This is a genomic window from Bradyrhizobium sp. AUGA SZCCT0177 (assembly GCF_018130125.1).
In the GTDB taxonomy this organism is placed as follows: Bacteria; Pseudomonadota; Alphaproteobacteria; order Rhizobiales; family Xanthobacteraceae; genus Bradyrhizobium.
The window spans coordinates 112997-170050 of sequence record NZ_JAFCMA010000016.1; the positions used below are offsets into that span (position 1 = coordinate 112997).

Annotated in this window: 56 protein-coding genes and 1 pseudogene (2 of these 57 only partly in view); 30 read left to right on the forward strand and 27 right to left on the reverse strand. The window is 63.3% G+C overall.

The window, feature by feature from the left end; translation table 11 throughout:
* Window positions 1-798, reverse strand: the 5' portion of a protein-coding gene (locus tag JQ597_RS19925; protein ID WP_212265913.1) for a Bug family tripartite tricarboxylate transporter substrate binding protein. Its footprint begins 177 nt before the window's first position; 798 of the gene's 975 nt are visible here — the first part of the coding sequence; the start codon lies at window positions 796-798; the stop codon falls past the left edge of the window.
* Between the two features lie 179 nt (window positions 799-977).
* Between JQ597_RS19925 and JQ597_RS19930 the strand changes: the two genes are divergently transcribed.
* Window positions 978-1439 carry a DUF488 domain-containing protein gene (locus JQ597_RS19930; RefSeq protein ID WP_212265914.1) on the forward strand — a complete coding sequence of 154 codons (462 nt, stop codon included), beginning with the start codon at window positions 978-980 and terminating at the stop codon, window positions 1437-1439.
* Between the two features lie 101 nt (window positions 1440-1540).
* On the opposite strand, the gene JQ597_RS19935 is transcribed toward JQ597_RS19930, so the two are convergent.
* The 6 genes from JQ597_RS19935 to JQ597_RS19960 form a co-directional block, all read right to left on the reverse strand.
* A complete protein-coding gene (locus JQ597_RS19935) occupies window positions 1541-2455 on the reverse strand; it encodes a PhzF family phenazine biosynthesis protein (protein WP_212265915.1) in 915 nt (304 codons plus the stop codon).
* 10 nt (window positions 2456-2465) lie between these two features.
* Entirely contained in the window at window positions 2466-3776 is a 1311-nt protein-coding gene (locus JQ597_RS19940; protein ID WP_212265916.1) for an adenylate/guanylate cyclase domain-containing protein, read from the reverse strand.
* Window positions 3777-3894: 118 nt separating this feature from the next.
* On the reverse strand, window positions 3895-5061 hold the full coding sequence (locus JQ597_RS19945; RefSeq protein ID WP_212036947.1) for an ABC transporter permease: 1167 nt from the start codon (window positions 5059-5061) through the stop codon (window positions 3895-3897).
* A complete protein-coding gene (locus JQ597_RS19950; protein WP_212265917.1) occupies window positions 5058-6002 on the reverse strand; it encodes an ABC transporter ATP-binding protein in 945 nt (314 codons plus the stop codon). Before JQ597_RS19950 ends, JQ597_RS19945 begins: the two co-directional genes overlap by 4 nt.
* The gene (locus JQ597_RS19955; RefSeq protein WP_212265918.1) at window positions 5999-6799 is read right to left on the reverse strand and encodes an HlyD family secretion protein; all 801 of its coding nucleotides are present in this window, start codon (window positions 6797-6799) and stop codon (window positions 5999-6001) included. The genes JQ597_RS19950 and JQ597_RS19955 overlap by 4 nt, the downstream gene beginning before the upstream one ends.
* Window positions 6796-7530 (reverse strand): TetR/AcrR family transcriptional regulator, encoded by a 735-nt coding sequence (locus tag JQ597_RS19960; protein WP_212265919.1) that lies wholly within the window; start codon window positions 7528-7530, stop codon window positions 6796-6798. Before JQ597_RS19960 ends, JQ597_RS19955 begins: the two co-directional genes overlap by 4 nt.
* A gap of 398 nt (window positions 7531-7928) precedes the next feature.
* Here JQ597_RS19960 and JQ597_RS19965 point away from each other — a divergent pair, with 398 nt between their 5' ends.
* Both JQ597_RS19965 and JQ597_RS19970 read left to right on the forward strand, forming a co-directional pair.
* Window positions 7929-8918 (forward strand): Bug family tripartite tricarboxylate transporter substrate binding protein, encoded by a 990-nt coding sequence (locus JQ597_RS19965; RefSeq protein ID WP_212265920.1) that lies wholly within the window; start codon window positions 7929-7931, stop codon window positions 8916-8918.
* A gap of 120 nt (window positions 8919-9038) precedes the next feature.
* On the forward strand, window positions 9039-9239 hold the full coding sequence (locus JQ597_RS19970; protein WP_212265921.1) for a hypothetical protein: 201 nt from the start codon (window positions 9039-9041) through the stop codon (window positions 9237-9239).
* A gap of 36 nt (window positions 9240-9275) precedes the next feature.
* On the opposite strand, the gene JQ597_RS19975 is transcribed toward JQ597_RS19970, so the two are convergent.
* The 10 genes from JQ597_RS19975 to JQ597_RS20020 form a co-directional block, all read right to left on the reverse strand.
* A complete protein-coding gene (locus JQ597_RS19975) occupies window positions 9276-9686 on the reverse strand; it encodes a DUF2000 family protein (protein ID WP_212265922.1) in 411 nt (136 codons plus the stop codon).
* Window positions 9687-9788: 102 nt separating this feature from the next.
* The gene (locus JQ597_RS19980; RefSeq protein ID WP_409411277.1) at window positions 9789-10178 is read right to left on the reverse strand and encodes a DUF4189 domain-containing protein; all 390 of its coding nucleotides are present in this window, start codon (window positions 10176-10178) and stop codon (window positions 9789-9791) included.
* A 210-nt stretch (window positions 10179-10388) separates the two neighbouring features.
* Window positions 10389-11993: an NTP transferase domain-containing protein gene (locus JQ597_RS19985; RefSeq protein WP_212265924.1), complete on the reverse strand. Its 1605-nt coding sequence runs from the start codon at window positions 11991-11993 to the stop codon at window positions 10389-10391.
* Window positions 11990-12694 (reverse strand): XdhC family protein, encoded by a 705-nt coding sequence (locus tag JQ597_RS19990; protein ID WP_212265925.1) that lies wholly within the window; start codon window positions 12692-12694, stop codon window positions 11990-11992. The genes JQ597_RS19985 and JQ597_RS19990 overlap by 4 nt, the downstream gene beginning before the upstream one ends.
* Window positions 12691-13020, reverse strand: coding sequence for an XdhC family protein (locus JQ597_RS19995; RefSeq protein WP_192734111.1), 330 nt, complete (start codon window positions 13018-13020; stop codon window positions 12691-12693). The genes JQ597_RS19990 and JQ597_RS19995 overlap by 4 nt, the downstream gene beginning before the upstream one ends.
* A 13-nt stretch (window positions 13021-13033) precedes the next feature.
* On the reverse strand, window positions 13034-14236 hold the full coding sequence (locus tag JQ597_RS20000; protein WP_212265926.1) for a vWA domain-containing protein: 1203 nt from the start codon (window positions 14234-14236) through the stop codon (window positions 13034-13036).
* Between the two features lie 198 nt (window positions 14237-14434).
* A complete protein-coding gene (locus JQ597_RS20005) occupies window positions 14435-15340 on the reverse strand; it encodes an AAA family ATPase (RefSeq protein ID WP_192734113.1) in 906 nt (301 codons plus the stop codon).
* Between the two features lie 37 nt (window positions 15341-15377).
* Window positions 15378-16181 (reverse strand): FAD binding domain-containing protein, encoded by an 804-nt coding sequence (locus tag JQ597_RS20010; protein WP_211996304.1) that lies wholly within the window; start codon window positions 16179-16181, stop codon window positions 15378-15380.
* Window positions 16182-16246: 65 nt separating this feature from the next.
* Window positions 16247-16732 carry a (2Fe-2S)-binding protein gene (locus JQ597_RS20015; RefSeq protein WP_212265927.1) on the reverse strand — a complete coding sequence of 162 codons (486 nt, stop codon included), beginning with the start codon at window positions 16730-16732 and terminating at the stop codon, window positions 16247-16249.
* Window positions 16733-16953: 221 nt separating this feature from the next.
* Window positions 16954-17400, reverse strand: a complete 447-nt coding sequence (locus JQ597_RS20020; RefSeq protein ID WP_212265928.1) for an SRPBCC family protein — start codon at window positions 17398-17400, stop codon at window positions 16954-16956.
* 258 nt (window positions 17401-17658) lie between these two features.
* On the opposite strand from JQ597_RS20020, the gene JQ597_RS20025 reads away from it, so the two are divergent.
* The 3 genes from JQ597_RS20025 to JQ597_RS20035 all read left to right on the forward strand — a co-directional run bounded on the left by JQ597_RS20025 (window position 17659) and on the right by JQ597_RS20035 (window position 20341).
* Window positions 17659-19011: a 3-carboxy-cis,cis-muconate cycloisomerase gene (locus JQ597_RS20025; RefSeq protein WP_212265929.1), complete on the forward strand. Its 1353-nt coding sequence runs from the start codon at window positions 17659-17661 to the stop codon at window positions 19009-19011.
* Between the two features lie 17 nt (window positions 19012-19028).
* Window positions 19029-19811, forward strand: coding sequence for a 3-oxoadipate enol-lactonase (pcaD, locus tag JQ597_RS20030; protein WP_212265930.1), 783 nt, complete (start codon window positions 19029-19031; stop codon window positions 19809-19811).
* 137 nt (window positions 19812-19948) lie between these two features.
* Entirely contained in the window at window positions 19949-20341 is a 393-nt protein-coding gene (locus JQ597_RS20035) for a carboxymuconolactone decarboxylase family protein (protein WP_192734119.1), read from the forward strand.
* Here JQ597_RS20035 and JQ597_RS20040 read toward each other — a convergent pair.
* Together JQ597_RS20040 and JQ597_RS20045 are read right to left on the reverse strand one after the other, a co-directional pair.
* Complete coding sequence (locus JQ597_RS20040) at window positions 20321-20830, reverse strand: hypothetical protein (protein ID WP_212265931.1); 510 nt, start codon at window positions 20828-20830, stop codon at window positions 20321-20323. The genes JQ597_RS20035 and JQ597_RS20040 overlap by 21 nt on opposite strands.
* 300 nt (window positions 20831-21130) lie before the next feature.
* On the reverse strand, window positions 21131-21292 hold the full coding sequence (locus tag JQ597_RS20045; protein WP_212265932.1) for a hypothetical protein: 162 nt from the start codon (window positions 21290-21292) through the stop codon (window positions 21131-21133).
* A gap of 284 nt (window positions 21293-21576) precedes the next feature.
* Here JQ597_RS20045 and JQ597_RS20050 point away from each other — a divergent pair, with 284 nt between their 5' ends.
* From JQ597_RS20050 to JQ597_RS20080, 7 genes and pseudogenes are all read left to right on the forward strand, one after another.
* The gene (locus JQ597_RS20050; protein ID WP_212265933.1) at window positions 21577-22494 is read left to right on the forward strand and encodes an ABC transporter permease subunit; all 918 of its coding nucleotides are present in this window, start codon (window positions 21577-21579) and stop codon (window positions 22492-22494) included.
* A 32-nt stretch (window positions 22495-22526) separates the two neighbouring features.
* Window positions 22527-23828: a high-affinity branched-chain amino acid ABC transporter permease LivM gene (gene livM / locus JQ597_RS20055; RefSeq protein WP_212265966.1), complete on the forward strand. Its 1302-nt coding sequence runs from the start codon at window positions 22527-22529 to the stop codon at window positions 23826-23828.
* The gene (locus tag JQ597_RS20060) at window positions 23825-24670 is read left to right on the forward strand and encodes an ABC transporter ATP-binding protein (protein ID WP_212265934.1); all 846 of its coding nucleotides are present in this window, start codon (window positions 23825-23827) and stop codon (window positions 24668-24670) included. Before livM ends, JQ597_RS20060 begins: the two co-directional genes overlap by 4 nt.
* A complete protein-coding gene (locus JQ597_RS20065; RefSeq protein ID WP_212265935.1) occupies window positions 24667-25416 on the forward strand; it encodes an ABC transporter ATP-binding protein in 750 nt (249 codons plus the stop codon). Before JQ597_RS20060 ends, JQ597_RS20065 begins: the two co-directional genes overlap by 4 nt.
* A gap of 176 nt (window positions 25417-25592) precedes the next feature.
* Window positions 25593-26711 carry a branched-chain amino acid ABC transporter substrate-binding protein gene (locus JQ597_RS20070; RefSeq protein ID WP_212265936.1) on the forward strand — a complete coding sequence of 373 codons (1119 nt, stop codon included), beginning with the start codon at window positions 25593-25595 and terminating at the stop codon, window positions 26709-26711.
* A 400-nt stretch (window positions 26712-27111) separates the two neighbouring features.
* Window positions 27112-33306 (forward strand): annotated as a pseudogene (locus JQ597_RS20075) (HAMP domain-containing protein); the annotation flags it as partial.
* A 14-nt stretch (window positions 33307-33320) separates the two neighbouring features.
* Entirely contained in the window at window positions 33321-34823 is a 1503-nt protein-coding gene (locus JQ597_RS20080; RefSeq protein ID WP_212265938.1) for an HWE histidine kinase domain-containing protein, read from the forward strand.
* Between the two features lie 15 nt (window positions 34824-34838).
* On the opposite strand, the gene JQ597_RS20085 is transcribed toward JQ597_RS20080, so the two are convergent.
* On the reverse strand, window positions 34839-35240 hold the full coding sequence (locus tag JQ597_RS20085) for a response regulator (RefSeq protein WP_212265939.1): 402 nt from the start codon (window positions 35238-35240) through the stop codon (window positions 34839-34841).
* 362 nt (window positions 35241-35602) lie between these two features.
* On the opposite strand from JQ597_RS20085, the gene JQ597_RS20090 reads away from it, so the two are divergent.
* Together JQ597_RS20090 and JQ597_RS20095 are read left to right on the forward strand one after the other, a co-directional pair.
* A complete protein-coding gene (locus JQ597_RS20090; protein WP_212265940.1) occupies window positions 35603-38383 on the forward strand; it encodes a PAS domain S-box protein in 2781 nt (926 codons plus the stop codon).
* A gap of 83 nt (window positions 38384-38466) precedes the next feature.
* Complete coding sequence (locus JQ597_RS20095) at window positions 38467-39462, forward strand: P1 family peptidase (RefSeq protein ID WP_212265941.1); 996 nt, start codon at window positions 38467-38469, stop codon at window positions 39460-39462.
* 35 nt (window positions 39463-39497) lie between these two features.
* On the opposite strand, the gene JQ597_RS20100 is transcribed toward JQ597_RS20095, so the two are convergent.
* Window positions 39498-40238: an EF-hand domain-containing protein gene (locus JQ597_RS20100; protein ID WP_212265942.1), complete on the reverse strand. Its 741-nt coding sequence runs from the start codon at window positions 40236-40238 to the stop codon at window positions 39498-39500.
* Window positions 40239-40501: 263 nt separating this feature from the next.
* Here JQ597_RS20100 and rpe point away from each other — a divergent pair, with 263 nt between their 5' ends.
* The 4 genes from rpe (at window position 40502) to JQ597_RS20120 (ending at window position 43215) form a co-directional block, all read left to right on the forward strand.
* Entirely contained in the window at window positions 40502-41203 is a 702-nt protein-coding gene (gene rpe / locus JQ597_RS20105; protein WP_212265943.1) for a ribulose-phosphate 3-epimerase, read from the forward strand.
* A gap of 308 nt (window positions 41204-41511) precedes the next feature.
* On the forward strand, window positions 41512-42609 hold the full coding sequence (locus JQ597_RS20110; protein ID WP_212265944.1) for an ABC transporter transmembrane domain-containing protein: 1098 nt from the start codon (window positions 41512-41514) through the stop codon (window positions 42607-42609).
* 17 nt (window positions 42610-42626) lie between these two features.
* Entirely contained in the window at window positions 42627-42860 is a 234-nt protein-coding gene (locus JQ597_RS38105; protein WP_283813438.1) for a hypothetical protein, read from the forward strand.
* Window positions 42832-43215, forward strand: coding sequence for an ATP-binding cassette domain-containing protein (locus tag JQ597_RS20120; protein ID WP_212265945.1), 384 nt, complete (start codon window positions 42832-42834; stop codon window positions 43213-43215). The genes JQ597_RS38105 and JQ597_RS20120 overlap by 29 nt, the downstream gene beginning before the upstream one ends.
* 86 nt (window positions 43216-43301) lie before the next feature.
* On the opposite strand, the gene JQ597_RS20125 is transcribed toward JQ597_RS20120, so the two are convergent.
* Complete coding sequence (locus JQ597_RS20125; protein WP_192734137.1) at window positions 43302-43595, reverse strand: antibiotic biosynthesis monooxygenase; 294 nt, start codon at window positions 43593-43595, stop codon at window positions 43302-43304.
* 124 nt (window positions 43596-43719) lie between these two features.
* On the opposite strand from JQ597_RS20125, the gene JQ597_RS20130 reads away from it, so the two are divergent.
* The 6 genes from JQ597_RS20130 (at window position 43720) to JQ597_RS20150 (ending at window position 46355) form a co-directional block, all read left to right on the forward strand.
* A complete protein-coding gene (locus JQ597_RS20130) occupies window positions 43720-44313 on the forward strand; it encodes a hypothetical protein (protein ID WP_212265946.1) in 594 nt (197 codons plus the stop codon).
* Window positions 44314-44394: 81 nt separating this feature from the next.
* Entirely contained in the window at window positions 44395-44985 is a 591-nt protein-coding gene (locus tag JQ597_RS20135; protein WP_249133197.1) for a hypothetical protein, read from the forward strand.
* Window positions 44986-45101: 116 nt separating this feature from the next.
* Window positions 45102-45554, forward strand: a complete 453-nt coding sequence (locus JQ597_RS20140; RefSeq protein ID WP_212265947.1) for a hypothetical protein — start codon at window positions 45102-45104, stop codon at window positions 45552-45554.
* A 197-nt stretch (window positions 45555-45751) separates the two neighbouring features.
* Window positions 45752-45883, forward strand: a complete 132-nt coding sequence (locus JQ597_RS38110) for a hypothetical protein (RefSeq protein ID WP_283813439.1) — start codon at window positions 45752-45754, stop codon at window positions 45881-45883.
* Window positions 45884-45886: 3 nt separating this feature from the next.
* Window positions 45887-46072, forward strand: a complete 186-nt coding sequence (locus JQ597_RS20145; RefSeq protein WP_212036983.1) for a hypothetical protein — start codon at window positions 45887-45889, stop codon at window positions 46070-46072.
* A 106-nt stretch (window positions 46073-46178) separates the two neighbouring features.
* Window positions 46179-46355, forward strand: coding sequence for a hypothetical protein (locus tag JQ597_RS20150; RefSeq protein WP_212265970.1), 177 nt, complete (start codon window positions 46179-46181; stop codon window positions 46353-46355).
* Here JQ597_RS20150 and JQ597_RS20155 read toward each other — a convergent pair.
* The 3 genes from JQ597_RS20155 to JQ597_RS20165 all read right to left on the reverse strand — a co-directional run bounded on the left by JQ597_RS20155 (window position 46352) and on the right by JQ597_RS20165 (window position 49277).
* Window positions 46352-47803 (reverse strand): bifunctional serine/threonine-protein kinase/universal stress protein, encoded by a 1452-nt coding sequence (locus JQ597_RS20155; protein WP_212265948.1) that lies wholly within the window; start codon window positions 47801-47803, stop codon window positions 46352-46354. The two genes, JQ597_RS20150 and JQ597_RS20155, sit on opposite strands and share 4 nt — an antisense overlap.
* A 3-nt stretch (window positions 47804-47806) precedes the next feature.
* A complete protein-coding gene (locus tag JQ597_RS20160; protein ID WP_212265969.1) occupies window positions 47807-48559 on the reverse strand; it encodes a metallophosphoesterase family protein in 753 nt (250 codons plus the stop codon).
* 121 nt (window positions 48560-48680) lie between these two features.
* Window positions 48681-49277 carry a TetR/AcrR family transcriptional regulator gene (locus tag JQ597_RS20165; RefSeq protein WP_212265949.1) on the reverse strand — a complete coding sequence of 199 codons (597 nt, stop codon included), beginning with the start codon at window positions 49275-49277 and terminating at the stop codon, window positions 48681-48683.
* 515 nt (window positions 49278-49792) lie between these two features.
* On the opposite strand from JQ597_RS20165, the gene purB reads away from it, so the two are divergent.
* The 5 genes from purB to JQ597_RS20190 all read left to right on the forward strand — a co-directional run bounded on the left by purB (window position 49793) and on the right by JQ597_RS20190 (window position 55860).
* Window positions 49793-51100, forward strand: coding sequence for an adenylosuccinate lyase (purB, locus tag JQ597_RS20170; protein WP_212265950.1), 1308 nt, complete (start codon window positions 49793-49795; stop codon window positions 51098-51100).
* A gap of 200 nt (window positions 51101-51300) precedes the next feature.
* Entirely contained in the window at window positions 51301-52473 is a 1173-nt protein-coding gene (locus JQ597_RS20175) for a M20 aminoacylase family protein (RefSeq protein ID WP_212265951.1), read from the forward strand.
* Window positions 52474-52599: 126 nt separating this feature from the next.
* Window positions 52600-53139 (forward strand): MOSC domain-containing protein, encoded by a 540-nt coding sequence (locus JQ597_RS20180; RefSeq protein ID WP_212265952.1) that lies wholly within the window; start codon window positions 52600-52602, stop codon window positions 53137-53139.
* 156 nt (window positions 53140-53295) lie between these two features.
* On the forward strand, window positions 53296-54084 hold the full coding sequence (gene murI, locus JQ597_RS20185; RefSeq protein ID WP_212265953.1) for a glutamate racemase: 789 nt from the start codon (window positions 53296-53298) through the stop codon (window positions 54082-54084).
* 312 nt (window positions 54085-54396) lie between these two features.
* Window positions 54397-55860 (forward strand): GmrSD restriction endonuclease domain-containing protein, encoded by a 1464-nt coding sequence (locus JQ597_RS20190; protein ID WP_212265954.1) that lies wholly within the window; start codon window positions 54397-54399, stop codon window positions 55858-55860.
* A gap of 195 nt (window positions 55861-56055) precedes the next feature.
* Here the strand turns inward: JQ597_RS20190 and JQ597_RS38115 are convergent, their stop codons facing one another.
* Together JQ597_RS38115 and JQ597_RS20200 are read right to left on the reverse strand one after the other, a co-directional pair.
* Complete coding sequence (locus JQ597_RS38115) at window positions 56056-56550, reverse strand: DUF2321 domain-containing protein (RefSeq protein WP_212265955.1); 495 nt, start codon at window positions 56548-56550, stop codon at window positions 56056-56058.
* 296 nt (window positions 56551-56846) lie between these two features.
* On the reverse strand, window positions 56847-57054 hold the final stretch of the coding sequence (locus JQ597_RS20200) for a glutathione S-transferase family protein (protein WP_212265956.1). Its footprint extends 452 nt past the window's final position; only the last 208 of its 660 coding nucleotides appear in the window; its start codon lies beyond the right edge, outside the window — the gene reads right to left on this strand; its stop codon occupies window positions 56847-56849.

Here is a 57054-nt window from a genome sequence, read left to right on the forward strand (position 1 = left end):
TTCCGGCGGAGTCTTGGCGGGCGCAAAGATTCCGAGCCAGGAATCGACATCGAGCCCGGGAACGCCGGCTTCCGACATCGTCGGCACGTCGGGCGCCAGCGGGCTGCGTTTGGACGCCAGCACGGCGATGCCCTTTGCCTGCCCGGACTGCACGTGAGGTAGGCCTGCCGCCATCGAGTCAAAGAACAGATCGATGCGGCCCGCCAGCAGATCGGTGAACGCCGGCGGCGAGCCCTTGTAGGGCACTTCCAGCAGCTTCACGCCCGCAGCTTTCATGAAGGCCGCCGCCACCAGTTGCTGGCCGGTGCCGACGCCGGCGGTCGCCACCGAGATCGAGCCCGGGCTGGCTTTCGCCGCGGCAACGATATCCACCAGCTTGGGCTGCGGCAGATCCTTGCGGCCGACCATCACATAGCCGAACTTGTAGACCAGCGCGACCGGCACAAAATCCTTCAGTGGGTCGTAGCCGAGCTTGGAATACAGCGCCGAATTGAAGGCCATGTTGGAGAGCCCGCCGACCACCAGCGTATAGCCGTCCGGTTCGCTCTGGCTCGCGGCCTGCGTCCCCACGACGGTGCCGGCGCCGGGCTTGTTCTCGACCACGAAGCCCTGCCCCATACGCTTGGAAAGCACGTCGGCAAGCTGCCGCCCGACCAGATCGTAGCTGCCGCCGGGACCGATCGGGACGATGATTTTAACGGGCCGGTCGGGATAGGTGCCCTGCGCCCGCGCCGCGCCGCCGCAAACCAGCAGCGCTACTGCGACCATCCACGTCAGCGAGCGGCAAAATCCATGCATCGTATTTCCCCCGATATAACCGGCCATCAACAGGCGCTGTTTTCGCGACTATGCGACATGGCGCACCCGGCGGCAACGCATCTGGCGGCCGGGCAGCTGCGGCATAACCTCCGCGGTTATGGAAATCCGTTGCGGGGTGACCTAGCCTGACGTCGGGACAACGGCGCCGGGACACCGACATGGCACGCAGGAATCGCCTCTTCACCATCGGTTATGAGCAGACGCCGGCCAAGGCCGTGCTCGATGAACTGGAAAGCGCCGGCGTAAAGCTGCTGGTCGACGTGCGCGCGGTGGCCGCGTCACGGCGGCCGGGCTTTTCCAAGAACCAGCTCGCGGCCGGCCTTGACGAGCGCGGCATTTCCTATCTGCATCTGAAGGGCCTGGGTACGCCGAAGACCGGCCGCGAGGCGGCGCGCAGCGGCAAGTTCGATCTGCTGCACAAGATCTATTCGGCGCATCTGAAGACAACGCAGGCCAGGGAAGAACTCGACGAATTGTCGGCGCTGGTGAAGAAGTCCGGTCCGGTCTGCATTCTCTGCTACGAGCGCGACCATCAGCAGTGCCACCGGCAATGGATCGCCGAGATCATCGAAGACCGTGACGGCGTGAAGGTGGAAAATCTGGCGGCGAGGCAGGTTTGACCATTACCGTCATTGCGAGGAGCAAAGCGACGAAGCAATCCATCCATCCGCGTCTGCCGAACAATGGATTACTTCGCTACGCTCGCAATGACGGGCTTATCTCACCCCTCGCCCGCCAGCCGGAACGTACCCTCCATCATCTGCACGCTCGCGCCGCCGACATGGATCGACGAAACCGCGCCGTCTTGCTTGCGGACGCGCGTCAGCAACAGGCTCGGCCGCCCCATGTCGACACCCTGGCCGATCCGCAATTTCAGTTCGCCATCCTTCAACGGATCGAGATCGGCGAGCAACGCCGCGCAAGCGGCGGTGGCACTGCCGGTGGCGGGATCTTCGGAAAGCCCGCTGGCGCCGGGATGAAACATCCGCGCCTGCAACTCGCACGGCTTTTCGCCTGCCGGCACGTCGCGCGTATAGAAATAGACCGCATCACTGCCGTCGCACGGGAAGGTTTTTGCGAACCCCTCCGCGTTCGGCCTCGCCCGGCGCAGCGCCTCGCGTGAGGTGAGTTCGACGGCGAGGAACGCCAGCCCGACCGAGACGATCTGCGGCGGATGCCGATCAACCTTCACGTCGCTCACCGACAGCGACAGGCAGGAAGCCGCCTGTTCGGCGCCAAGATGCGACATCCGCTTCAGCGGCTGCGGCGCCGTGAATTCGGTGCTGACGACCCTGCCCTGTTCGGTCACAATTTCGACCGGGACGAGGCCCGCGCCCTCCTCGAACAGCAGTCGCACCGGTGGTTTTGCAGCCTGCGTCGCCAGGACGTAGGCGGTGCCGACATTGGGATGGCCGGCAAACGGAAGCTCGCGGTTCACGGTGAAGATACGAACCTGCGCGTCATTGGCGCGGTCGGCCGGCGGCAGCACGAAGGTCGTCTCGGAATAATTGAACTCGGTGGCGATCGCCTGCATCTGTGCCGTGGACAACCCGCCGGCATCGAGCACCACGGCGAGCGGATTGCCGCCGAAGGCCCGATCGGTGAACACGTCGACGGTGATGTAACGCCGTTGCATTGCCATTCTCCTATCCCAACTGCCACACGGTCATCGGCCGCTCATAGCCTCTGACCGGAACCTCACCTAGCGCGACCGCATCGCGACATTCCTCTCCGAGCGCGTCGTGAACCGCTTCGGAGATCAGGAACTGCGAATTGAAATCCTTATTGAGCGCCTCGAGCCGGCTGGCGAAATTCACGGTGTCACCGATCACGGTGTATTCCTTGCGCCGCGGCGAGCCGATATTGCCGGCGACGACCTCGCCGACGTGAATGCCGATGCCGATGCGCAGCGGCCAGCTGGACGCCTGGTTGGCGCGCTCGTTCGCCTCGAGCATTTCGCGCGCAGCGGCCACCGCGCGGTGCGCGGCGTTACCTGCGTCAAACGGGGCGCCGAACAGCGCCAGGAAGCCGTCGCCCAGAAACTTGTTCACGATCCCGCCGTGGCGGTCGAGGATGTCGACCAGCACGGCGAATGCACCATCGAGGCGGTCCACCACTTCCTGCGGGGTGCGGGTGCTGGCGCCCGCGGTAAAACTGCGAAAATCGACGAACATGACGGCGACACGCCGGATTTCGCTGCCGGTCGCCGCCCCCTCGGCCATCAGACGCTCGACCACCTGCGGCGAGACGTGCTGGCCGAACAGGTTGGTGATGCGGTCACGCGCGGTCGCGGCGAGAATGCTGGCCTCGAACTGCCGGCGCAATTGAACGCCGACCGCGCCCGCCAGCATTCCGCAAATCAGGATGATGACGCTGCGCACCGCGTGATAATACAGATCCGGCGGCGGGTCGGCGCTGCCGGCGCGATGATAGAGCATCGCCATGGCGAGCAGCTGGGCTGCGGCAACGAACCCGGTGAAGGTCGAGAGCCAGAAATCCAGCCGCAGCGTCGACAGAATGACGAAGATGAAATAGGTCAGCGGCACCGCGAAGCCGAGCGCGTCCACCGGACCCATGCTGTCGATATGCATCGCCAAAGCGAGCGTCGGCATCGAGGTTTCGACCAGCACACCGACATAGCGCCGGTAAACCGGCAGGTCCTGGTCCTTGCCGAGGTGCCGGGTGATGACGGAGTGGACCCAGAGTTCGAACAGAACGAACGGGACCAGGACGATGTAGAGCTCGCTCGGATCGAAGCGGCCGTGCCAGAGCTTCTGGATCGCATTGGGATCGAGCACATGGACGATGAGGATCAGTGACCCGATCAGGACGGTGGTCCCGATCAGCGCCTTGATCCGGATCAGCTCGGTCCGCAGGATTTGCTGCGTCAGCGCGTGCTGAAAGTCAGCGGATAACACCACAGGCTTCTCACTTCTATTGCCCCATAGCCCCAGCATCCGACCATTCCCCACCCTGTCATTCCGGGGCGATGCGCAGCATCGAACCCGGAATCCTTGGATTCCGGGTTCGCCTCTTCGAGGCGCCCCGGAATGACGTCGCGTATCATATTCTGCATCAATCGAGCGTGCGACGGAAGCGGGTCACGGCGATCGTCATCGCCAAAAGCATCAGTGCAATGAGAGCAATGGTGTCGTACTGCAAATTCTGGATGGTCGCGCCCTTCAGCATGATGGCGCGGACGATGCGAACGAAATGCGTCAGCGGCAGGCACTCGCCGATATATTGCGCCCACCTCGGCATGCCGGCGAACGGAAACATGAAGCCGGACAACAGAATGCTGGGCAGGAAGAACATCATCGACAGCTGCATCGCCTGCAACTGATTCTGCACGATGGTCGAGAAGGTGTAGCCGATCGCAAGATTGGTGGTGATGAACAGCGTCGTCAGCAGCGCCAGCGTGGCCAGGCTGCCGAGAATGGGCACGCCAAACAACAACACGCCGATGCCGATGATCAGCGTTGCCTGAACGAAGCCGACGATCACGTAAGGTATGATCTTGCCGAACATCACCTCGACCGGCTTGATCGGCATCGACAGCAGGCTTTCCATGGTGCCGCGCTCGATCTCACGCGTCACCGACAGCGCCGTGAAGATCAGCATGGTCATGGTCAGGATGGTGCCGACCAGGCCCGGCACGATGTTGAGCCGCGACGACGCCGCCGGATTGTAGCGCGAATGGGCGCGGATCTCGAACGGCGTCGATGGCGGATCGCCCGCCTGCAGATCGTGCGCCAATGCGGTCTGCACGATGCCGTTGAGCGTGCCCAGGGCCGAGCCCGCCGCCACCGGATCGGTCGCATCGGCGGCGACCAGCAGCGCCGGATGATCGCCGCGCCGCACCGCGCGCTCAAAACCGCGCGGGATTTCGACGCCGAACAGCACCTTGCCGGATTGCAGGAGATCGTCGAACTCGGCGACGCTGTGGACTTCATGGGTAAAGCGGAAATAGGCAGTATTCTCCATCGCCTTCAGAATCGAACGCGCCAGGTCGCTGTCTTCCTGCAGCAACACCGCGGTCGGCAAATGGCGCGGCGTGGTGTTGATCGCAAAGCCGAACAGCACGAGTTGCATCACCGGCAGCATCACGATCATCGCGAACGAGACCCGGTCGCGGCGGAGCTGGATGAATTCCTTCACCAGCATCGCATAGCTGCGCCACCAGAAGCCGAATGACGGCTCCCGGACATTGCGGCGTCCGCTGCTTGTATCGGTCGTACTCATTGGAAATTGTCCTTTGAGCGGCTCATCAGATCGATGAACACGTCTTCCAGCGACGGATCTCCATGCTGCCAGTTCCACCCCCTGTTATCCCGGTAGGGCGCGACGCTGGATTCGAGTGCGGCCTTGTCGCGGCCGGAGACGTGCAGGCTGGTGCCGAACGGCGCCACCATGTCGACGCCGGGCTTGCCGGACAGTTCAGCGGCAAGACCATTGAGATCGTCGCCCGTGACCGTCCAGGTCGACAACGCCGATTGCGCGATCACCTCGTCCACCGTGCCATGCGCCAGCAGATTGCCGTAGGCGATATAGGCGATCTCGTGACAGCGCTCGGCCTCGTCCATGTAATGGGTGGAGACCAACACGGTCAGGCCATCGGCCGCGAGCGCATGGATCTCGTTCCAGAAATCGCGCCGCGCCTTGGGATCGACGCCGGCGGTCGGCTCGTCCAGCAGCAGCAATTGCGGGTTGGGCAGCGTGCAGGCGCCGAGCGCCAGCCGCTGCTTCCAGCCGCCGGAAAGCTCGCCGGCGAGTTGCTCCTCGCGGCCGTTGAGACCGATGCGCTGGATCATGTCGCGCGCCGCTTGCCGCGCGTTGGGCAGGCCGTAGAGCCGCGCCACGAACTCCAGGTTTTCGCGCACGGAGAGGTCCTGATACAGGCTGAAGCGCTGCGTCATGTAGCCGACCTGGCGCTTGATCTTGTCGGCCTCGCGGCGGATGTCGTAGCCGAGGCAGGTGCCCTCGCCTGAATCCGGCGTCAGCAGGCCGCAGAGCATGCGGATGGTCGTGGTCTTGCCGGAGCCGTTGGGACCGAGGAAGCCGTAGATCGAGCCGCGCTTGACCTGCATCGAGAGGTTTTGCACGACCGCCCGGCCGCCAAACGATTTCGACAGACCCTCGACATTGATCGCAATGTCAGGCGCGGTTGATGGGGCTGAATTCATCGCTTGTCCGCCACCGGTATCGGCGCATTGACGAACACGCTGATCGGCTGGCCGACGCGCAGACTGGCCGGCTTGTTCGGTCGCGCCTGGATCAAATAGACGAGCTTGCTGCGCTCATCGAGGCTGTAGATAACCGGCGGGGTATATTCCGCCGTCGTCGCGATGAAGTAGATTTTTGCGGTAAGATCGCCCGCGCAATTGTCGCAGGTCACCTTGACCTCGTCGCCGATCGCAAGCTTCGGCAATTGCGTCTCCGGCACGAAGAAGCGCAGCTTCATGTTGCCGGGCGGCATGATCGACAGCACCGGCCGCTGCGCCGGCACCATCTCGCCTTCGCGGAAATAGATCTGCTGGACGGTGCCGGCGACCGGCGCGAAACCGTTGCGCCGGGCCAGCCGCGTCTGCGAAGTGTTGACGCGCGCCTCCGCCACCCGCAGCGCCGAGACCGCGGAGTCGAGATTGGCCTGGGTGCCCGAACCGGTCTTGGACAAAGACGCCGCACGGTCATAGGTCTGCTGGGCATTGGCCAGCGTCGCATTGTGCTGGTTGAGATCGGCCTTCTGCAGTTCGTCATCGACCGAATAGATCTGCATGCCGGGCTTCACTTCGTCGCCCTCCCGCACGCTGAGCTTGGTCACGCGCCCGGATTCGTCGGGGCTGACGAAGATCATGTCGGCTTCGACCCAGCCCTGAAAGCCGGGATCCTTGCGCTCCTTGCAGCCGGCCAGCACGGCGGCCAGCGCGAGCGCGGCAAAAATGGCCGTCGCTTTCGAAAAGGTCTTCCGCGACGAAGTCATGTCGTCCTCCGCTCGCCAAAAATCAGATCGAGATGAACGCGAAACATCTCGTTCGCATCGAGTGGCGCGTGTTTGCTGAACAGGCTTTGCCAGATGATCGCGACGATGGCGGGCGCCACGAGAATCTGCGGAAAGCGCGCCAGATTCTTCTGCTGGATTTCGCCGCGGATGACGCCGAGTTCGATCAGCGCGCGCATGCCGGCGATCCCCTTCGAGACCACTTCGCGGTAGTAGAAATCGGCGATATCGGGAAATCGCGGCCCTTCGGCAACGATCAGGCGCACGATGTCGCCACGCCGGGTCGTCACCACGTCATGGATGAAGGCGCGGGCAAAGTTCTCCACCATGTCCCGGATCGAGGCGCCAGCCGGCGGCGGCCCTGCTGCGGCAAGACGGTTGACCAGCGGGACGATCGCGGTCCGGATCAATTCCTCGAACAGCGCCTCCTTGTCCTTGAAGTGCAGATAGATCGTGCCCTTGGCGACGCCTGCCCGCTTGGCGACGTCGTCGAGCCGTGTCGCCGCAAAGCCGCGCGCGATGAATTCGTCCATCGCCGCCTCGATAATGGCCTCGCGGCGCTCGGCGGCGCGTTCGGCCCGGTTCGAAGCGGGCTTTGCGGGCTCAACCTTCGCCGAGACCACTTTTGGCGTTTTGGCGGCGGCAGCCCTGCTCACAACGCGGCTTTTGACCGGTTTGGACGGGCGTGGGGTGCTGGGGCGTGTTTTGCTCATATTCTTCTTATGACTGACTGGTCAGTCATTGTCAATATCGAGCAGAAACTGCCGTTTTCACGTCCCCGTGACTGCCGGGATAGTCTCAACCCGTCATTGCGAGCGCAGCGAACCAATCCATCTCGCCACGCACTCGCGCGACCCAAACACGGGCTCGCCTTCCGCGGCCCGACACGCCCCGAGTCCTTGAACAGATTGCCCTCGATTAGAACGCAGAGATGCCGGATGCGCGCTGCATCCGCGGTCTAACGTGCAAATCGAACAAAGAAGCGCACGCGAGCATGCATATTCACCGGGGACACTCCGGTATTCGCTGCGCTGCGCCAATCTGTCCCGTCTTTCACGCATGGCGGAAGCCGGACGATGCGATACCCTCCCCGCCAATTCAGGGAGGAATCATGTCAACGAAATTCAATCGCCGTCACTTCATCGCTGCCGGCACCGCCGCTGCCGCGGCGCCATTCCTGGTGCGCGGGGCCTCGGCGCAAGGCGCATGGCCGTCGCGGCAAATCCGGATGGTCTGCAGCTACCCGGCGGGCGGGCAGACCGACCTCCTGGCGCGCGGCTTCGGCGATTACATCTCCAGGCAGGTGGGGAAGACCGTCGTCATCGAAAACAAGGCGGGCGCCTCCGGTTCGATCGGCGCTCAGGAAGTCGCCCGCGCGGAGCCGGATGGCCACACCATCCTGTGCTCGATCTCGACGACCTTTGTGATGAACCGGGTCATGATGAAGAACCCCGGCTACGACATGGACAAGGACCTGGCGCTCGTCAGCATCATCCCGGGCTCCGGGCTGCTGATGGTCGCAAGCACGAAATCCGGCATCAAGTCATTCGACGACTTCGTCGCTTTCGCGCGCAAGAGCGGCAAGATGAACTTCGGCACCTACAGCGCCGGCTCCTCCCCGCACATCACCATCAATGAACTCAACAAGCAGTATGGTCTCAACATCGAGCCGATCCACTACCGCGGTGAAGCGCCGATGTGGACGGGCATCGCGGATGGCACCCTCGACGTCGCGATGGGCAGCTACACGGCCGCGCAATCCGTCCTGCAAAGCAACGCCGGCGTCGTGTTCGCGGTGCATTCCAAGAAGGTCGATGCGATCCCGCACATCAAGACCCTGCCTGAACTCGGCGCGACCTCGAAATTCTTCACCGTGAGCGGCTTTTCGGGCTGGGCGGTGCCGAAGGCGACGCCGCAGCCGATCGTCGACCGGTTGTCCGAACTCTGCGTGGCGGCGAACAACGATCCGAAAGTGAAGGAAATTCTCGCGACTTTCGTGCTCGAACCGGCGATCGGATTCAAGGAAAGCAATGCCTTGTATCAGCGCGAATTGCCGGTCTGGCTGGAGGCCGGACAGGCGCTCGGCTTGCCCCCCGCCTGAATTGGCCGGACCCATCTTGCCGGAACTAGCGTGACATCCGGCACAGATGGTCGGCCTCGATTGGCGTACCCTGGCGGCCTGCGGTGAGGATGAATCTCACCGAAGGTCGCAGGGTGAAACATGACCACATCGAACCGTGAAATTCGTGAACTGAGCATCGAAGATCTCGATCACGCCGCAGGCGGAATGCTGTCGCTGGGTCTGATCCGCGCGTACTTCTCGACCCGGGCCTCCAACGTTTTTCTTGGTCCAGTGATTGGCACTTCGATCGGCTCGTCGATCGGCGGCTGGCCGGCGAGCGGCGACGGCGATTCCGCCTGACGGCAAAGCGCCAACCTGCAGGCAGGAACACGTTTCCTAGCTGTGAAACTTCAACCCGTCGATGATCTTGTCGATCACCTTGCGCTCGGCGCGCATGGCGAGCCCCACGAGATTGAGTTCGGCGCGGATCACCGCCCTCACCACCTCTCGGTTGGCAGCGTCATGCGTGGTCTTGAACATGTCCTCGGTATAGACCGCAGGCGTCACGTCCCGCGCCAGCGCGCGTTCGAGCGCGCGCGACAGCGCGGCGCGATCGGCACCGTAGATCAGGATCGGCTGGCCGATCAGCGACAGATATTTGGTGCCGGAGCCGTCGCCATAGGGCTCGCCGATGCATTCGGGAAACGAAGCGGCAATGCCGCCGGCCAGGAACGAAGCCACGTTGAGCTTCTGCCACGGTTCAAGATCGGTCCGGATCACGACCGCGATTTTAGTGTCGAATTGCATGGGGTTTTTCCGCTGTCATTCCGGGGCGCCGCGCAGCGACGAACCCGGAAGCTCGAGATTCCGGGTTCGCGTCTACGACGCGCCCCGGAATGACGCAAGAGGTCACCCCTTCGCGTCGCAGGCCCAGGCGCGGATCACGCATTCCTTGCCGCCGAATTCGTAGCACTTCTTGGTCGCAGCGTTGAGCGAGCTCGATATCTTCGGCTTCACCGCATAGCCATGGGCGCCGCAGGGCTTGGCCATGTCGATCGCGAACGCGGCGCAGGCGCGCTTCATGGTCACGGCGGTGCAGTCGCCCTTGCATTGCTTCAGGGCGGCGGCGCGCGCGGTCGCTTCGGCGGGATAGTCATAGGCCTGGCCATAGGCGCCGCATTTGCCGACCGCCAACGCGCCGGCCGCCCAGCTTTCGGTGACGAAGCGCGACGCGCCGATCACCAAAGTGAGCGCGAGAATGAACAGCGCGCGGCGTTGCGCGGCAGCGGTCGAAACGATCAAGATCCCCATCCCCCAAGACAGCGGGCGGAATCTAGCCCTGGGGAGTTGAGACTTGGTAAATGGAAGGTTGAAAAAGGGTGTTAACGAACCAGTAACGCGCTTAGTTCGTAGGGTGGGCAAAGGCGCAATTGCGCCGTGCCCACCATCTCTCCGAAACCGTCATCGTGAAGGTGGGCACGCTTCGCTTTGCCCACCCTACGAAGCCGCCTACCCCCGCCGTGCCGCTTCCAGCGCCTGTGGCGTGTCGATATCGAGAAACGCGCTTTCGCCCTCGACCGGGACTTCGGCCACGGCTTCGGCATGCTTGGCGATGAGGTGGCGGGCGCCGACGTCGCCATCCAGCGTCATCAATTCGCGGAAGAAGCGCCGCGACCACAGCACCGGATTGCCGCGCCGCCCCTCGCTGACCGGGACCGCGATCAGATGGCCGCGATCCGGTTCGAACGCCTCGATCAGCCGGTCGATCAATTTGGCATCGATCAGCGGCATGTCGCCGAGGCACACCAGCGCACCGTCGGCATTCGCGGGCACCGCCCCGATGCCGGCCTTGACGGAGCTTGCGAGCCCGCCGGCGAAATCCGGGTTACGGACGAATTTCACTCTCAAGCCGGCCAATGCCTGCTCGACCAGGTCGGCCTGATGGCCGGTGACGACGATCACCTCCATCGCCTTCGAGGCCAGCGCGTGCTCGGTCACGGTCCGCACCAGCTTGTTGCCGTCGAGCTCGGCGAGCAGCTTGTTCGGACCGCCCATCCGGGTCGAACGGCCAGCCGCGAGCACGATGGCCGCGACGTTGCGGCTGGCTTCGATGTCGGCAACGGTGCGCGGCTGTGGCCTCGTCACTATTTCCATCAGCAGACCGCCGACGCCCATGCCGGTGAGTTCGGCGCGCGTCACCTTCAGGCCTGCGAGCAGGCGCATCAGCACCCAGTCAAAGCCGTTTTCGACCGGCGAACGCGCGCAGCCCGGCGCACCCAATACAGGTACGCCGCCGGCGCTGCCGATCAGCAGCAGATTGCCAGGATCAACCGGCATGCCGAAATGTTCGATCGCGCCGCCGATTTCAGTGATCGCGGCGGGGATCACGTCGCGGCGATCGGCGATCGCGGATGCGCCGAACACGATCACGAGCTCCGCGCCGAGGCCGAGCAATTCCTTGATCGAGGCGGCGAGCACGGTCTCGTCATGCGGCACGCGGCGCTCGGCGATGATGGTCGCACCCGCCGGCGCCAGGCGCTCGGCGGTGACGCGCAGGGTTTTCTCGATGACCTTCGGCGCCAGGCCCGGCAGCAGGGTCGAGACCACGCCGACGCGCTTGATGGTATAGGGAGCAATCCGCAGCGCGCCCTTGCCCGCAACGGCAACGGCGGCGTCGCGCAGTTTCGCTTCGACGCCGAACGGAATGAGCTTGACGGTCGCGATCATCTCGCCCTCGACCACCGGCTTGAAGGCGGCAAGGGTCGCAAAGGTAATGGCTTCATCGACGCCGTTGATGCGGTCGACCGCGGCGCGATCGACCACCAGCACGCCGGCTTGCGCGGCGAACAGATTGGAACGGCCGGTAAAGGCGCGCTCGACATTGACGCCGTCGCCCGCAACCGCCTGCGCGATGCTGGCGGCGGCGACGTCTTCGGAGACATCGCCGTCTTCCAGGCGCACCACGACGATTTCCTTGACGCCGGCCTTGGTCAGCGCCTCGACCTCACCGGGACCAATGGACGTGCCCTTCTTGAGCACCAAGGCACCCTGGCGCAGCGTATGCACGGTGACGCCGCCAATCGCGTCGGCCGGACTGGCGGGGCCGAACTTCATGCCGCCTGCTCTTTCGCAGTTTCCTTCGGCAGCCGCAGCTCCGCGGTGATCTCGGCCATGATCGAGACCGCGATCTCCGACGGCGACACCGCGCCGATGTTGAGGCCGATCGGCGCATGGATGCGCGCGATGTCGGCGTCCGATGCGCCCTGCGCCTTCAGCCGCTCGGCACGCTTGGCGTGGGTTTTTCGCGAACCGAGCGCGCCGATATAGAAGCAGTCGCGCGCAAAGGCGTGCAGCAGCGCCGGATCGTCGATCTTGGGATCATGCGTGACCGCGACGAACGCGGTGTAATGATCGACATTGAGCGGCGGCAGCGCGACGTCGGGCCATTCGGCGATCAGCGGCACATCCGGAAAACGCTCGGGGCTCGCGAACGCGGTGCGCGGATCGACCACCGTGACGTCGTAATCCAGCGAGCGCGCCAGCGGCGCGAGCGCCTGGCTGATATGGACAGCGCCGACGATCACGAGCCGCGCGGTCGGCGCGTAGACGTTGAGGAACAGTTTCTTGCCGCCGGCCTCGATCATGCCGCTCTTGCCCATGCGCAACTGCTTTGAAAGCTCAGCCCGCAGGGGATCGGTCGCGATGTCCTTTGCCTTGATGAGGCGCTGGTCGCCATTGGCGGTATCGGTGATCACGATCACCGGCCGCCGCGCGGCGCGCTCGATGTTCACTTCAGAGAGTGTTTGCAGTTTCACGACTGGCCCACCTTCTCGACGAAGACGCGGATGGTGCCGCCGCAACTTAGGCCAACATTCCAGGCGGTCTCGTCCGCCACACCGAATTCGAGCATTTTGGGCTGGCCGCTTGCGATCACGTCGAGCGCTTCGGTGACGACAGCGCCCTCGACACAGCCGCCGGACACCGACCCTAAGAACGTGCCGTCGTCATTGATGACCAGGCTGGAGCCGGCCGGGCGCGGCGCCGAACCCCAGGTTTCGACCACGGTCGCCAATGCAACCCCATGACCGGCCTTTTGCCAGGCCTCGGCGGCCTGCAGGATGTCTTCGTCGCGATTGAGCATAGCGGGCCTCTTTTCAAGCTGCCGATCGGATCACGCTGCGATGATGGGGCGGAGGCGGCGACGAAAGCGCCGCAATCAGCCCTTCCATTGAACTCAAATTATGCACCGGGCGGAATTCGTCAACGTGCGGCAGCATCATTTTGATGCCCTGCGCCTTGGCCTCGAAGCCGCCATAGCGCAATAGCGGGTTGAGCCAGATCAGACGGCGGCAAGACCTATGCAGCCGGTCCATCTCGAACGCCAGTTTGTCGTCGGCCTCGCGCTCCAGCCCGTCTGAGATCAGCAGCACGATGGCGCCCTGCCCGAGCACGCGCCGGCCCCACAATTTGTTGAACGAGTGCAGCGAGGTAGCAATCCGGGTGCCGCCGGCCCAGTCCTCGACCGAGGACGAGCAGCGCGCCAGCGCTTCGTCGGGATCGCGCGCCCGTAAGGAACGCGTCACGTTGGTGAGGCGGGTGCCGAACAGGAACACCGAGACGCGCTTGCGGGCGTCGGTGATGGCATGGAGGAAATGCAGGAACAGGCGGGTGTATTCGCTCATCGACCCGGAGATATCGAGCAGCGCCACGATCGGCGCTGGCTTATCGATCCGCCCCAGCTTTCGGATGTCGATGATCTCGCCGCCGGTGCGCAAGGACCCGCGCAGCGTCCGGCGCATATCGAGCTTGAGCCCGCGCGCGTCCGGCTGGTAACGGCGGGTGCGCAGCTCGGCCTGCGGCAATCGCATGTCCGCAATCGCGCGCGTCACTTCGGCGATCTCGGCCGCGCTCATCTGCGCAAAATCTTTCTTCTGCAGGATCTCCTTGTCGGAGACGGAGAGCCGCAGTTCTTGCTCCTGGGCCTGCGGGGCTTCCTCGCGCATCGAGGGTTGCGCCAAAGCCTCCTGCACACGCCGCGAGGCCGGCGGCGGTTTTTTCTTGGCGTGGTCCGGCAGCGGCACCGAATCCAGCATCGACTTCCACTCTTCGGCGGCGCGGAAGAACAGGTCGAAAGCCTGCTTGAAAATCAGCGCATGTTCGTGACGCTTGACGAAAATCGCTTCCAGCGTGGCGTAGACGTCGGCGCGGTTGCCGATCTCGATCACCTGCAGCGCGTTGAGCGCATCGATGACCGCGCCCGGCCCGACCGGAATCCCGGCGGCACGCAACGCGCGGGCAAAGCCGACGACGTTGTCGGCCATTTGGCCCGTCGGGGGATTGAGGTGGTCAATCGACATCGTGCACTTACTCTCTCAAGCGGGCGGTGCGCCCCCTCTCCCGGGGAGGGTTGGGGTGGGGGCTGCCTCAACAAGTACACTGTTCAACTTGCATTCGCTGTTTCCGCCAATGCCAAACTTCGTCGCCTGAGCATTCGGAGAGAGCCCCCACCCCAACCTTCCCCCGCAAGCGCGGGAGAGGGAGCGCACAGCCCTCGCCTAGTCGCTCGTCGCTTCCTTCAAAACCTTCTGCAGCGTGTCGCCCTGCATCCGCGCTATGTCGTCCTGGTATTTCAGGAGCGCGCCCAGCGTGTCGCCGACGACTTGCGGCGTCAGCGAGCGGGCGTCGAGTTCGGTCAGCGCGGTGGCCCAGTCGATGGTCTCGGCAACGCCCGGCGACTTGTAGAAATCCTGATCGCGCAACGCCTGCACGAAGCGCACCACCTGCTGCGACAGTTTTGCGGAGATATCCGGCACGCGCGATTTGACGATCGCAAGCTCGCGCTCGGCATTGGGATAATCCACCCAGTGATAGAGGCAGCGGCGCTTCAGCGCGTCGTGGATTTCGCGCGTGCGGTTCGAGGTGATGATGACGATCGGCGCTTGCGGCGCCTTCACGGTGCCGAATTCGGGGATGGTGACCTGGAAGTCCGAGAGGATTTCCAGAAGATACGCCTCGAACGCCTCGTCGGCGCGGTCGAGTTCGTCGATCAGCAGCACCGGCGCGCCGGCCACATCGGGCTCCAGCGCCTGCAGCAGCGGGCGCTTGATCAGGAAACGCTCGGCGAAAATATCGCTGGAAAGCTGGTCGCGGTCAGTGTCGCCGCCGGCTTCCGCCAGCCGGATCGCGATCATCTGCGCGGCGCTGTTCCATTCGTAGACCGCGGAGGCAACGTCGAGACCTTCGTAGCACTGCAGACGGATCAGTTTCCGGCCCAGGGCCGCCGACAGCACTTTTGCGATTTCGGTCTTGCCGACACCGGCCTCGCCTTCGAGGAACAGCGGTCGTCCCATCCGCAGCGACAGATAGGTCACCGTCGCCAGCGATCGCTCGGCGAGATAGCCGCGCGAGGTCAGCAATTCCTGCATCGCATCGACGGATTTCGGTAGCGCCGATGCACTCATGACAAAGCCAATCTTGCTGAGCCGGGAAACGGCAAACTTACTTCGCCGTCGCGGCTTCGACGGCGCGGCGCGTCAGCACGCCGATCAGATGCGCGCGATATTCGGCGCTGCCGTGCAGGTCGCTGTTCAGCCCTTCGGCCGGAACGGAAACGCCGTCGAGCACCTTGTGCGAGAAGCGCTTCTTCAACGCCTCTTCGAACGGTTCGGCGCGGAACACGCCGTCCGAGCCGGCGCCGGTGACGGCGACGCGGACATCCGACGGACGCTTGGCGACGAACACGCCGACCAGCGCGTAGCGCGAGGCCTGGTTGCGGAATTTGATATAGGCCGCCTTCTTCGGCACCGGGAACATCACCTTGGTGATGATCTCGTCGCTCTCGAGCGCCGTCGTGAACAGGCCCTGGAAGAATTCTTCGGCCTTCAGCCGGCGCTTGTTGGTGACGATGGTGGCGCCGAGCGCCAGCACCGCGGCGGGATAATCCGCAGTCGGATCGTTGTTGGCGAGCGAGCCGCCGATGGTGCCTTTGTGGCGCACCGCAGGATCGCCGATCATGCCGGCGAGTTCGGCCAGCGCCGGAATGGCTTCGCCGACGACGGCCGAGGTCGCGACCGCGGCGTGCTTGGCGGTGGCGCCGATCACCAGAGAACGGCCCTTCATCTCGATGCCGTCGAGGCCTTCGATATGGGAGAGATCGACCAGATGCGGCGGGCTCGCGAGCCGCTGCTTCATGACCGGCACCAGCGTGTGGCCGCCGGCGATCACCTTGGCGTCCTCGTTCTTCACCAGGAGATTGGCGGCCTGACGCACGGTCGCGGGGCGATGATATTTGAATTCGTACATGAGAACTTCCTGATCGCGGTCGCGATGAATTCGATGATGCGAGGCGGACTTAAGCCAGGTCGGATTTAAGCAAGGTCGGGTTTGGCCATCGCCTTGGCGCCGGCGGCGATCGAGGTCACGATGTTCTGATAGCCGGTGCAGCGGCACAGATTGCCTTCGAGCTCTTCGCGAATGACGTGGTCCGAGAGGTCGTTGCCCTTGCGGTGCACCAAGTCGACCGCGGTCATGATCATGCCGGGGGTGCAGAAGCCGCATTGCAGGCCGTGGTGCTCACGGAAGGCTTCCTGCATCGGATGCAGTGGGGCGCCATCGGCGGCCAGTCCCTCGATGGTCCGCACTTCATGGCCGTCGGCCATGACAGCCAGCGTGGTGCAGGATTTGACCGCCTTGCCGTCGAGATGGACGACGCAGGCCCCGCACTGCGAGGTATCGCAGCCGACATGGGTGCCCGTCAGCCGCAGGTTTTCGCGGAGAAACTGGACCAGGAGGGTACGGGGGTCGACATTGGCGTTTACGGGATTGCCGTTCACGATCAGGGAAATCTTGGCCATCAGCACTCTCTTGAGCTGCACTGCCGCATATCGGCTGCGCAGGCGTTTAAAATCGTTCCAAGGCCATAATATGGGCCATCCCGGCAATGAGCAACCTTGGCAGTCACTCACTTCCGGCATGGCCAGATACCGCTTAGCGGGACTCTTGGCGGGATATTCGGGCTGGACTTGAGGCGGGAATCTTGGGCGGAGCCAAGAGGCAGTCAAGCTTCAACCCGGGATCAACCCTGCACCGCCTTGGCGAAATTGGCGAAGAACTCGTCGGCCAGTTTCTTGGCAGAGCCGTTGATCAGGCGCTGTCCGAGCTGGGCCAGCTTGCCGCCGATCTGGGCCTCGACATTATAGCTGAGCAAGGTGCCGCCATCCTTTTCGGCCAGCGCCACCGTGGCGCCGCCCTTGGCGAAACCGGCAACGCCGCCCTCACCTTCGCCCGAGATCCTGTAGCCGTTGGGCGGGTCGAGATCGCTCAGCGTGACCTTGCCCTTGAAGCGGGCGGAGACCGGGCCGACCTTCATTTTGGCGGTGGCGCGGAAGCCATTGTCCTCGGTCTTCTCGAGCTCCTCGCAGCCGGGGATGCAGACCTTCAGCACCTCCGGATCGTTCAATTTGGCCCACACGGCCTCGCGCGGCGCCGCAAGCTGGACTTCGCCGGTCATCGTCATGGCCATGGGTGGTGCCTCCGGTAACGCTTCAAAACTGTTCTCCCAAGTAATGCACACGCGCGCATAAGGAAAGGCCGCCCTGGGATGACGAGCGATGCATATTCGCAAAGCCCAACAAGGGATCGCCGCAATGCCGCAAATTTTGGCTCCCGGTGTTGTGACCGGGATACCGCCAGAAAATCAGCAGCACCCGGCATTACCAACGGGGTTGGTATTACCAACCGGGTTGGCAGAGCCAACGGGGGATGGTTAGGTCCGGCTCAGATGAGTACGTCCCTGTCCCCGTTGCTTGCCCCGATGCTGTCGAGCGCCGCGATGCGCGCGGTGTGCGACGATGCCGCATGCCTCCAGAATATGCTGGATTTCGAGGCCGCGCTGGCCCGCGCCGAAGCCGCGACAGGCGTTATTCCCGGCAGCGCGGCGGGCCCGATCACCAGCGCCTGCACAGCCGAATCATTCGACCTCGCCGCACTGGCCGAGGCCGCGACACGCTCCGGCAATCTCGCGATCCCGCTGGTCAAGGCGCTGACGGCGAACGTGGCGAAACTCGACGCCGACGCCGCGCGCTACGTGCATTGGGGCGCGACCAGCCAGGACGTGATCGATACCGGCGCGATGCTCGGCCTGCGCGCCGGCATCGATGCGCTGCTCGCTGACACCGCCCGCGCCATCGCGGGCTTTGCCAAACTGGCGCGCCAGCACCGCAACACCGCCGTAGTCGGCCGGACCTGGCTGCAGCATGCGCTGCCGATGCCGTTCGGCCTCAAGCTTGCCGAATATGCCGCGGCCCTGCACCGCTCGCAGGCTCGGCTGCGGCGATTGCGCAGCGAGACGCTGGCGCTGCAGTTCGGCGGCGCCGCCGGCACCCTCGCCGCGCTCGGCGACCAGGGATTGCTGGTCGCAGAACAACTGGCGCAGGAGCTGAAACTGCCGCTGCCCGAGGCGCCCTGGCACACCCACCGCGACCGCATCGCGGAGGCCGCATCCGTGCTCGCCATTCTCGCCGGCAGCTGCGGCAAGATCGCCCGCGATGTTTCCTTGATGATGCAGACCGACGTCGGCGAAGCCTTTGAGCCATCGGGCGAAGGCCGCGGCGGCTCCTCCACCATGCCGCACAAGCGCAACCCGGTGGCGGCCGCGACCGCGCTTGCCGCCGCCACCATGGCGCCCAATCTGGCGGCGACGATTTTTGCCGCCCAGGTGCAGGACCACGAACGCAGCGCCGGCCCCTGGCACGCGGAGTGGCCGACCCTGCCGACCTTGCTGCTGGTCACTTCGGGAGCGCTTGCGGCCATCGTCGACATCGCCGAAGGACTGGAAGTCGATGCCATCAGGATGCGCGCCAATCTCGACGCTACCGACGGACTGATCATGGCGGAAGCGGTGACGTTCGCGCTGGCTGAAAAAATCGGCAAGAGCGACGCGCATCATCTGATCGAGGCGGCCAGCAAGAAAGCGGTCGCCGGCAAGAAACATCTGCGCGACGTGCTGACGTCGGATGCAAAAGTCACCGCGCAGCTCAGCGCCGAGACAATCGCAAAACTGTTCGAGCCGATGGCCTATCAGGGCGCCTCGCAAGCCCTGATCGACCGCCTGCTCGCTTCACTGGAAACCTAAGAGACCGGAGACATTCCATGCCGATGATCGACGCCGACGGGTGCCTGCTCAACGTTTCCGTCGAAGGCCGCGACGGCGGGCCGACGCTGATGCTGTCGAATTCGCTGGGCTCGACCATGCAGATGTGGGAGCCGCAGATGAAGGCGCTCACGGAGGTGTTTCGCGTCATCCGCTACGACCGGCGCGGCCACGGCAAGTCCAGCGTGCCGCCGGGCCCCTATTCGATGGAACGGTTCGGCCGCGACGTGCTCGCGATCCTCGACGATCTCAATATCGCCAAGACGCACTGGTGCGGGCTGTCGATGGGCGGCATGGTCGGGCAATGGCTGGGCGCCAATGCGCCTGATAGATTCGGCAAACTCATCCTCGCCAATACCGCTTGCCACTATCCCGACCCGACCAACTGGCACAACCGCATCAAGGCGGTGAAGGAAGGCGGCATCGCCGCCGTCGCGGACACCGTGATCGGCGGCTGGCTGACGGCGGATTTTCGCGAGCGCGAGCCGCAGATCACCGCCAACATGAAGGCGATGATGCTGTCGACCCCGGTCGAGGGCTACCTCGCCTGCTGCGAGGCGCTGTCGACGCTGGATAACCGCGAGATGCTGCCGAAGATAAAAAGCCCGACCCTGGTGATTGCCGGACGCCACGACATGTCGACGCCCGTTGCAGCCGGTGAATTCATCCGCAGCCAGATTCCCGGCGCCAGCATGACGATTTTGGACGCCGCGCATATTTCCAATGTCGAGCAACCGCACGCCTTCACCGACGCGGTGGTCGGCTTCCTGACGCAGCGCTAACTCTAACAGCCGTCATTGCGAGCCAACGGGTCGCGCGAATGCGCGCCCGATGATAAACTCCGCGAAGCAATCCATACTTCCTTCGTTGTACGATGGATTGGTTCGCTTGCGCTCGCAATGACGAAAGGAGAGAACCCATGGACGACGACAAGCGCCGCGAGAACGGCATGACGCAGCGCCGAAAAGTGCTCGGCAATGAATGGGTCGACAAATCGATCAAGAACCGCAACGCGTTCAACACCGATTTCCAGGACCTGATCACCCGCTATGCCTGGGGCGATATCTGGACCCGGCCGCATTTCGACCACCGCACCCGCCGCGTGCTGGTCATCGGCACCATGGTCGCGCTCGGCCAATGGGATGAATTCCGCCTGCATGTGCGCGCGGCGCTGGCCGAAGGGGGCTTCACGCCCGACGATATCAAGGAAATCATCCTGCAGCAGGCGATCTATTGCGGCGTGCCCGCGGCCAACCACGCCGTCAAGGAAGCCGCAGCGATCGTCGCCGAACTAGGTCTGCTGAAGGGATAGCTCGGCTGAGCCGGCGCTGGCATCCGCCGGCTTCTGCGCCGGCGCCTCGACCAGCATCACGATCACGGTGCCGAGCATCATCAACAGTTCGGCCGCATGCATCCGAAGGGCGGCGGTCTCACCGGCCTGCGACGCCATCAGCACGCCCGCAAAGCTGATGACGCTGCCTATCGCCAGCGCCATGCCGAGAGCTTCGTTGCAGCCGCCACTCTTGCGGATCGCGGCGCGGGTCACGAACACCAGAAAGACCGCAAAGAACGCCACGACCGTCATCCGCCCGAGCGCCAATAGCCAGGCGAAACGGACGGTCGCCGTGCCCGCCAGTTGCAGATGATCGCTGACGAACAAAGCGAACGAAATGTTGGGCCGGTCGTAGAGGCCATGGATCGGCGAAACCATGATCTTGAACGCGATCAGGGTCCAGGCCGGAACGAAATACGCCGCCAGCAGCGCGCCGCTGAGTGAACTGATCCGCCAGTGTTTGGCCATGCCGCTTCCCGTTGGTTCCGCCGCTCTTCGAGGCGGCGGGCTGACGGCGACGTAACTCCCTTAAACGGCGAGCGGCAATTTAAACCCTTTGTTTACCTTAATTGGCCGGCGGCCGGACGGAACACGCATGTCATTGCCGGGCTTGACCCGGCAATCCATCGCTCTTGAGAAAAGATGGACCCCCGGGTCAAGCCCGGGGGCGACGAGCAGAACAAGCTCTGGCCGCATAAAGGAAAAGCCCCGCCTTTCGGCGGGGCCTTCCTCAACTCTCGCTTACGTTCGAACCAGCGGTCCTGCGAACTAGCGGTCCTGATCAGGCATCTCGCCGGGTCGCTCGCCCTGACGGCGGCTCGGATCCTGCTGCTGCTGACCGGGCTTTTGACCGCCGCCCTGCTGCTGCTGGCCGGGCTTCTGACCCGGGTTCTGGTTCTGCTGGCCCGGCTTTTGGGTCGGGTTGCTCATGTGGGGATCTCCCTTGTTGAACACAGTCGGAGGCAACGGAAAGTCCGGGCTTTGGTTGCGAGGGAACACCGGTTCCGACGCGATGATTGCGCGGCAAAGCCGTGTTGGCATTGTGACCCAAGGAACTCCCCGGGAACCGGCAGCTCAAAACTAGCTCTGTACAAGCCCTCCGGGCCGTAGCCAGCGCTGTTGCCGCCCCCGGTTCCAAACTGTAAGAAAACGACACGATGCGTCGATCAGGCTGCCGGGGGCCTCGGCGCGTTGACCTCTAGATACGGCAGCGCATGGATTATTTCGCCCAGCAACTGATCAACGGCCTCGTGCTCGGCTCGATCTACGGCCTGATCGCCATCGGCTACACTATGGTCTATGGCATTGTCGGCATGATCAATTTCGCCCATGGCGATATTTTCATGATCGGCGGCTTCATTGCCCTGATCACGTTCCTGATCCTGGTTTCGTTCGGCCTGACCGCGATCCCCCTGATCCTGCTGGTCGTGCTGTTGGTATCGATGGCGATCACCGCGCTGTATGGCTGGACCGTGGAGCGCATCGCCTACCGGCCGCTGCGGCATTCGTTCCGCCTCGCCCCGATGCTGTCGGCCATCGGTATGTCATTCGTGCTGACCAATTATTCCCAGGTCGCCCAGGGTGCGCGCGTCAAGCCGGTGCCGCCGATCATCACCGGCGGCTACACGCTGCATGAGGGCTCCGGCGGCTTCGTGGTGCAATTGTCCAACATCCAGATCATCGTGGTGATCACGACCGTCGTGTTGCTCGCGCTGTTCACCTGGCTGGTATCGAGCACGCGGCTCGGCCGCGACATGCGCGCCTGCGAGCAGGACCAGACCATGGCCTCGCTGCTCGGCGTCGATGTCGACCGCACCATCTCGATGACCTTCGTGATCGGCGCGGCGCTCGCTGCTGTCGCCGGCATGATGTACCTGCTCTATTACGGCCTCGTCGATTTCTTCATGGGCTTCGTCGCCGGCATCAAGGCGTTCACCGCCGCCGTGCTCGGCGGCATCGGCTCGCTGCCCGGCGCGATGCTGGGCGGACTTCTGATCGGGCTGATCGAGACGCTGTGGTCGGCCTACTTCTCGGTCGAGTACAAGGACGTCGCGGCGTTTTCGATCCTGATCGTCGTGCTGATCTTCCTTCCGACCGGCCTGCTCGGCCGGCCTGAAGTCGAAAAAGTCTGACGGGCGCCCGCGTGAACGCGCCCCCCGCCGCCATGCAAACCTCGCGCGCTCCCGGCGTCGCCTTCATCTTCAAGAAAGCCCTGATCAGCGCGCTGGTCGCGCTGGTGCTGTTCTCGCTGATGATCGGCGTGCGTACCGAAGCAGGATCCGACGGGCAACTGACCTACTGGACCCGCTTCGGCGACCTCGCCATGATGGTCGCAACCGTGTTCGGCGGCAGCATCGTCGTCGAGTTGCTGCGGCAATGGTGGGGACCGGTCGGCACCGTGCGCGTCGTGCCGCCGCAGGTAACATCGGCGCTTTCGTTCGCGGGTCGTCTCGTCGCGCCGGTGCTCTTGATCTTCACCTTCCTGGTGCCGGTGATCTTCTACAACGAACGCTACATTCTCGACCTTGGTATCCTCGTGCTGACTTACGTCATGCTCGGATGGGGATTGAACGTGGTGGTCGGCCTCGCCGGCCTGCTCGACCTCGGCTATGTCGCGTTCTATGCGGTGGGCGCCTATTCCTACGCGCTGCTGGCGACCAATTTCGGACTGTCGTTCTGGATCTGCCTGCCGCTGGCCGGCATCCTCGCCGCGTTCTGGGGCGTGCTGCTCGGTTTTCCCGTGCTGCGACTGCGCGGCGACTATCTCGCCATCGTCACCCTCGCCTTCGGCGAGATCATCCGCCTCGTCCTGCTCAACTGGCAAAGCCTGACCGGCGGTCCGAACGGCGTCACCGGCATTCCCCGGCCGACCATGTTCGGCATTCCGCTCTCGCCAGGCGACGACGGGCTTGCCGCCAAACTCGGCATCGAATTCTCGCCGACCCACCGCATCGTGTTTCTGTTCTACTTGATCCTGGCGCTCGCGCTGCTCACCAACTGGGTCACGATCCGGCTGCGCCGGCTACCGATCGGCCGCGCCTGGGAAGCCTTGCGCGAGGACGAAGTCGCCTGCCGCGCGCTCGGCATCAACACGACAACGACAAAACTGACGGCGTTTGCGACCGGTGCGATGTTCGGCGGTCTCGCCGGCGCGTTCTTCGCGACCAGACAAGGCTTCATCAGCCCGGAATCCTTCACCTTCCATGAATCGGCGCTGGTGCTGGCGATCGTGGTGCTGGGCGGCATGGGCTCGCAGCTTGGCGTGGCGCTGGCGGCGCTTGCCATGATCGGCGGCTTCGAACTGTTCCGCGGGCTCGACCAATACCGCATGCTGGTGTTCGGCATGGCGATGGTGCTGTTGATGATCTGGCGCCCGCGCGGGCTGATCGGTCACCGTGCGCCGACCGTGTTCCTGGAACGCAACCAGGCGATCTCGTCCGACCTCGTCAAGGAGGGGCACGGATGAGCGCCGATCAGATTCTTGACCACATCCTTTCCGTCGATCACCTGTCGATGCGCTTCGGCGGCATCGTCGCCGTCAACGACCTCTCCTTCGGCGCCGAACGGCGCAAGATCACCGCCCTGATCGGACCGAACGGCGCCGGCAAGACCACCGTCTTCAACTGCATCACCGGATTCTACAAGCCGACCAGCGGCAGCATGCGGCTGGCGCATGATGACGGCCACAACATCCAGCTCGAACGGCTGAACGATTTCCGGATTTCCAAGCAGGCGAAAGTCGCGCGCACCTTCCAGAACATCCGTCTCTTCCCCGGCATGACGGCGCTGGAGAATTTGATGGTGGCGCAGCACAATGCGCTGATGCGCGCCTCCGGCCTTACCCTGCTCGGACTGATCGGCGCGCCGTCCTGGCGCGTCGCGGAGAAAGCGGCGATCGATCTGGCGCGAACGTGGCTGGAGCGCATTGATCTTTTGGACCGCGCCGACGATGCCGCCGGCAACCTGCCCTATGGCGATCAGCGCCGCCTCGAAATCGCGCGCGCCATGTGCACTGAACCGGCGCTACTCTGCCTCGACGAGCCGGCCGCCGGCCTCAACGCGCGGGAGAGTGCAAGCCTGAGCGAGCTGCTGCTCTCGATCCGCGCGAATCAGGGCACCTCGATCCTCCTGATCGAGCACGACATGTCGGTGGTGATGGAAATCTCCGACCACGTCGTCGTGATGGACTACGGCGTCAAGATCGCCGAGGGCACGCCGCAACATGTCCGCGACGACCCCAGGGTGATCGCCGCCTATCTCGGCGCCGACGAGGAGGAAGCCATCGCGGTGATGGAGAGCGGAACGTGACCGCATCATCCCCAACAACGCCGCTGCTGGCGATCCGCGGCTTGCGCGCGGCCTATGGCAAGATCGAGGCGCTGAAAGGCGTCGATCTCGAGGTCGGCGCGGGCGAGATCGTCGCCCTGATCGGCGCCAACGGCGCCGGCAAATCGACTTTGATGATGACGGTGTTCGGCAGGCCCCGCGCCCGCGCCGGCCGGATCGAATATGACGGCCAGGATATCACCGGCGTGCCGACGCACGAGATCGCGCGGCTGCGCATCGCCCAATCCCCGGAAGGCCGCCGGATTTTCCCGCGCATGAGCGTGGCGGAAAACCTGCAGATGGGCGCCGACGCGACCGACTCCAGCGACGCCGACCGCGCCAGCGGCCTGGAGCGCATTTTTACGCTGTTCCCGCGGCTCAAGGAACGCATGACCCAGCGCGGCGGAACCTTGTCGGGCGGCGAGCAGCAGATGCTGGCGATCGGCCGCGCCCTGATGAGCCGGCCACGCCTGCTGATGCTCGATGAGCCGTCGCTCGGCCTTGCCCCCCTGATCGCGCGGCAGATTTTCGACGCCATCCGGACCCTGAACCGGCAGGACGGCCTGACCGTGCTGATCGTCGAACAAAACGCCAATCACGCGTTGAAACTCGCCCATCGCGGCTATGTCATGGTCAACGGCCTGATCACGCTCTCCGGCACCGGCAGTGAATTGTTACAGCGCCCCGAAATCCGCGCCGCCTATCTGGAAGGCGGCCGGCGGGGCTAGCGTTGCCCAAGCCGGCGGCGAAAACCGCCCGCTGCGGCAAGATGCTGCGAACGGACGGTGGATTTGCCCGAAATTTGCCGATGACTTCGCGGTAAAATCAGCCGACAATGGCCGCGGTTTTCGCGCCCGGCCCGCCGGGTGCATCCCGAAAATCGAACAACCCGCGAGGATAACTCATGAAATCATTGAAACTCATCGGCCTGGCATTGGGCGCAACATTGGCGCTTTCGACCACCGCGCTGGCGCAGGACATTAATATCGCAGTGGCGGGCCCGATGACGGGCGGCGAATCCGCGTTCGGCCGGCAGATGAAAAACGGTGCCGAACAGGCGGTGGCCGACATCAACGCCGCCGGCGGTGTGCTCGGCAAGAAGCTGGCGCTGCAGGTCGGCGACGATGCCTGCGATCCCAAGCAGGCGCGCTCGGTGGCGGAAAAGTTCGCCAGCGCGAAGATCCCGTTCGTCGCCGGTCACTTCTGCTCGTCCTCGTCGATCCCGGCGTCGGAAGCCTATGCCGACGGCAACGTGCTGCAGATTACGCCGGCCTCGACCAACCCGCTGTTCACCGAGCGCAAGCTCTGGAACGTGGCGCGCGTCTGCGGCCGCGACGATCAGCAGGGCCTGATTGCCGCCGATTACATCGTCAAGAACTACAAGGGCAAGAACGTCGCCATCCTCAACGACAAGACCACCTACGGCAAAGGCCTCGCCGACGAAACCAAGAAGGCGCTCAACAAGGCCGGCGTCACCGAGAAGATGTTCGAATCCTACAACAAGGGCGACAAGGATTTTAACGCGATCGTGTCGCGGCTGAAGCGCGACAATATCGATCTGGTCTTTGTCGGCGGTTACCATCAGGAATCCGGCCTGATCCTGCGCCAGATGCGCGACCAGGGCCTGAAGACGGTGTTGATGGCGGGCGACGCCTTGAACGACAAGGAGTTCGCCTCGATCGCAGGTCCCGCCGCCGAAGGCACGCTGTTCACCTTCGGCCCCGACCCGCGCAACAAGCCGACCGCCAAGGAGATCGTCGCCAAGTTCAAGGCCAAGAACATCGATCCCGAAGGCTACACCCTCTACACCTACGCCGCGATGCAGGTCTGGACGAAGGCGGTGGCGAAGGTCGGCTCGACCGATCCGAAGAAGGTGATGGAAGCCATCAAGGCCGGCGAGTGGGATACCGTGCTCGGCAAGATGGGCTTCGATGCCAAGGGCGACATCAAGGCGATCGACTATGTCGTCTACAAGTGGGATGCCAAGGGTAACTACACCGAGATCAATCCGAAGGGTTCTTAAGACCCCTCACCGCTTTTGTTAGCAACGAACGCCCCGGCTTGCCGGGGCGTTTTTTGTTTGCGGCGCGTTCATCAAGGAAAGCCGAGCCTGCAAAGGTTAACGGCCTTTCACGCTATGGAACTTTTTTCCCGGGGTGGTGGAACCAAAGGCATCCGAGCGGTTTTAAACAGTTCGGGCTGGGTTCCATGTCATTGATTTTGCTGCATCACCTGCTGTTCCACCTTGATCTCCGATCGGGCGGCACGTCTTATGGCGCAAATCGCATACCAGCGGCCAGATTCGCGCGACATCGCCTCGAGGAGACACCATGAGTGATCTTTCCCCTGGAGCATCATCTCCGGTCCGCCGCGTCTCCAAAGCCAAAGCCCAGGCCAACGGCACGCCCGACCCGATGCAGGACCTGTTGCACGCGCTGCAGGCGATGCGCTCCGGCGATTTCTCGGTGCGGATGACCGGCGATCATCTCGGCATCGAGGGCAAGATCGCCGACACCTTCAATGAGATCGTCGCCGCCAATCAACGAATGGCGCAGCAACTGGAGCGGGTCGGACAGGTCGTCGGCCGCGAGGGCAAAACCCGCCAACGCGTCAAATTCGATCTTTCGAGCGGCTCGTGGGCGGACATGGAAGGATCGGTCAATACCCTGATCGACGACTTGCTATGGCCGACCCGCGAGGTGACCCGGGCTGTCGCCGCCGTGGCGCAGGGAGACCTGCTGCAGACCGTGCAACTCGATGTCGATGGCCGCCCGCTGGGCGGCGAATTTTTGCAGTCCGCCAACATCGTCAACACGATGATCAAACAGCTCAGCGTGTTCACCTCGGAAGTGACACGCGTGGCGCGCGAAGTCGGCACCGAGGGCAAGCTTGGCGGCCAGGCGCAGGTGCCGGAAGTCACCGGCGTCTGGAAGGATTTGACCGAGAGCGTCAACTCCATGGCCAACAACCTCACCGGCCAGGTCCGCAACATCGCGGAAGTCACGATCGCGGTCGCCAATGGCGACTTGTCGAAAAAGATCACGGTCGACGTCCGCGGCGAGATCCTGCAGCTGAAGGAAGCCATCAATACGATGGTGGATCAGCTGCGTTCGTTCGCTTCCGAAGTGACACGTGTGGCCCGCGAAGTCGGCACCGACGGCAAGCTCGGCGGTCAGGCGATCGTGCCCGGCGTCGCCGGCACCTGGAAGGATCTCACCGACTCCGTCAACGCGATGTGCGGCAACCTCACCGCGCAGGTCCGCAACATCGCCAACGTCACCACCGCCGTCGCCCGCGGCGACCTCTCGCGCAAGATCACGGTGGACGTCCGCGGCGAAATTCTGGAATTGAAAGACACCATCAACACGATGGTGGACCAGCTCAACTCCTTCGCCTCGGAAGTGACGCGCGTCGCGCGCGAGGTCGGCACCGAAGGCAAATTGGGCGGTCAGGCCCAGGTGCCCGGTGTCGCCGGTACCTGGAAGGACCTCACCGACAACGTCAACTTCATGGCCTCCAACCTGACCGCGCAGGTCCGCAACATTGCCGACGTCGCAACCGCGATCGCGGGCGGCGACCTTTCCAAGAAGATTACCGTCAACGTATCCGGTGAAATCCTTCAGCTGAAGGAAACGCTCAATACGATGGTCGACCAGCTCAACGCGTTTGCCGGCGAAGTGACGCGCGTCGCGCGCGAAGTCGGTACCGACGGGCGGCTCGGCGGTCAGGCCAACGTGCTCGGCGTCGCCGGCACCTGGAAGGATCTCACCGAGAGCGTCAACTCGATGGCGAGCAACCTGACGGCTCAGGTCCGCAACATCGCCGAAGTGACGACGGCGGTCGCCAATGGCGACTTGTCGAAGAAGATCACGGTGGACGTGCGTGGCGAAATTCTGGAGCTGAAGGACACCGTCAACACGATGGTCGACCAGCTCAACGCGTTTGCCGGCGAAGTGACGCGCGTCGCGCGCGAGGTTGGCACCGAAGGCAAGCTCGGCGGCCAGGCGCTGGTGCGCGGCGTCGCCGGCACCTGGAAGGATCTCACCGACAGCGTCAACTCGATGGCCAGCAACCTCACCGGCCAGGTGCGAAACATCGCCGAAGTCGCCACCGCCGTCGCCAAGGGCGACTTGTCGAAGAAGATCACGGTGAACGTGTCAGGCGAAATCCTTCAGCTCAAGGAAACGCTGAACACGATGGTCGACCAGCTCAACGCCTTTGCCGGCGAAGTGACGCGCGTGGCGCGCGAGGTCGGCACCGACGGCAAGCTCGGCGGCCAGGCCGAAGTGCCCGGCGTCGCCGGCACCTGGAAGGACTTGACGGACAGCGTCAACTCGATGGCCGGCAATCTGACGGCGCAGGTCCGCAACATCGCCGAAGTGGCGACCGCCATCGCCGGCGGCGACCTGTCGCGCAAGATCACCGTGGACGTGCGCGGCGAGATCCTGCAGCTGAAGGAAACGCTCAACACGATGGTAGACCAGCTCAACCGTTTCGCGGGTGAAGTGACCCGCGTGGCGCGCGAGGTCGGCACCGAAGGCCGGCTCGGCGGCCAGGCCAACGTGCCCGGTGTGGCCGGCACCTGGAAGGACCTTACCGACAACGTCAACTCGATGGCCGGCAACCTCACCGGCCAGGTCCGCAACATCGCCGAAGTGACCACGGCGGTGGCGAAGGGCGATCTGTCCAAGAAGATCACGGTGGACGTCAAGGGCGAGATTCTCGAACTGAAAAACACCGTCAACACGATGGTCGACCAGCTCAACGCCTTTGCCTCCGAGGTGACGCGCGTGGCGCGCGAAGTCGGCACCGAAGGCAAGCTCGGCGGCCAGGCGCAAGTGCCCGAAGTCGCCGGCACCTGGAAGGACCTCACCGACAACGTCAACTTCATGGCTTCCAACCTGACGGCGCAGGTCCGCAACATCGCCGAGGTCGCAACCGCGATCGCCGGCGGCGACCTGTCCAAGAAGATCACGGTGGACGTGCGCGGCGAAATCCTGCTGCTCAAGGACACCTTGAACACGATGGTCGAACAGCTGCGCTCGTTCGCGGCCGAAGTGACCCGCGTCGCGCGCGAGGTCGGTACCGAGGGACGCCTCGGCGGCCAGGCGGTGGTGCCCGGCGTCGGCGGAACGTTCAAGGACCTGACCGACAACGTCAACCTGCTGGCGGCCAATCTCACCACACAAGTCCGCAACATCGCCGAGGTCACCACGGCGGTGGCGCGCGGCGACTTGTCGCGCAAGATCACGGTCGACGTGAAGGGCGAAATCCTCGAACTCAAGAACACCATCAATACGATGGTCGATCAGCTGAACGCGTTCGCCGGCGAAGTCACCCGCGTCGCGCGCGAGGTCGGCACCGAGGGCAAGCTCGGCGGACAGGCGCAGGTGCCCGGCGTCGCCGGCACCTGGAAGGACCTCACCGACACCGTCAACTTCATGGCCGCCAATTTGACCGAACAGGTCCGCGGCATCGTCAAGGTGGTGACCGCGGTCGCCAACGGCGATTTGAAGCAGGACCTGACGGTGAAATCGAAGGGCGAAGTCGCCGCTCTCGCCGATACCATCAACAACATGACCGAAACGCTGGCGACGTTCGCCGATCAGGTCACCTCGGTGGCGCGCGAAGTCGGCGTCGAAGGACGGCTCGGCGGCCAGGCCAACGTTCCCGGCGCCGCCGGCACCTGGAAGGACCTCACCGGCAACGTCAATTTGCTCGCCGCCAATCTGACCTCTCAGGTGCGCGCCATTGCCGAGGTCGCGACCGCGGTGACAAAGGGCGACCTTACCCGCTCGATCCAGGTCGATGCCCGCGGCGAACTCGCCGAACTCAAAGACAACATCAACACCATGATCGGCACTCTCCGCCTGACCACGGACGTGAACTCGGAACAGGACTGGCTGAAGACCAACCTCGCCAAATTCACCAACATGCTCCAGGGTCAGCGCGATCTCACAACCGTCGGCCGGCTGCTGCTGACCGAGCTGACTCCGCTGGTGAACGCCCATATGGGCGTGATCTACCAGGTCGAGAACGAGGAAAATCCGCAGCTTCGCCTGCTCTCGGCCTATGCCGGCGACGGCGCCAGCCCGCACAAGGAGGTCGTCCAGTTCGGCGAAGGGCTGGTCGGGCAAGCTGCGATGGACAAGCGCCAGCGCATCCTTTCCGACATTCCGGCGGATGCGACCCCAATCAACTCCGCCCTTCTTCGCGTCGTCCCGCGAAATCTCGTCGTGCTACCGGTGCTGTTCGAAAGCCAGGTGAAGGCCGTCATCGAGCTCGGCTCGATCAGCTCGTTCACCACGTCGCAGATGACCTTCCTCGAACAACTCACCGACTCCATCGGCATCGTGCTCAACTCGATCGAGGCCACGATGCAGACCGAAGGCCTGCTGAAGCAGTCGCAGCAGCTCGCCGGCGAATTGCAGACCCAGCAGAAGGAACTGCAGCAGACCAACGAACAGCTCGAACAGAAGGCCCAGCAGCTCGCCGAACGCAACGTCGAGGTGGAAAGAAAGAACCAGGAAATCGAACAGGCGCGGCGCGCGCTCGAGGAGAAGGCGACCGAGCTTTCGCTGACGTCGAAGTACAAGTCCGAATTCCTCGCCAACATGTCGCACGAGCTGCGCACGCCGCTCAACAGCATCCTGATCCTCGGCCAGCAGCTCACCGAAAACCCCGACGGCAATCTGTCGGCGAAACAGGTCGAATTCGCCCGCACCATCCACGGCGCCGGCACCGACCTGCTCAATCTGATCAGCGACATTCTCGACCTGTCGAAGATCGAATCCGGAACGGTAACGGTCGATGCCGAGGAAATCCTCACCTCGAACCTTTTGGAAACCGTCGGCCGGCCGTTCAGGCACGAAGCCGACAACCGCCAGCTCTCGTTCAACATCAGCGTCGACGAAAACCTCGCCCGCAGCATGGTGACCGACTCCAAACGCCTGCAGCAGGTGCTGAAGAACCTGCTGTCGAACGCGTTCAAGTTCACCGCCGAAGGCGGCGTGCGGCTGACCGTGTCCGCCGCGCTTGGCGGATGGAGCGCGGAGCACCCGATCCTGAACCATGCTCCCGCGGTCGTCGCCTTCGAGGTCACCGACACCGGCATCGGCATTCCGCCGGAAAAACAGAAGCTGATCTTCGAAGCGTTCCAGCAGGCGGATGCCGGCACCAGCCGAAAATATGGCGGCACCGGCCTCGGCCTTGCCATCAGCCGCGAACTTGCGAGCCTGCTCGGCGGCGAGATTCATCTGCGCAGCGCCCCGGGCAAGGGCAGCACCTTCATCCTGTATCTGCCCTTGAAATATTCCGGGCCCACCGTCGCGCCGCGCACCCCTGCCCCGTCGCCCTATCTGACCGCGCCGGCGCTGCAGGTTGCCGCGACCCAGGAGCGGGTGATCGAGCAACTGCCGGATGACCGGCTCAACCTCGAGGCCGGCGACACCATCCTCCTGATCGTCGAGGACGATCCGCACTACGCGCGGGTCTTGATCGATCTCGCCCGCGACAAGGGCTTCAAGGTCCTGGTCGCCAATCGCGGCGCCGAAGCGCTCGAACTCGCCAAGCAGTTCCAGCCCACGGCGGTGTCGCTCGATGTGTTCCTGCCGGACATGCTGGGCTGGACCGTGCTCAGCCAGCTCAAGCACAATCCGCTGACCCGGCACATTCCGGTGCAGATCATCACGCTCGACGAGGACCGCCAGCACGCGCTGGCACGCGGCGCATTCTCGTTCGTCAACAAGCCGACCACGACCGAAGGCGTCAGCGCCGCACTGTCCCAGATCAAGGAATACGCCAAGCCGCGGCGCAAGCGTCTTCTGATCGTGGAAGACAACGCCGCCGAGCAGATGAGCATCAAGGCCCTGCTCGATCACGTGGATATCGAGATCCTCACCACCGATACCGGCGCCGGCGCCCTCTCGACCCTGCGCGACAACCCCTGCGACTGCGTCGTGCTGGACCTGCGGTTGCCGGACATGAGCGGTTTCGAGGTGCTCGACCAGATCCGCAACGACGAGGCGCTTTCGAACGTGCCGGTGGTCGTGTTCACCGGGCGGGAACTTTCCGCCGAGGAGGACGCGGAACTCCACACCATGGCCCGCAGCATCGTGGTCAAGGGCGTGGAATCGCCGGAACGCCTGCTCGACGAAACGTCGCTGTTTTTGCACCGTGTGATCACGGAATTGCCGGTCGAGAAGCAGAGGATGCTGGAGAAGCTCAATAGTTCCGATGAGGATCTCGTTGGCAAGACCGCGCTTCTGGTGGACGACGACGCCCGTAACATCTTCGCGCTGTCGAGCGTGCTGGAACGGCGCGGCATGAAGGTGCTGACGGCGACCACCGGCCATGAGGCCATTGCGCTGGTCGAATCCAATCCCAAGATAGCGATCGTGCTGATGGATATCATGATGCCGCAGATGGACGGCTACCAGACCATCGGGGTCATCAGGCAGAACCCGTCGTTTGGCCGCCTCCCCATCATCGCGCTGACCGCCAAGGCGATGAAGGGCGACCGCGAGAAGTGCCTCGAGGCCGGAGCGTCGGACTATCTGGCAAAACCCGTCAACACCGAGCAGTTGCTCCTTGCCATCCGTATGTGGCTCCACCGCTGATCGGCGCGCAGATGATGGACCAAGAGAAAGTAAACATACTTCTGGTGGACGATCAGCCGGCAAAGCTGCTCGCCTATGAGGTCATCCTGAAGGAGCTTGGAGAGAACCTGGTCTCGGCCGCCTCGGGGCGCGAGGCGCTCGAGTTCCTGCTGAAGAACGACGTCGCCATCATCCTGGTCGACGTTTGCATGCCGGAACTGGACGGTTTCGAGCTCGCCGCGATGATCCGTGAACATCCCCGTTTCCAGAAGACGGCGATGATCTTCATCTCGGCAATCCAGGTCAGCGATCTGGACCGGCTGCGCGGCTACGAGATGGGCGCGGTCGACTACGTTCCGGTGCCGGTGGTGCCTGAAGTGTTGCGCGCCAAGATCAAGGTGTTCGCCGAACTCTATCGCAAGACCCGTCAGCTGGAGCGGCTCAACGTCGAGCTCGAGGATCGGGTTCGCGCCCGCACCGCCGAACTGGAAGAATCCCATGCGCGGCTTTTGGAAAGCGAGCAGCGCCGGAGTCTCGCGATCGCCGCGGGAAAGATGGGGTCGTGGGACTGGGACTGGGTCAATGGCGACTGGATGTGGGACGAGGGCCAGTATCAAATTCTCGGCGTCGATCCCGGCAGCATCGAGCTGACACCGGCCAATATTCAGGCCCTGATCCATCCGGACGACGTTCCTGAACTGCACGATGCATGGGCGAGTTTCGCCCGAGGCGCGAAATCGTACGAGGCGGAATTTCGCGTCATCCGCCCGGATGGCGAAGTGCGCTGGTGCGCGGGAACGGCTGCGGCGAGCACCGACAAGGACGGCCGCGTCATCCGCGTCAGCGGCGTGACGGTCGACATCACCGAACGCAAACAGGCCGAAGAACGCCAAAACCTGCTCGCCCGGGAAGTCGACCACCGCGCCAAGAACGCGCTGGCGCTGGCGCAGTCGATCGTTCGGCTGACGCGCGGCGAAAACGTCAAGAGCTACATCCGCTCGGTGGAAGGACGCATCACCGCGCTCGCGCGGGTGCACACCGTGCTTTCGCTGTCGAGCTGGCAAGGCGCTGAAATAGGCAAGCTGATCGACGAAGAGCTGGCGCCATATTCGATGGGCGATCAGATCGCATTGCGCGGCGCCGAGGTGCAGCTGCAACCGGCGACCGCGCAGACGGTGGCTTTGGCGCTGCACGAGCTCGTCACCAATTCGGCCAAGTATGGCGCCCTGTCGGCGTTGACGGGCCGGCTATCGGTGAAGTGGGAGCTCGAGTCGGGCCTTCTCGAACTCGTCTGGATGGAGACCGGCGGGCCTGTGGTCGAAAAACCGGTATCAAGGGGATTTGGCACACGGAGCGTAATCGCCAGCATCGAGTCGCAACTCGGCGGAAAGGCCGAATTCGATTGGCGCCCCGAAGGTCTCGTTTGCCGGCTCTTGGTCCCGCTGGCGCGCCAGACCGCGCCCGATCCGACTCCGCCTCGGAAAACCGTGGCGGATGAAGCCGGCAGCAGACGCGTTGGAAAGTCGGCCCGGCCGTAACGGCTGAAGGGCGGATTACCGCGCCGCCGCCCCGGCAACGGCGCCCGCCGATGGCCGCATCGCCTGCCGGGCCGCGTCGATCGCGCGGATCAGGTCGGTCGGACGAAACGGCTTTTGCAGGCAGACCACGTCAGCCAGTTCAGGTGATTTGGACAGGAAGTCGAGCGCCGTCATGCCGGATATCGCGACAACAGGCAGGTCGGGCACCCGTTCGCGCATCGTCGCGATAACATCGGAGCCGTTCGAACCCTGCAGGAAGATATCGACGATCGCGAGGTCGAAATCCTCAGCTTCGAATGCCTTCAATCCCGCTTCGGCGGTGGCGGCTTCGACGATTTCGAATTGGTTGATCCGCAGCACGATCGAGATCATCGTGCGCACGTCGGGTTGGTCGTCAATCACAAGAACGCGGGGCATTAAAAAAAAATCCGGATCGGTCGTGCAACAGCTTATGATGAAAGTCCGACGGACGGCGCAACGCCGCCGGCATTATTCGACCGTTCGGTAAAGGGACGGTTACCCCGGACACGTCTTTCCGGCACACCGCTTACGGGTAATATGTAACCTTGGGTTGATTCCATTCCACGTCAACGCGCTATAGTCTTTTGCCACCCGGCGCCCGAGTGAGTCCCCCGCTCCCCTGGTCCGCTTGTGTCCGCTACTCCTGCGGGTCGATATCCGCATATCGGCCGGATCTGTCGCCTCTGTGGATAGGTCAATGTGCGCGCGTTTGAAGCTGGTCCGATGGCGCGTTCGATGCCAGTTTGCCGGAGACGACGATGCAGACGGGTGACGAGCGCAACATCTTTCTATCGACCCTGCCGGCCACGAAAAGTGACCGCATGCGGGCGCTCGCTGTCGTCGGCGTCTCGACGGTTCTGTTTGTCATCGCGGCAGTTTATGCCAGAGTGCCGCTTGCCCCCGTTCCGGCCTTCATTCCAAGTTATCAATCCGCGCTCGCGATCAACGATCTCATCACCGCGATCCTGCTGTTCTCGCAGTTCGCGATTTTGCGCTCGCGGGCGCTGCTGCTGCTCGCTAGCGGATATTTGTTCACCGCGGCCGCTGCGATCGTTCACGCCCTGAGCTTTCCGGGTGTCTTTGCTCCAACCGGGCTGCTCAATGCCGGCCCGCAGACAACCGCCTGGCTCTACCAGATCTGGCACATTGTATTTCCGGTTCTCGTGCTCGGCTATGCGTTCCTGAAAGACAAGGATGGCGGCCCGAAAATACCGGGATCCGAGGTACGGGCGATCCTGGGCAGCATCATTGCGGTTGCGGCTGCCATATCCTTTGCCGCCTGGTTCGTCACCGCCAGACATGACCTGCTGCCTGTCATGATCAGCGGCGGACATTTCACCTACACGCTGATCGGTACCCTGTCGGCGGAAGTGCTTCTCAGCTTCGCAGCGCTGCTGATCCTGTGGCACCGGCGACCGCATTCCGTGCTCGACGTCTGGCTGATGGTCGTGATGTGCGCCTGGATGTACGACATCGCGCTGTCCGGAATTCTCAACGCGGCCCGCTTCGATCTGGGGTTTTACGCCGGCCGGATCTACGGACTTTGTGCCGCCAGTTTCGTCCTCGCAGTGCTCCTGATCGACAATGTCGCCCTGCAAGGCCAGTTGGCGCGGTTGCTCGACAAGCTGCGCCGCCAGGCCGCTTCCGAGCGGACCCTGCACACCGAACGCGAACGTCTTTTCAGCGCGGTCGTGGAATCGTCCAACGACGCCATCATCACCAAATCGCTCGACGGCACCATCACCGCCTGGAATCGCGCCGCGGAACGCCTGTTCGGATTCATTTCGATCGAAGCTGTGGGCCGGCACGTCGACCTCATTGTCCCGACCGACCGGCGCGCCGAGGTACGCAACATCCTCGAACAGGTCGGCCGTGGCGAGGGGATCGAAGACCTCGAAACGGTGCGTATCCACAAGGACGGGCGAACGGTGGATGTCCTGCTGACCATCTCGCCGATCCGCTCTGCCGCCGGCGAAATTATCGGCGCATCGAAGATCGCGCGCGACATTACCGAAAGCAAGCGAACGCAAAAGGCGCTCAATCAGGAAATCGAGGAACGGCAGCGCATCTTCGAGACCTCGCACGACCTCATCTTGGTCACCGACAGCAGCGGGAATTTTATCCAGGTCAGCCCGAGCGCCAAGGTCATCCTCGGTTACGATCCGGCCGAAATGATCGGCAACAGCGCCATCCACTTCATCCACCCCGACGATCTCGAAAGCACCCGCAATGAGATGCGCGCGGCGCGGCGCGGAAACCAGCTGCGAAATTTCGAGACCCGCTACGTCCACAAGGACGGGCAGTCCGTCACGCTGAACTGGACCGGCACGTGGTCAGAGCCGGTGAAACGGCATTTCTTCATCGGCCGCGACCTCACCGAGAAGCAGGCGGCGGAAGCCCAGTTGCGGCACATCCAGAAGATGGACGCGATCGGCCAGCTGACCGGCGGCGTCGCGCACGACTTCAACAACATCCTGACCGTCATCACCGGGACCATCGGAATCCTGGAGGACTCCGTTGCCGACAAGCCCGAACTCGTCGCCATCACCAGGCTGATCGACGAAGCCGCCGAACGCGGCGCCAACCTGACCAAGCATCTGCTGGCCTTTGCCCGCAAGCAGCCGCTGCAGCCCGTTGAAGTCGACGTCAATGGGCTGGTGCTGGAGGCCGCCAAACTGCTGCACCCGACGCTCGGCGAAAACGTCGAGATCACGCCGCTGCTGGCCGAGGATGCATGGACGGCCCTGGTCGATCCGAACCAGCTATCGACGGCGGTGCTCAACCTTGCCCTCAACGCGCGCGACGCCATGCCCAATGGCGGCAAGCTCGCGCTCGAGACCGGCAACATCTATCTCGACGAGAACTACGCCGGCATGCACAGCGAGGTCGTGCCCGGCCATTATGTGATGGTCGCGGTGAGCGATACCGGCACCGGAATCCCCGCAGCGCTGATCGAGCGGGTGTTCGATCCCTTCTTCACCACCAAGGAGGTCGGCAAGGGCACCGGCCTCGGGCTCAGCATGGTGTTCGGTTTCGTCAAGCAGTCAGGCGGCCATATCAAGATCTACAGCGAGGAAGGCCACGGCACGTCGGTCAAGATGTACCTGCCGCGCGCCACGGGATTGAACCAGACCGCCGCCGAAGCCGCGATATCAGCCAATGTCGAGGGCGGCACCGAGACCGTTCTCGTCGTCGAGGACGATTCGCTGGTGCGCCGTTACGTGATGACGCAGATCGAAAGCCTCGGCTACACCACGCTCGAGGCGGCCAATGCCAGCGAGGCCTTGCAGATCATCGATACCGCCCCGACGCTGCATTTGCTCTTCACCGACGTCATCATGCCCGGCATGATGAATGGCCGCCAGCTGGTCGACGAAGCGCTGAAACGGCGCCCGTCGCTGAAGACCCTGTACACATCGGGGTATACCGAAAACGCCATCGTTCACCACGGCCGCCTCGATTCCGGCGTGCTGCTGCTCGCCAAGCCGTATCGCAAGTCCGAACTCGCCAGGATGTTCAGATTGGCGCTAGGCAGTTGAAGCCTTGTTGACGGTCGATATATCGGCGAGGATGACCAGATATCGATGGCCGCAATCGGTGCGGACTTGAACGGACCGGCATCTTGAAAAACCTTCTCACCGACATCTCCGGCGTTCGCGTCGGCCACGCCGACGATGCTTCCGTCGCATCCGGGGTGACTGCGATCATTTTCGATAGCCCCGCTACCGCGTCGATCGATGTGCGCGGCGGCGGCCCCGGCACCCGCGATGAAGCCCTGCTCAAGCCCGAAGCCACGGTCGAGGCCGTCGACGCGATTACGCTCTCCGGCGGTTCCGCGCTTGGGCTCGATGCCGCGGGCGGCGTGCAGGCCTGGCTCGCCGAACAGGGGCGCGGCCTGCGGATCCGTGAAGCGATTATTCCGATCGTGCCCGGCGCGATCTGCTTCGATCTCCTCAACGGCGGCAACAAGGCCTGGGGACGTTTCCCGCCCTATCGCGATCTCGGCTATGCCGCCGCCTGCGCGGCGGGCACCGATTTCGCGCTCGGCAGCGTCGGCGCCGGCCTTGGCGCCACCACCGCCAATTTCAAGGGCGGCCTCGGCTCGGCCTCCGCGCAAACCGAAGGCGGTGTCATGGTGGCGGCGCTTGCGGTGGTCAATGCCGTCGGCAGCGTGACGGTCGGCGACGGGCCGTGGTTCTGGGCGGCGCCGTTCGAAATCGGCGACGAGTATGGCGGACGCGGACTGCCGCCGTCATTCACAAAGGACATGCTGAAGGCGCGGCTCAAGGGTGGCCCGGAACCGATCTCCGGCGAAAACACCACGCTGGTCGTTGTCGTTACCGACGCCGTGCTGACGAAAGCACAGGCCAAGCGCCTCGCGATGATCGCCCAAACCGGCATGGCGCGTGCGATCTACCCGGTGCATGCGCCGACCGATGGCGACGTCGTGTTTGCGGCTGCGACCGGCAGGAAGCCGGTCGATCCGCGGCACGGCCTCACCGAACTTGGGATGGTGGCGGCCAACGTGGTCGCCCGCGCGATTGCGCGCGGCGTCCACCAGGCGACCGCGCTGCCCTTTCTGGGCGCGCTACCGGCGTGGGGGGATCGCTTCGGCTAGGTCGCGATTACCGAAGCGTCGCCGGGTCTCGTTAATCAGGCGCTGAGCGAGAGCGATGCGGTGGCCGAAGCCGAAATCGCCTGGGCCTGACGCTGGATCATCTTCTCGATGATATTATACGACGATGTCGCGGCGCTCGAAGCGCTCGCCGATGCGGCCGACGTCATCGTGACCTTGGAACCGTCCGCATAGGTCAGCGATGTCGTCACCGAACCGTCGCTGTTGGTGACTGACGTGCTGGAGGCACCCTGCAGCGCCTGCATCAGGGGATCGGAATTCGATCCGTTCTCGCCGGCGGCGCGATGGTGGCGGCCCTTGCCGCCCTTCAGCGCCGACGCCAATTCGCCAAGACTGACCGAGCCGTCGCCGTCCTTGTCGAGCTTGCCGAAGACGTCGTCGGCTTTCGCCACATTGGTGCCGCCGGCGCCGAGCGCGTCTTCGAATTCCGATTTGGTGATCTTGCCGTCGCCATTGCCGTCGATCTGCGAGAACAGGCTCTTGAGCGCGTCCGAGCGGCTCGAGGACACCTGCGACGTCGATCCCGTCGAGGACTGGCTTTGCGCAGCCAGCAGCGCGCTCATGGTTGCCGGCGAGATCTGCGAACCGCCGTTGCCTCCAGCGCTGCTGCTCGAACCGGTCGAGGCCGAGGCACTCGCGAACGAGTCGAACAGGCTTGTCTTGGCAGTTCCGGTGGCTTTGGCGGACGACGACTTCGAGGAAGTCAGCGCCTGCAGGGCATCGATCGCTGATGACGCGGCACCAAGAGCAAGCAACATGACAGAACCCCAACAACGCCGCTCAGAGCGGCCCTTCGTTCATGCCGGTTCCTCAGCAAGCGCCGTGCCACGGCGAGAAACCCAACAAAACCGTGGTTTTCCTGATCCCGCTCGGCCGCCAGGGCGGGACCAGGATCGGCAATAGCTGCCCGCCGCGGCACATTTTTCCGCCCGACCGGAGTCATTTGCGGCCGCATTGCCCCCGGCCGCCCTGCATGTTACGCGGGGCCAATCTGTCCCTTGGAAGTGCACCGGGAGCGCACATGTCCCAGCAATTTGCGTCGCGTCCGCTCGTCATCGCCCCGTCGATCCTGGCTTCGGATTTCGCCAAACTGGGCGAGGAAGTCCGCGCGGTGGACACCGCCGGCGCCGACTGGATCCATCTCGACGTGATGGACGGGCACTTCGTGCCGAACATTTCCTACGGCCCCGACGTCATCAAGGCGATGCGCCCGCATACCAAGAAAATCTTCGACGCGCATTTGATGATCGCGCCGTGCGATCCCTATCTCGAAGCCTTCGCCAAGGCCGGCTGCGACCAGATCACCGTCCACGCCGAGGCCGGTCCGCATCTGCATCGCTCGCTGCAGGCGATCCGCGCACTCGGCAAGAAGGCCGGCGTCTCGCTCAATCCGGGCACGCCGGTAAGCGCGATCGAATATGTCATCGACCTGATCGACCTCGTGCTTGTCATGTCGGTCAATCCCGGCTTCGGCGGCCAGGCCTTCATCCGCTCGGCGCTCGGCAAAATCAGCGACATCAGGGCGATGACCGCGGGCCGTCCGATCGATATCGAGGTCGACGGCGGCGTCGGTCCTGACGTCGCGGGCGAACTTGCCGCCGCCGGCGCCAACGCGCTGGTGGCGGGCTCCGCGGTGTTCAAGGGCGGCACCATGGAAGCCTACAAGACCAACATTTCCGCAATCCGCAATGCGGCGGCGATGGCGCGCGGCGAAGCGATCTAGAGCGCCGCCGGCCGCCGCGCGCTGCCAATCGCCACGCCAGCGTGTAGGATGGGTGGAGCGAAGCGATACCCATCAACTCTGCCCCGGATGAAAGATGGGTTTCGCGAAGAGCTCAACCCATCCTACACGCTTGAACCGTTGAGACCCGTGGTTCCAGCATGGATTCGGGCCCTCCAATGCCGCGTCGGCCATAATATTGCCGAGCGAAGCTGTTTCTGCTCGGCATTCCCCCGGGGACTTCATCCATGCACGATCGGCTTCAACCAGCGGGCCAGCCGTTGCCTTTTGGCTGGCGCTGGATCAGGCACATGCTGCTGCTGCGCCGCGGCCAGGTCGCATCGATCCTTACGATGACGGGCGTGGTGTACGCCACGGGTCTGGTTTTTCCGATCAGTACGCAAAAGGCGGTTGACGCGATTGTGGCGGGACGGGCGGACTGGGCGCTCGCGGGCCTCGCGCTGACCGCGATCGCCGCTGTCGGACTTGAGGCGTCGATAGCGTCCTTGCGTCAGAAGCTGGTGATCCGGCTTGTCGTCTTCATCGACCGGCGCGTATCGCGCAAGGTTTTCGCGCACCTCATGCGAGCGCGCATCGACGGGGCGGACTTTCGCTCCGGTGACGTGCTCAATCATTTTCAGCAGGCGACGAAGGTCCGCGATTTCGTCCTTTATCAACTGCCGCACGTCGTCTTCGATGCCGGCGGCGCCATCGTCGCGCTGGGCCTGATATTCTATTACGACCTCGTCGTCGGGCTAACCTTGCTGGTTGTCACCCCGCTGCTGGCCGTCCTCACACGCGAACATCTGGGCGCGTTCCGTCTCGCCGCGGACGACTATTACGCCAGCATCGGCGTGCGACAGAATGTTCTGTCCGAGAGTGTCAACGGCATTTCGACCATCAAGGCGCTTGCGCTCGAAGGCGGCCGTATGCGGCGATGGGACCGCATCACCGGCACGATGCTGGACAAGCTGCGTCTTCTGATGGACTTGAACCGCGCTTTCATCGTCAGGTCGCAGATCGTCTCGCGCGGCCTGACATTGCTTGTGGTCGGCCTCGGCTGCTGGCGCATGTTTCAGGGGCATCTCTCCGTCGGCGAATTGCTGGCGTTGCAGTTGCTCGCCGGCCGGATCACCGGACCGATCCTCGCCGCCGGAGACATCTACAGAACCTATCAGGAGGCCGACGTGGCTGTCCGTCGGATCGCCCATTTCGTCTCCGAGCCGCGGGAGGAGGCAACGGTCGCTCCTCCCGTCCGCGCATTTGCAGCCGGAGGCATCGTGCTGTCGAACGTGTCTTTGACTTATTCCGGAGCGAGCCGGCCGGCGCTGCATGATGTCAGCGTCGCGCTGCCGTCGCACGGTGTCGTCGCCTTGTCGGCCGCAACGGCTCGGGCAAGTCGACGCTGATCCGGATCCTGCTCGGATTGCTCGGCGATTATACCGGCCGGGTTGAGGTGTTTGGTCACGATCTCAGGCATTACGACCCGCGCTGGCTGCGCGGCCGGTTCGGCGTGGTCGATCAGGATACGGCGCTGTTCTCGGGGACGGTGCGGGACAATCTCGCGGCCGGCCGAGATGCCGACGATGGCGCGTTGCGTAAGGCCCTGGTCTTCTCGGATGCGCTGGTTTTTGTCGAGGCCTTTGCCGGACGGCCTTAACGCCGAGCTGAGCGAGGGTGGCCGCTCGCTGTCCGGCGGGCAGCGTCAGCGGCTGTGCATCGCCAGGGCTGTCGTGCGCGATCCGAAGCTTGCGCTGTTCGATGAGCCGACCGCCTTCCTTGATGCCGAAGCCGCAGTGGCGCTGGAGAAACGGCTGGCCGTCTGGGGGCGAGACCGGCTGCTGATCCTCGTCTCGCACCATCTCGCCGCGACGCGCAGCGCCGATCGCATCCTGGTGCTCGAGGCGGGCCGTCTCGTCGGCGACGGCCCGCACGAGCAACTCGTTAAGACCGTGCCGGAGTACGCCTCCCTGTGGTTCGACTATGCACGTTCCATGGAAGGTGCCTCGTCGTGATCGAAGCCGAAGTACGGCGTGCTCGCTTTTATCGCTCTGCGAGCTACGCCTTACCAGTCCGGCCAATCCACACTGCAACCTGCCAATTATGCCAGCGTATGAACGATCACCGGTCCGGCAACGGCGGTGGCTGGTCCGGTGAGCAGCGGCGTCAGGTTCTGCTCGATCCACGCGATCCCGCGCCGGTTCGACTCCTCGGCGCCTGCGTAATTGTTGAAGATGCTGATCGCCGTCACGGTGTCGTCGGGCGCATAGACCACGTAGTAGGCCATGAAACCTTCGACATCACTGATGATCGGGATGGCGCCTTCCTTGATCCTGCGTGCCAGTTCTTCGGCCATGCCGGTCTTTGCCTTGCCCTGACGAATGGCGGCATACATGGGAAATCCTCCTTCACCGGTAGCAGAAGCCCCACGCCGCATATTACGCCATCCCCAGCAACCGCGCCATCCAACGTTGCGGTCCGAACCATCCTTGTACCGCAAGCGACCAACGGGCATGCGCATGGATGAAATTCGATCGACGCTGTTTTCCGCGAAGCTGCAGCGGCTGCTTGCCCGGGCACTGCAACGCGGCGAACGCGTGCTCTGGCAGGGCCAGCCCGACGCCGTCGCCGACATGATGATGTGGCGGTTTCTGTGGTGGATCGGATTCCCGTGGCTGACGCTCGCCGTCGTCGCTACCGCCAAAGGCTGGATCGATCAATCGGCGATGTTCTTTCTGCTGTCCGGCGCCATGATGATCGCGGCACCCCTGGTGATGCTGCTGTACGGTTGGCAGACGCTATGCGTGATCACCAATCGCCGCGCGCTCATTTTGCGCACGGCCTGGGGCAAGTCGACCGTCAAGGGCACCTCGTTCGAGGACATGGACGCGACATTCGAAATCCTCGACATTGGCCGCGGCGCGGGCCACCTGAATTTCGCGTCCGGTGTTTCGACCCGGTCGCCCGATACCGACTACACCGGCCGCTACGGGTTTCGTTGCATTCGAAATCCCTCCGCTGTGCGGGATATTCTCGAGCGCGCACGTAGCGGAAACACACAGTGCCTATGTTTGGCGGCGGACGCGCGAGGCAGAAACAGGTCCCGCGACTAGGGTTTCCGCCACGCAACCGCGCCATCCAACGTTGTGGCGACGCGGACCGAACCATTCCTGCACTGCAAGCGACCAACGGGCATGAGCATGGATGAAATCCGATCGACGCTGTTTACCGCGAAGCTGCGATGGCTGCTGGCCCAGTCACTTCAGCGCGGCGAGCGCGTGCTGTGGCAGGGGCAGCCCGATGGCGTTGCCCGCATGATGTTTTGGCGATTTCTGTGGTGGATCGGAATTCCCTGGCTGGCTCTCGTCGCGATTGCGCTCACCAGGGGCTGGATCGCCGAATCGGCCATGGTCCTCCTGGTGCTCGGGGTGGCGATGGTGGGCACACCTTTGCTGGTGCTGCTGCGCGACCTGCAGACGCTGTACGTGATCACCAATCGCCGCGCGCTGATCGTACGCACCTTCGGCAGCAAGCCAACCGTAACCGACACTTTGTTCAGCGATATGGACGCGACCTTCGAGATTCTCGACATTGGCCGCGGACGCCCCTGCACCCTGTTTTTCGCGTCCGGCATTTCGTCCCGTGCTTCCGATACCGCTTACACCGGCCATTACGGGTTTCACTGCATTCGAGACGCCGTAGCGGTGCGCGATATCCTCGAGCGTGCACGTCGCGAAGACGCGGCCCGGTCGGCTGGCACTCGCCAGGGTTCCGCTCGCGGCTGATGGAACCCGAAGTGTCATCGTCTTGACCATGAAGCTTCATGGTCTGGCCACGAAGGTTCATGGTCTGGCCATAAAGCCGTAACACCGTCGCGGCTCATTCTCGACGGAACCAGCCCATGACCAAAGCCCTCACCGCAGCCGCCATGATCCTGCTGCTTGCGCCCTCCGTAGCCTTTGCGCAGCACCGGGCTGGCGACGCCGCATTGGGTGCGGTGTCGGGCGCGGTGGTGCTGGGGCCGATTGGCGCGGTCGCCGGGGCATTTATCGGCTATTCGGCGGGACCGGCGATCGCACGGTCCTGGGGCATTGATCGATCCGGATCGCAGCGTCCGCGCCGGCAGGCCTCGAAAGAGCGCGTGCGTGGCGCAAGAGCGGAAGTTGCCCGCGAAACCAGGCCCGCCGCCGCTCGCGTCGAAAGAGATGCGCGTGTCGCGACGACCAGGAACGAAGCCAGCAATGCAGCGCCGAGCGCGAGGCCACCGGCGCCTTCGGCGGCGGCATCGGCGCCTGCGGCAACGACAGCAGCGCCAGCGGCAACGTCACCACCGCCTGTGCAGACGCTCGAGTGAGTCCGGCGCGTAGCTGACATCGACAACCCGCGGGCTCGCGAATAATGCCGTGACGCAGGTTACGCAGCGCACCTGCAGCAATTCATATTGCGCCGCCGCATGCACAAACTTCGTGCGGCCTACCGTAGAAGTCCGGTCTTCACGGATTCAGGCAAATCGCGCACAACGCGCTTCCGAATTTCGCGGAGGGCGGCATCATGACGATGACATTTGTCTGGACCGGCGTGGCGTTGTGGCTTGCCCTGAATGCAGCCGTCACCGTTTGCCTGGTAGCGGCAGAGCCCGGCAACAAGCGGCGCACAAACAATCGCGCTCCCCGCTGGATGTGAACCATGGGCGTGATCGCCAGGCGATCGGTGAGGCGCAAGCGCCTGATCGCGCGGCGCCCGCGTCCCGATCTCGAATTCTTCTTCAGCCGGTATGAGCGGCGCCGGCCGGCGATGGACCGGCTCGACAGTGGTTCCCGGTCCGATCTTTACGAATTGGAAAGCCGGACACGGTTACAGGATCGCCGCTAAACACCGTTCCCCCAAATCGAAGCCGGCCTGTTCGCATTTTTGCGCCGAGCGTGGGAACTGTTCGCTCAACCTGAGAATTTTACAGCCATAGAATTTCGAGAGAGCCATGAATCCGCTTTGCCCAAGCTGTCTGAACGAGATGTCGAAGACGGCGTCGTCGCGCAACATGTTCCGTTGCGAACCCTGCCGCGAGATCATCCAGTTCTTCGATGTCTGGCAGGATCGCGACACCAAACCGCCACGCGACGTGAAGCGCCCGATCGATCAGGTTCGCGCCGCCTAGCTCACCTCGATCGCCTTCGGCTTGCGGCCATCTTGCTGCACCGGCGCCATGGCCGAGCGCGGCGGACGCACCACGGTCACCGTGCAGGCAGCCTCAGTCGCCACCTTGGCCGAGACGCTGCCCAGAAACATGCGCATCATCGAATTCTGTCGCGCGCCGATGACGATATGGTCGACCTGATTGACCCCGGTGAATTCCAGGATCGCGGATGCCGGATCGATCGCTTCCAGCACATGCACCGTGAGCCGGCTCTCATCGAGTTTTAACGGCGAGGCCCAGTGGCGGAGCGCGACCAGCCGGTCGATGTGCTTGTTGTTGCCCTCCTCGTCGAGCGTCCGGTCGATGGTGATGCGGCCGAGTTTCAGGACATTGATGCAGGCGAGCCGCGCCGACGGCAGCGTCGCCAGCAATTGCTCGGCGGTGACGCGCAGGCATTCATTGAGCGGTCCCGAACCTTCTTCGGTATCGATGGCAACGGCCACGATCGGCCCCGACGCCAGTTGCGCTGCCACATCCGATTTGGGTTTCGGCAGCGTCAGCCCGCGATTGAAGCGGCGGCGCCATACCGTGGTGATCGGATCGCGCTGGAGGCGCTCCGACCGCGCGGTGAGTTTGACTTGATCCGGATGCGCCAGCGCGAACGCCAGTTGCGACGCCGTCGGGTGACGCCAGACCGGTTCGATTTCCAGGCACCGCAGCACGATTTCCTGCAGCCAGGGCGGATAATCCGGCCGCAATTGGCGCGGCGGATAGGGATCGCGCCACAGCCGCCGCTTCATGCCGCGCAGGGTTTCGCTTTCGCCGAACGGCCGCACGCCCGTCGTGAAGAAATACAAGAGCACGCCGAGTGAAAACAAATCGCTGCGCGGGTCGTCGCGCACGCCGAGCAGGCGCTCCGGCGCCATGTAGGGCGCGGTGCCGTAGGGCAAGCGGAATTCTTCCTGCAAAAGATCGGGCAGTTGATTGTGGTGCGACAGCCCGAAATCGATCAGCACGGCTTCGCCGCTGTCGCGAAACATGATGCTGCTCGGCTTGATGTCGTGATGGATGACGTTCTGCCGGTGCAGATCAGCCAGAGCGGTGGCAATCTTGCCGGCGATCACCCTCGCCTCTTCATACGGGATCGGCAGGTCGCCGAGCCGGTCATAGAGTGTTTTGCCGGGGATGCGCTCGATCACCACATAAGGCTGCCGGTCGAAATCGCCGGAGCCGAAACAAAGCGGCACGTGCGGGCCGGCGAGCCGCGGCACGATCATCTGCTCCATCTCGAAAGAGACGATCGCTGCCGGATCCTCGCCCTCGGCAATCCTCGGGATCTTCATCAGCAGCGGCACAGTGATGCCGGGATGGGTCACGCTCCACAGCGTCGCCATGCCGCCCTGATGGACGCGCTCGCCGATCGCAAAACCGTCGAGCTCTGCGCCCGGCTCAATCGAAGGCTTCGCCATCGCTCAGCGCCCCTCGAGCAGGCGATCGGCCAGCCAGCGCGGCAGGCCGTTGGCGCGGATCCGGTCCGCCGCGGTCTCGACGTCATACGGCACGCGGCAATAGGTGATCTCGCGCGTCGCGGTATCGAGCATGGCAAACGCCGCCGCCGGATTGCCGTCACGCGGCTGCCCGACCGAGCCGATAACGGCCAGCCAGCGCCGGCCACCGAGCAACTGCACCGGGACATCCGAGGTCGGCACGAAGCTCGTCATCTTCGCCGCCGATGACATCGAATAAAGCGCGGGCTGATGGATGTGCCCGCAGAAGGTAACGTGGACATGGGGCTGTGCGTCCGTCGCTTCGATGCTACGGGCGGCTTCCGTCGTGCCCTCGACGTAGCGCCACCGCGCAGGATTACTTGCTTCGGAATGCACGTAGAGGCGATCGTCCTCCTGCTGCGTCAGCGGCAATTCGGCGAGGAACCGCCGCTGCGGTGCGCTCAGCCGCCCGCGCGTCCATTCGATCGCCGCCTGGGCCGCGCCATTCATGGTCTCGGAGGGCGTGCCGATGGCGTTGTCGTGGTTGCCGCGCACGGCGATGGCGCCGTCATGGACAAGGTCCATCACGGTCTCGACCGCCCATTCGGGGTCGGCGCCATAGCCGACGACGTCGCCGAGGCAGATGATCCGCTCGGCGCCGCGCGCGCGTGCCGCCGCAAGGCAGGCGCTGAACGCCTGCCGGTTGGCATGGATATCCGCAAACACCGCAAGACGCACATCTTCCTCCGCGTCCATGATCGCACCGCTGCCGGCGCGCGTCTTGATGGATATCAAACTACGGGACGCATGCGGCCCGCAATGATGCGGAAGGCTGGGATAGGCAGGGGCCCGCGCGCGATCAGCGCTTCTTTGGCGCTTCCAGGCCCTTGATCACCAGCGCCAGCAGCGCGTCGATCCGAGCAGCCGTTTCCGGACTGCTCCATTCGTCCGAATGCGCGGGGTGATGGTAGCGGATGGTGGCGTCGAACACCGCGCGCGCTGAAACCTTGACGTCGGTGACCTGGAATACCCCCTGTTTCACGCCGTCGGACAGAATATCCGCGACCTGACCGATCAGGCGCTCCTTGTGCGCGTGCACAACCTCGCAGGCCTCCTGCGCCAGCGTCAGGTAGGTCTGGAACATCTCGGGATCTTCGGAAACCTTCTTGTACTTGATCTCGAACATCGTGCGCAGCCACTTCTCCAGCCTGGCAGGCGCGGGTCCGGAGGATTCCGCGATCTTCTGCAGCGGCGCGTTGGCGCGGTCGAGCCAGCGTTTTGCAACCGCCTGGCGCAGCGACGCCTTGCTGGGGAAATGGCGGTAGACGCTGCCGTGGCTGACATCCAGCGCACGGGCAACGTCCACAACCGTGGCCTTGGCCAGCCCGTAGCGGCGCAACACGTCCTCGGTAACCTCGAGAATTCGCTCAGGGGTCAAAACCACGACTTCGTTCATGCGCACACCTGCGAAATGATGGAACGGGTGGTCATTTAATCCCCTTTAGAGCGATTTCGAAGAAACGCGTCAAAACAGGAAGCTAGAGCATCAATGCTCTAGCGCTTGGAAGGTTCAGCTTTTCAGCGGTCCCAAACGGGTCGCCTGGGCTTCCAGATGGCGGGCCACCTTGGCGTTCAGCCAGCGGGTGATTTGTGTGGTCAGATTAATGATTTCGATTGTCATGGCTTAAATCCTCTTCAAGTACCCGGGCTCAGTGCCAGCGACCCCGGATGACGCCCCTATCCGCGGCGTCGAAGAAGGATATAGCATGTCTCGCTGACAGATTTCAATATCTGTCAGTCAGTTTTTCGTGATTGAAACCCCTTCCGGCCGTCCCCTTCCGCCGGGCACTCGGCCCAGGCCTGGCCCGGAATTATCCCAGCCGTTTTCCCGGCCGCTTGTCTCGCTTTGTTTGTCTCATTTGGGCGGCCCTGCTAAAGCACGGCGTAAAAAACAATTCGCCGGAGTCGTCGATGATCCCCCGCTACACCCGCCCGGAAATGGCCTCCATCTGGGAGCCGCAGACCCGCTTCAAGATCTGGTTCGAGATCGAGGCGCATGCGGCCGACGCGCAGGCGGAACTCGGCGTCATCCCCAGGGAAGCCGCCAAAACCGTCTGGGCCAAGGCGCGTAACGTCACCTTCGACATCGCCCGCATCGACGAGATCGAACGCGAGACCAAGCACGACGTCCTCGCCTTCACGACCCATCTGGCCGAGATCGTCGGCCCCGAGGCGCGCTTCATTCATCAGGGCATGACCTCCTCCGACGTGCTCGACACCTGCTTCAACGTGCAGCTCACCCGCGCCGCCGACCTGCTGCTTACCGATATCGACAAGGTTCTGGCCGCGCTGAAGAAGCGCGCCTTCGAACACAAGATGACGCCGACCATCGGCCGCTCCCATGGCATCCATGCCGAGCCCGTGACGTTCGGCCTCAAGCTGGCTTATGCCTATGCGGAATTTTCCCGCGCCCGCGAACGCCTGGTCGCCGCCCGCAAGGAAGTCTCGACCTGCGCGATCTCGGGCGCCGTCGGCACCTTTGCGCAAATCGATCCGCGCGTCGAAGAACATGTCGCCAAGGCGATGGGACTGACGCCGGAGCCGATCTCGACGCAAGTGATCCCGCGCGACCGCCACGCGATGTATTTTGCAACGCTCGGGGTCATCGCCTCCTCGGTCGAGCGTCTCGCCACCGAAATTCGCCACCTGCAGCGCACCGAAGTGCTGGAAGCCGAAGAGTTCTTCTCCGAGGGCCAGAAGGGTTCTTCGGCGATGCCGCACAAGCGCAACCCGGTGCTGTCGGAAAATCTCACCGGTCTGTCGCGCATGGTGCGCGCCTATGCGATGCCGGCGATGGAGAACATCGTGCTCTGGCACGAGCGCGACATCTCGCACTCATCCGCCGAACGCATGATCGGCCCCGATGCCACCGTGACGCTCGATTTCGCGCTGATGCGCCTCGCCGGCCTGGTCGAGAAGCTCTTGGTTTACCCCGAGAACATGCAGAAGAACCTCGACCGCCTCGGCGGCCTCGTGCATTCGCAGCGGATTTTGATGGCGCTGACGCAAAAGGGAGCCAGCCGCGAGGACGCCTACAAATATGTGCAGCGCAACGCAATGCCGGTATGGCGCGGCGAAGGCGATTTCCTGACGCTGCTGAAAAAAGACCCCGACGTGAAGAAGCATCTGAGCGACGCCGAGATCGAAGAACGCTTCGACCTCGGCTATCACTTCAAGCACGTCGACACGATTTTCAAGCGCGTGTTCGGGGCAGCGTAGAATTGCAAGGGTTCGAGCGTTTTCAAGCGAAGTGGATACCGGTTCGCGTGAAGAAAACGCGTCAAAACAAAAAGATAGAGCCCCGTTCCGATTCCATCGGAACGGAAAAGGCTCTAACAGGCGCACCTTCTTGTCGGTGACATCGCGGCAGAATACCTTACGCTAGCCGCAAACGAACAACACAAGAAACGGATCTCACCATGCCCATCGTCAACCGCATCGCCGCTTTGTCAGATGAAATGGCCGCCTGGCGCCATGACTTCCACGAGAATCCGGAACTGCTCTACGAAGTCCACCGTACCGCCGGCATCGTCGCCGACCGCTTGCGCGAATTCGGCTGCGACGAGGTGGTGACGGGCATCGGCCGCACGGGCGTCGTCGGCGTGATCCGCGGCCGCAAGAGCACGTCCGGCAAGACCATCGGCCTGCGCGCCGACATGGATGCGCTGCCGATCGAGGAAACTTCGGGTGTATCCTACGCCTCCAAGATTCCCGGCAAGATGCACGCCTGCGGCCATGACGGGCACACCGCGATGCTGCTTGGCGCGGCCAAATATCTCGCCGAGACGCGCAATTTCGACGGTACGGCCGTAGTCATCTTCCAGCCGGCCGAAGAAGGCGGCGCCGGCGGCAAGGCGATGGTCGACGATGGATTGATGACCCGCTGGGGCATTCAGGAGGTCTATGGCCTGCACAACATGCCGGGCTTGCCCGAAGGCCACTTCCACACCACGCCGGGCGCAATGCTCGCTTCAGCGGATAAGATCGAGATCACGGTGCACGGCAAGGGCGGCCATGCGGGCTCCGGTCCGCACCGCGCGGTCGACAGCGTGTTGGTCGGCTCGCAGATCGTCAACGCGTTGCAGTCGATCGTATCGCGCAACGTCGATCCGCTCAAATCGGCCGTGATCTCGATCACCATGTTCCAGGCCGGCACCGCCTTCAACATCATCCCGGAGACCGCCAAGCTCGGTGGAACGGTGCGCACGCTCGATCCTGCAATCCGCGATCTCGTCGAGCGCCGCATCAGCGAGGTTGCCGACAGCGTGGCGCGGGCTTACGGCGGGTCGGCCGAGATCAAATACACACGTTCGTATCCGGTGACGGTGAATCACGCGCGAGAGGCCGGCATCGCCGCAGAAGTGGCCCGCGATGTCGTCGGCGCCGACCGCGTCAACGAGCGCGCGTTGCCGCTGATGGGTTCGGAAGATTTCGCATTCATGCTGGAAGCGCGCCCCGGCGCTTTCATCTTTCTCGGCATGGGCGACGGCAACGAATGCCACCACCCCGGCTACAAGTTCAACGACAACATCCTCGGCCACGGCGCATCGTACTGGGTGCGGCTGATCGAGAAGTCGATGCCGGCGGGTTGACGACGCGCCACGGCGTTCGGCGTCTCGCCGGCAAGTCGACAAGCTCTTGATCTGTCCCGATAACATGTCACTTCAAGCACATCGACACGATCTTCAAGCGGGTTTTTGGGGAGAGCTGAAGCGCAAATGAGCAGCGTGATTGCGGTCAGCGCGCGTGCCGGCCACCATTTCAGCAAGACGCCCGGTCTCAGCATCCGCTTGCTGAAAGGCCTCGGCGTTGCCGGCGACGCGCACATGGGCGAGACGGTCAAGCACCGCTCGCGCGTCCGCCGCGATCCGACGCAGCCCAATCTGCGTCAGGTGCATTTGATCCATGCCGAACTTTTCGACGAGCTGCGCGCAAAAGGCTTTATCGTCCAGCCCGCCGACCTCGGCGAAAACATCACCACATCCGGCATCGACCTGCTGGCGCTGCCGACCGGTTCACGGCTTCATCTTGGTGCCAGCGCCGTCGTCGAAATCACCGGCCTGCGCAATCCCTGCATCCAGATCGACGATTTCCAGAAGGGCTTGATGGCGGCAACGCTGGATCGCGATACCGACGGCAATCTCATCCGCAAGGCCGGAGTCATGAGCATCGTGATATCAGAAGGCGACGTGCGGCCCGGTGACCCGGTTCGCATCGAGATGCCGGCGGAACCGCACCGGCCGCTGTTGCCGGTCTGACCCCGCGCGCTGCTGGCTTCCGCCCTTGCCAAGATGATTTGAATCACCCCAGATTGGCTTGTTCTGAAGATCTTGCGCCGGCGACCGCCTGATGGACGGGCCGCCGGGGCGGTCAAATCAACCCAACGGTAACCGCGGATCGGTTAAAATCGCAGCGTGGCAGCTCCTCCAACCATTCTCGTCTTCGATTCCGGCCTTGGCGGCCTCACGGTCTTGCGCGAGATCGTGGGCGCGCGGCCCGACGCCCATTATGTCTACGTCGCCGACGACGCGTTCTTCCCCTATGGCCACCATACCGAAGAGCAGATCATCGCACGCGTGGTGCCGCTGGTCGGCGAGCTGATCGCGGCCCACTCCCCCGATCTGGTGGTGATCGCCTGCAATACCGCCTCCACGCTGGTCATGTCGCATCTGCGCAGCGCCTATTCCGTGCCGTTCGTCGGCACCGTTCCCGCGATCAAGCCGGCCTGCGCCAGCTCAAGAACAAAACGCGTGTCGGTGCTCGGCACCAAGGGCACCGTCAAGCGGGAGTACACAAGGAAGCTGATCGACGATTTCGCGCAGGGCTGCGAGGTGACGCTGGTGGGCTCGGCCGAGCTCGCCGCGCTGGCCGAACGCGCGCTCAACGGCTTTTACGTCAGCGACAAGGACATCTCGGCCGAGCTCGCGCCCTGCTTCGTCGATCACGGCAACGCCCGCACCGACACCGTCGTGCTGGCCTGCACCCACTATCCGCTGTTGCTGGACCGCCTCGTAAAACTCGCGCCATGGCCGGTCGACTGGATCGACCCCGCACCCGCCATCGCGCGGCGCGTCTCCGATCTGCTCGGCGGACCGGGGCGCGAATCCGACACCGCCGGCGCCGAGATGGTGTTTACCTCGAAGCGACCGCACACGCTGAGCCACGCGCTGATGCCGTTTTTTGGCGGGCGGGTGCCGGCGTAGCGGACGGAAGGGATTTCCTCTTCCGATGCTGTGCGGGAACGACGCAAGGCGTGCCGATTGTGGGCACTGCCAAAAAATACAGTCCAGTGCACTTAACTCACGGCGATTTAGTGCACCGTCAATGCATTAGAGCCAGCATTCTGTCTCGGCTAATGCCAAGCCGGATTACCAACCCGTGGATCCACTTGAGCTACCTGCCCCGATAAGTTGCAACCAAGCAACGGCCACAGTAGATTCAATGCGCTATGCGCTCTGACAGGGACCACCGGCTCCCGCGCGACGTAACGGTTCTGGCTCGATACGGAGGCCCCGATGAAAACTGATCCTGACGATCTCAAAGTCCGCGACCTGCTCGATCTCAAATCCCAGCAAATGTTGGTGGTTAATCCCGAATACCAGCGTGGAAGCGTATGGACGCCCTCCCAAAAGAAGAGGTTGGTAGATTCCGTTCTGCGTGGATACCCCATTCCGCTCATTTATCTACACCACATCAGGCAAGCTGCGGGAAAACTCGTTAGCGAGAGATACGAAGTCATAGACGGGCAGCAACGGATCAATGCCCTTTCGGATTTTTACGAAGGTGCATTCAAGCTGTTTGACCCAGAACTAGACGAAGCCGAAGCGCGGTTTCCGGATTTCATTAAGCGCCAGCCATGCCCTTGGGGACGACGATCGTTCCATGATCTCGCCGACGATATAAAATCGCGATTCCTCGACACCCCCCTTCGCATCGTTCGGATTGAAACTCACGATTCGAACGAGGCGCGAGACCTGTTCGTTCGGCTTCAGTCCGGAATGCCATTGAACGCTCAAGAAAAACGGGATGCGTGGCCGGGCCAGTTTACGGATTTTATCCTTCGTCTTGGCGGCAAGCCTGGCTTAGCCCGCTATCCGGGACACGACTTTTTTAATATCCTGATGGGCGCGCAGAAGGTGCAAGACCGAGGTAAGTTCCGGCAGTTGGCGGCACAAATCGCGATGCTCTATTTCACGCGGCGCTCCAGCAAGAATGATCTATTTTGTGATATCAAGGCCGAAGCCGTCGACGACTTTTACTATGAGAATCTTGGTTTCGACTCAGAATCGGCTGATGCGCAGCGGTTGTTCGAAATTTTCGATAAACTGAGCCAGCTGCTACGTGATCAAAAGCGTTCAAAGGTAATCGGGCACGAGGCAATCCACCTCGTTCTCCTGATGGACAATTTGATCGACGATTATACTCGTACGTGGGAGGGAGGTTTTGCATCAGCCTTCGACAATTTCCGCCATCAATTCGCTCTGGGTAAGCAGACGCGAGATGACGCCAGTCCTAGCGAATATTGGCTGCGCTACGGTGTGCACACCCGCGTTAATAGCGATCGTGGGGATGTGATCCAGCGTCGTCAGGAGTTTTTCTCTGCGAAAATGCGCGAAGTGCTCAACCTGCAACTCAAGGATCCGCAAAGGCTTTATGGTGCCTTGGAGCGCGAACTCATCTATTATCGTGACAAGAAGCACTGCGCTGTTTGCGGCAATGAAGTGCCGTGGCCGGAGATGGAGATTCATCACGTCGAGGAGCATGGTAAGGGCGGAAAGACAACTCTCGAAAACGGCGCCCTAGTCCACAAGGACCAATGCCATCCAAAGGGGACAAAGGCGACCGCCGCGTTTGCGAAGAGATGGGCAGAAGGCAAGGCCCATGAATCGTCATCGAACATAGTTTCGGGAGCTGACGACGGCTCCCTTGACGATGATGATGATGATAATGGCGCGTCGCTAGAAGCCGCTTCGGATTGACGGGCTGATAAGCGATCTCGGTTCCCAATCGGCTGATTTCGGTGACAGTGTACTAACTCGCCGATTCAATTGAGCTCGTAGGGAGGATTGGAGCCGAAGGCGTAATCCGCCTTTAACGCGCCAATCGCACCAAGTCATCGCCGTTTAGCCGCGTCAGTTTAGTGCACTGTCATCGAATTATGTAATCCAAGCCGATCAAAAGCCCATCCATTTCTTGGCCGCTGCAGTCGCAACATCCCCCAACACCTTGATTGCGAGGTCATAGGTTGACTTGCCTACCTTTGCCAAAACCCCCTTCAGCCGTCCGGCCGCCTTTTCGGTGTACGGTGTATCGTTGGTAACATTTTCGATGATCGACGGGAGAGAAGCAGCCTCCTCACCTTTGACCTCTGACATAAGGGAACGAATTAATTCATCCACGGCCTTCTGCTTGGCGTCCAGCTCTGGCGATCCCGGCGCCGTGTCCAATGCCCGCCCGATGGTTGATGCCAATCTCAAAAGGCGCGCACCTGCTTCAGCGTCGTATGGATGGTCGTGAACAACAGCGGCAGCTCGCCGCAGTGCGTCAATTTCAGGTCCGTACACAATTGGATAGTCGGGCGCAGAGTAGTGATGCGCTTCTTCCGCCAAGGTACCGGCTGCTTTCGAGACGGCGGTTAGAAAATCGAAACATGAATCGCTGAGTGCCACTTCCATCGCTCCGCTTTACTATCCATTCCTCATTGCTCTCACATTCTGTATCTCACTTCTATATTTCCATTTGGAAAGCACTTCTATTTCCCTCAGCTCGTAGGATGGATTGGAGCCGACGTGTCCGCCGCAGCTCGCAGAGCGAAGGTGGAAGGCGTAATCCGCCATCTTGCCTACCCGCCGTCGGTCGTCGTTTGCCGATACTTCCGCTCGCCTGCATGAAAAGTGATGGGAAGCCGATGTTGTAGCCGAAATGGCGGATTACGCCTTCGGCTCAATCCGCCCTACCCGCTAGTTCACGCTGCTCCGCCCTTCGATGCGGCGGTAAAAACCGCCAATTGAGCATCGAAAGCACATTTGAAGGCCGGCCGCGCTTCGCCGCGGGCTACGTAGGCGGAGAGGTTCGGATATTCGTTCAATATTCCAGATGCGTTCAACCGGCGCAGCACGGTTACCATCAGAAGGTCACCAGCGCTGAACGCTCCATCGAGCCAGTCGGCCTTG

Coding starts and splice junctions, on each gene's coding strand:
- JQ597_RS19930 (WP_212265914.1), top strand. CDS start 978: ATGGCACGCAGGAATCGCCTCTTCACCATCGGTTATGAGCAGACGCCG.
- JQ597_RS19935 (WP_212265915.1), bottom strand. CDS start 2,455: ATGCAACGGCGTTACATCACCGTCGACGTGTTCACCGATCGGGCCTTC.
- JQ597_RS19940 (WP_212265916.1), bottom strand. CDS start 3,776: ATGCTGGGGCTATGGGGCAATAGAAGTGAGAAGCCTGTGGTGTTATCC.
- JQ597_RS19945 (WP_212036947.1), bottom strand. CDS start 5,061: ATGAGTACGACCGATACAAGCAGCGGACGCCGCAATGTCCGGGAGCCG.
- JQ597_RS19950 (WP_212265917.1), bottom strand. CDS start 6,002: ATGAATTCAGCCCCATCAACCGCGCCTGACATTGCGATCAATGTCGAG.
- JQ597_RS19955 (WP_212265918.1), bottom strand. CDS start 6,799: ATGACTTCGTCGCGGAAGACCTTTTCGAAAGCGACGGCCATTTTTGCC.
- JQ597_RS19960 (WP_212265919.1), bottom strand. CDS start 7,530: ATGAGCAAAACACGCCCCAGCACCCCACGCCCGTCCAAACCGGTCAAA.
- JQ597_RS19965 (WP_212265920.1), top strand. CDS start 7,929: ATGTCAACGAAATTCAATCGCCGTCACTTCATCGCTGCCGGCACCGCC.
- JQ597_RS19970 (WP_212265921.1), top strand. CDS start 9,039: ATGACCACATCGAACCGTGAAATTCGTGAACTGAGCATCGAAGATCTC.
- JQ597_RS19975 (WP_212265922.1), bottom strand. CDS start 9,686: ATGCAATTCGACACTAAAATCGCGGTCGTGATCCGGACCGATCTTGAA.
- JQ597_RS19985 (WP_212265924.1), bottom strand. CDS start 11,993: ATGAAGTTCGGCCCCGCCAGTCCGGCCGACGCGATTGGCGGCGTCACC.
- JQ597_RS19995 (WP_192734111.1), bottom strand. CDS start 13,020: ATGCTCAATCGCGACGAAGACATCCTGCAGGCCGCCGAGGCCTGGCAA.
- JQ597_RS20000 (WP_212265926.1), bottom strand. CDS start 14,236: ATGTCGATTGACCACCTCAATCCCCCGACGGGCCAAATGGCCGACAAC.
- JQ597_RS20005 (WP_192734113.1), bottom strand. CDS start 15,340: ATGAGTGCATCGGCGCTACCGAAATCCGTCGATGCGATGCAGGAATTG.
- JQ597_RS20010 (WP_211996304.1), bottom strand. CDS start 16,181: ATGTACGAATTCAAATATCATCGCCCCGCGACCGTGCGTCAGGCCGCC.
- JQ597_RS20015 (WP_212265927.1), bottom strand. CDS start 16,732: ATGGCCAAGATTTCCCTGATCGTGAACGGCAATCCCGTAAACGCCAAT.
- JQ597_RS20020 (WP_212265928.1), bottom strand. CDS start 17,400: ATGGCCATGACGATGACCGGCGAAGTCCAGCTTGCGGCGCCGCGCGAG.
- JQ597_RS20025 (WP_212265929.1), top strand. CDS start 17,659: ATGAGTACGTCCCTGTCCCCGTTGCTTGCCCCGATGCTGTCGAGCGCC.
- pcaD (WP_212265930.1), top strand. CDS start 19,029: ATGCCGATGATCGACGCCGACGGGTGCCTGCTCAACGTTTCCGTCGAA.
- JQ597_RS20035 (WP_192734119.1), top strand. CDS start 19,949: ATGGACGACGACAAGCGCCGCGAGAACGGCATGACGCAGCGCCGAAAA.
- JQ597_RS20040 (WP_212265931.1), bottom strand. CDS start 20,830: ATGGCCAAACACTGGCGGATCAGTTCACTCAGCGGCGCGCTGCTGGCG.
- JQ597_RS20045 (WP_212265932.1), bottom strand. CDS start 21,292: ATGAGCAACCCGACCCAAAAGCCGGGCCAGCAGAACCAGAACCCGGGT.
- JQ597_RS20050 (WP_212265933.1), top strand. CDS start 21,577: ATGGATTATTTCGCCCAGCAACTGATCAACGGCCTCGTGCTCGGCTCG.
- livM (WP_212265966.1), top strand. CDS start 22,527: ATGCAAACCTCGCGCGCTCCCGGCGTCGCCTTCATCTTCAAGAAAGCC.
- JQ597_RS20060 (WP_212265934.1), top strand. CDS start 23,825: ATGAGCGCCGATCAGATTCTTGACCACATCCTTTCCGTCGATCACCTG.
- JQ597_RS20070 (WP_212265936.1), top strand. CDS start 25,593: ATGAAATCATTGAAACTCATCGGCCTGGCATTGGGCGCAACATTGGCG.
- JQ597_RS20080 (WP_212265938.1), top strand. CDS start 33,321: ATGGACCAAGAGAAAGTAAACATACTTCTGGTGGACGATCAGCCGGCA.
- JQ597_RS20085 (WP_212265939.1), bottom strand. CDS start 35,240: ATGCCCCGCGTTCTTGTGATTGACGACCAACCCGACGTGCGCACGATG.
- JQ597_RS20090 (WP_212265940.1), top strand. CDS start 35,603: ATGCAGACGGGTGACGAGCGCAACATCTTTCTATCGACCCTGCCGGCC.
- JQ597_RS20100 (WP_212265942.1), bottom strand. CDS start 40,238: ATGTTGCTTGCTCTTGGTGCCGCGTCATCAGCGATCGATGCCCTGCAG.
- rpe (WP_212265943.1), top strand. CDS start 40,502: ATGTCCCAGCAATTTGCGTCGCGTCCGCTCGTCATCGCCCCGTCGATC.
- JQ597_RS20110 (WP_212265944.1), top strand. CDS start 41,512: ATGCTGCTGCTGCGCCGCGGCCAGGTCGCATCGATCCTTACGATGACG.
- JQ597_RS20125 (WP_192734137.1), bottom strand. CDS start 43,595: ATGTATGCCGCCATTCGTCAGGGCAAGGCAAAGACCGGCATGGCCGAA.
- JQ597_RS20130 (WP_212265946.1), top strand. CDS start 43,720: ATGGATGAAATTCGATCGACGCTGTTTTCCGCGAAGCTGCAGCGGCTG.
- JQ597_RS20135 (WP_249133197.1), top strand. CDS start 44,395: ATGAGCATGGATGAAATCCGATCGACGCTGTTTACCGCGAAGCTGCGA.
- JQ597_RS20140 (WP_212265947.1), top strand. CDS start 45,102: ATGACCAAAGCCCTCACCGCAGCCGCCATGATCCTGCTGCTTGCGCCC.
- JQ597_RS38110 (WP_283813439.1), top strand. CDS start 45,752: ATGACGATGACATTTGTCTGGACCGGCGTGGCGTTGTGGCTTGCCCTG.
- JQ597_RS20145 (WP_212036983.1), top strand. CDS start 45,887: ATGGGCGTGATCGCCAGGCGATCGGTGAGGCGCAAGCGCCTGATCGCG.
- JQ597_RS20150 (WP_212265970.1), top strand. CDS start 46,179: ATGAATCCGCTTTGCCCAAGCTGTCTGAACGAGATGTCGAAGACGGCG.
- JQ597_RS20155 (WP_212265948.1), bottom strand. CDS start 47,803: ATGGCGAAGCCTTCGATTGAGCCGGGCGCAGAGCTCGACGGTTTTGCG.
- JQ597_RS20165 (WP_212265949.1), bottom strand. CDS start 49,277: ATGAACGAAGTCGTGGTTTTGACCCCTGAGCGAATTCTCGAGGTTACC.
- purB (WP_212265950.1), top strand. CDS start 49,793: ATGATCCCCCGCTACACCCGCCCGGAAATGGCCTCCATCTGGGAGCCG.
- JQ597_RS20175 (WP_212265951.1), top strand. CDS start 51,301: ATGCCCATCGTCAACCGCATCGCCGCTTTGTCAGATGAAATGGCCGCC.
- JQ597_RS20180 (WP_212265952.1), top strand. CDS start 52,600: ATGAGCAGCGTGATTGCGGTCAGCGCGCGTGCCGGCCACCATTTCAGC.
- JQ597_RS20190 (WP_212265954.1), top strand. CDS start 54,397: ATGAAAACTGATCCTGACGATCTCAAAGTCCGCGACCTGCTCGATCTC.